Here is a 57,671-nt window from a genome sequence, read left to right on the forward strand (position 1 = left end):
ATACTTGTCATCAACACTATCATTTGCAGATACATTAGTTAATTTATTTTCAACTTTAGTCAAATTATTTGAATTAGTTAAATAATAATCAGCTAATTGTCTTCTAGTTAGAGTATCTAAATCCATACTAATATAATTACTTAATTCGTTAGCTGATTGATACATTTCTGATGGCATTGTATTAAGACTCTTAGTATAAGTTATTGCACGATTAGTTTGATTTCCAACTAAAACTTTTCCTGTAGAATCATAAATTAATCCTCTTTGAGCGTTACCATACTTAACAGTGTTATCACTTTGGTTAACAATTGCCTTATACTCATTACCTTTAAATATTTGCATGTCAGCCAACTTTAAAACTAAAACAGCAAGTAAAATACCAGAAATGATAAAAATTAAATTTAACCGATTTGTAATTACATTACTATTATTATGGGTATTTTTTTCACGTTTATTATTAGTTTTAAAAATATTTCTAAAAAAATTATTCAAAATGCTTCCCCTATCAAAAATATATTTTTAAATTATGTAAGATTTTAAAATGTGGTATTCTTATCTAGTTATTAAATATACAATAAAAAAAACATATTTTAAAGTAAATTGGAGGTACGAAGTCATATCTTGAAAAAATATTTAACACATTTAAACAAATATCAATATTTATGGAGCTTTGCAATTCCAACATTAATTGTATTATTTTATTTTATTGCTCGAAAAACAGCACCATTTGGAAATAGTACAATTTTAACGGTAGACTTAGGCCAGCAATATATTGATTTTTTTTCATACTTTAGAGAATCTATTTTACATAATCATTCTGGTCTAATTTATTCTTTTTCAAATGGATTAGGTGACTCAATGATTTCAACATTATCTTATTATTTATTAAGTCCTTTTAATTTAATTTTATTGATATTTTCAAAAAGTCAAATTGCATCAGCTACTTTTTTTATAATTATATTAAAATTTGGATTTTCTGGATTATCATTCAGCTATCTTTTAAGTAAAGCGAAAGTATTAAATGGAAACTTAAACATTGCATTTTCTGTTGCATATGCTTTAAACGGATGGATTATTGCCAATAATTTAAATATTATTTGGCTAGATGCTATGATTATGCTTCCTTTGATAGTTCTTGAAATAATAAATATTGTCGATAAAAAGAAATTCATTCTTTATATAATTTCATTCAGTATAATTACAATTATTAATTACTACATGGCATATATGATTGGAATCTTCTCTTTAATATTTATTATTTATTATTCTTTGTCAAAAAATAATCTAAATTTCAAATTATTTTTTCAATGGATTATTGCAACGCTTATAAGTGCTCTAATTTCTTTATTTGTAACTCTTCCAAATCTTATATCAATGATGAGTAGTAAAGCAAATTATCACAATTTAAATTGGAATTTTTCGTTTGACTATTCACCTATTAAATTTATTGCAAAATTAATTCCCGGATCGTTTAATTTTGACCAGATGCCAGGAGGAACTCCTAACATTTTTATCGGTCAAACAGTTTTAATTATCTTTTTAATTTATTTCTTTAATAAAAAAATAGATTTGAGAACAAAAATATTAAATTTGTCTGTTACATTGTTTTTAATTCTATCAATGATGTTTAAACCACTTGATTTAATCTGGCATGCATTTCAATATCCAATTTGGTATCCATATCGTTTCTCATATATTTTTTGCTTTTGGATTATTTTAACTGCTGCTTATAGTATTAAAAACATTTCAAATTTATCACTAACTATAACTAATAAAATATGGATAAGTATAATAACTATTATTCCGTACATTTATTTAAGTATTTATATTAAACAATTTAATTTTATTAGTTATCCAACTTTAATCGTATCGTTTTTATTTAATACAATTGTATTAATAATATTATTTACTGATTTATATAAGGGAAAAAATATTAGTATTTTAATACTATTTTTAATTACTTTTGAAATGGCGACTAATCTTGTCTTAAGTCTTAACAATATTACTTATTTAAATAATAATGAACTTACAAACAGCACCAATACAATTTCTAAATCAATCAAATCATCAAAATATTCAAATGATTTTTTTAGAACTAGTAAGAACTTCGAAAGAACGAAAAATGATGGATTAAATTCTAATTATAATGGTGCTTCTGTTTTTTCATCTCTACTTAAGGAAAACCAAAAATCATTTATGAAAAATATTGGAAACCCAAGTACAAGCACTTATATTGATTACACCAATGGAACTATTATTTCAGATGGTATTTTATCCATGAAATATTTAATTGATTATAATTCAGAAAAAGATGATGGAATTCGTTATTATCAATATCGTTATGATGAAAATAGTTATAAGTTCAAAAAAAATATATCAGATAAGGCTATCTACGAAAATAAATATGCACTACCAATTGCATTTAAAGGTAATTCTAAAATATTAAGCAAAAATATTTATAAAGATCCTATTAAATATCAATCAGCGATTATTAATAACATGACCAACCATAATAATATAAATGATTTTTATAAATCACATAATTTTAATGGTGTGAAATTCAATAATATTAAATCTTCTAATAAAATTACTGGAAACATTTTCAAAAAAGAAAATATTTTAAAGAATGGAACAATTGATTTATCATTTTCAATTCCCACTAACGATTCATATTATTTAACTATGGGAAATGAAATAAATAAAAAAAATGTTAATATAATAATTAATAATAAACAATTACCACTTGAACCTGATTCAGATGGAACTAAAATATATAATATTGCAAGTAATCAAAAAGGCAACACAATTAATATTAGAATACATTTGAAAAAAAATAGTATTTGGTTACAAAATTTTACTCTATATAGTTTAAATAATAAATTAATTTTTGATAAATTAAATAAATTAAAATCTAATAAAATAAACTTAGAACAAGCTAATGAGACTAACTTTAATGGGAAAAATAATTTAAAACATAAATCTTTTATCACTACAACGATTCCATATGACAAGGGATGGAAAATTAAAGTCAATAATAAAAATACAAAAATATACAAATGGTCAAATAACTTTATTGCATTTAAATTACCTAAAGGAAAATCTGAAGTAAATATTAAGTATTCAACTCCTTTTGCTAAAATTTCACTAGTAATAAGCTTAAGTACAATAATATTATTATCTATAATTGCATATAAAAAAAGAAGGTATTAATTAATACCTTCTTTTTTAGTTTACAGAAATTATTTTAACTTTCATTACTCCAGCAGGAATTGGAATTTCAACTTCATCTCCTACATGATGACCAAGCAAATTACTTGCTATAGGTGAATCATTTGAAATTTTTTGATTCATAGGATCTGCTTCAGCAGCACCTACTATTTGAAATGATTCAGGTTCTTCATCAGGTAATTCTTTAAAAGTAACTTCTTTTCCAACTGTAACTTCGTCTTCATCTGTATCTTCATTGTCAACAACTTCAGCGAACTGAAGCATGTGTTCAACAGTAGTAATTCTACTTTCTAACATACTTTGTTCATTTTTTGCAGATTCATATTCAGAATTTTCTGATAAATCACCGTAACTTCTTGCGATTTTAATTCTTTCAATGATTTGAGGTCTTTGATTTATTTTTAAATCCTCAAGTTCATCTTCAAGTTTTTTCTTTCCAACAGCAGTCATTGGATACATTTTTTCGTCTGCCATTTTTTACACTCCATTCAAAGTTTTTTTAAGATAACTAATCTATATTAGTATTATTTTCATGATTTTTCAATATAGACTTTACTTTAGTTGAAAGTAAATCAATTGCAACTTGATTTCTTCCACCTTCAGGAACAATAATATCTGCATATCTTTTAGATGGTTCAATAAATTGATGATACATAGGTTTTACTGTTGCCAAGTATTGACTTATGATTGAATCTAAATCTCTTGCTCGTTCTTTAGTATCTCTTTGGATTCTTCGAATAATTCTAATGTCATCATCAGTATCAACAAAAACTTTAATATCCATTAAATTTCTTAATCGCTCATCATCCAAAATTAAAATACCTTCAAGTATAATAACATCTTTTGGTTCTTGTTCAATAACTTCATTACTTCTTGTTAAAATTTTGTAATCATAAACAGGTTGTTTAATCGATTTACGATGTAATAAATCATTTAGCTGTTCTACTAATAAGTCAGTATCAAAAGCCAATGGATGATCATAATTCACTTCACGTCTTTCTTCCATTGTTTTATGTGCCTGATCTTTATAATATGAATCTTGCTGTAAAATCATTATTGAAGTATTTGGTAGCCTATCTAGTATTGATCTACTTACGGTTGTTTTACCACTTCCTGAACCACCAGTTACACCAATAATAATTGGTTTTTTAACCTTTTCCATTACTTCCTCCGCTGCTATTCACTAATATAAGTATCGATATCAATTTGTTGTTCATTTGCATTTCTAGCATAGTAAACTTTATCATTATTTAGATCAATTAAATAATAAAGAAATTTATTTTTACGATATGTTGGATTTAACACAGCCTTAATTGAATCACTAGTTGGATTATCGTGTGGACCAGGACCATAACCAGGATTTACATATAAATTATATTGAGAATTTCTCCATAGTTCTTTATCTGACAAAGTACCATTCTGTTTTCTAATTTCATAAAGAGAACTTATATCAGATTGTAAAGGAATTCCTAATTGTAAACGATTCATATAAATACCAGCAATTACAGATTTATCTTTATTTGATACATCTAAATTCTCCAATAAAGATGCTAAAGTTAAAACCTTATGCACGTTTAATTTCTTTTTATTAATTTCCTTATAATAAGGCGTTAAAATTTGATCCGTTTTGGAAACCATTTTTTCAACAATATCTTTTAAAGAGTCATTTTTTTTAACCATATAGGTTGCAGGATATAAATAACCTTCAAGAGCATAATTAACCTTATCAGATTTAGTAGCTGATTGTAATAACTTTGGATATTTATTAATTAAATTATTAATAAATTTTTTATCTTTCATTAGATTTAAGAATTCTTTTTTTGAAAAATCAGATTTATTACTAATACCATTGGCTATTTCATTAATATTAGCTCCTTCTTTTATCAGAATATTACCTGTTTTACTTTGAATTGGTTCCTCAGAACCACCTTTTTGTAAAAGACCAGTAATACTTTTTAATGTCATAGATGGATTTAATTGATAATATCCTGCCTTAAAACTACCTTTTTTATTAGAATCAACGTAATAACTAAAAACGGTTCCACTTTTAATTATTCCTTCATCTTGTAAAATTGAACCTATTTTTTTAGTAGAAGCTCCTAATGGAATATTAATTTGCTTAACATTTTTATTATTTACATCTAAGGGCTTTAAAGATGTTTTAAAATAATTATAGCCTCCGATACCTATACAAATAGCTAAAAAAATTAAAATAGCGATAATAGAAATAATGATTTTTTTTCCGAAATTATTTGAATTTTGTTCTTGATTTTCCATATTAAAAAATCCTATTCCTCTCTATCTAATTTCTAAATCAAATTCTTTTTCCAAATTATTTTGAATTTTTTCCATTGATTTATTTACATCTTCATCAGTTAAAGTACCATTTTTATCTTGGAAAATAAGTGAATATGCCATTGATTTTTTACCCTCAGGTATATTTTCACCTTCATAAATATCAAACAAATCAATTTTAGTTAAATAAGCTCCGCCGCGTTTTTTAATTAAATTATAAACATCGGCGTGTGTAATATCATCATTTAACAACAAAGCAATATCTCTTTTAATTGATGGATATTGACTAATTTGATTGTAAAGTTGTTCTTTTTTAGGCAAGTCATTAATTATATCAAGATTAATTTCAAATCCATAAACTTCATCAATTTTATATTTTTGAACTAATTTAGGATGAACTTGACCTATAAATCCAATTTTAGTATCACCGATTAATATATCAGCAGTACGTCCGGGATGCATATTAGAATATTTATCAGTAGCTACGTAAGTTATTTCATCAACAAATGATAAATTTTTTAAAAATTCATTTAGTATTCCTTTAATATCATAAAAATCTACTTTTTTGGATTTTTGCTTCCAATTATTTTCAACTAATGATCCAGAAATTACTCCTGCTAAATGTTCTATTTCTGTTGGTCTTACATCATTATCATTTGGAATAAAAATGCGGCCTTGTTCATACAATGCTACATTTTTTACATTTCTTGCTTGATTATATGCAACATCATCTAAGAGTCCTGATAATAAATTCATTCTTAAATTAGAATGATCCATACTCATAGGAAATTTAAGTTGAACTGATTCCTGATCATTTGTACTAAATTGACTTGATTTTTCTTCAGAAGTTAATGAATATGAGATTGCATGAGTTAAACCATATTCTTCCATTGATTTTCTAGAATTTCTGATTAATTTTTGCTTTTTGCTTAATTTACCTTGCGTCATTTTAGTAGTTGGAAGAGTACTACCAATATTATCATAACCATATATTCTAGCGATTTCTTCAATTAAATCAGCATCCATACTAATATCATTTCTACGACTAGGAATTGTTACTTTAATTGAGTCATTTTCAATTTCTACTTCAAAATTTAGTCTATTAAAGATATCAATAATAGTATTATTATCAAAATCAGTACCTAAAACATGATTAATTCTACTACTAGTAATATTAATAATTTTATTTTTAGATTTATTAACTGTTTTAGTTAAAATATCTTTTGTTGCTTCACCATTTGCAATCATTTCGATTAAACCAGTTGCATCTTCAATTGAATTAACAATATTACTATCATCAATTTTTCTTTCAAATCTTTGCGAAGCATCAGTGTGTAGATTTTGTTTTTGAGCCATTTTACGAGTATTAACTGAATTAAAATTAGCACCTTCAAGTAAAATATTAGTAGTATTGTCGTCTACTTCTGTATCTTTTCCACCCATTAAACCAGCTAATGCAATTGGTGATTTACTATCTGATATCACAACATCAGTTTCATTTAAAATACGTTCAACATCGTCTAGAGTAGTTATTGTCTCACCATTTTTTGCTCTTCTTACACTTATATCATTTTGATTTATTTTATCTAAATCATAAGCATGAAGTGGTTGACCTAACTTAATCATAATGTAATTTGTTACATCTACGATATTATTTATTGGTTTAATTCCAGCATTCCATAGTCTAATTTGTAACCAAAGTGGGCTTGCTTCAACTTTGACATTTTTAATAATTCGTAAATTGTAATTTGAAGATAATGTTTCATCGACATTTAAATTAATTAAATCACTGATATTATCATTAAGATAATTTTTTACTTCATTCGTTTCTAATTCAAAATTTTTATTGTAAATTGCAGCTAAATCAAATAAAGTACCTCTTATACTTAACATATCACCACGATTTGGTGTTACATCTAAGTCAATAAGGGAATCATTCATTCCAATATATTCATATACATCATTACCAACTACAGCATCTTCAGGTAAAAAGTAAATTCCGTCAGACCATTCTTTAGGAACTACATCTTTTGGAAATCCAATTTCATCCAGAGCACAAAGCATTCCACGTGATTCAATACCTCTCATTTTTGCCTTTTTGATTTTAACATTATCGGCAATTCTAGCTCCAGGTGAAGCAACAATTACTTTTGCTCCAACTTCAACATTTGGTGCTCCACATACAATTTGTTCAAGCTCATCTTCACCGGTATCAACTTGACAAATATTCAGATGATCTGAATCTGGATGCTTTTCAAAAGACATAATTTGTCCAACTATTATTTTTTTTAATCCTTTACTTCTTGTTATTACTGAATCTACTTCGACTGAACTTCTTTCAATTTTTTCAGCTAAGTCATCAGCACTAATATTAATATCTAAGTATTCTTTTAACCAGTTATATGAAATTAACATTAATTTTCTCCTTTAATTAAATTGTGATAAAAATCTTAAATCATTTAGGTAAAAATCTCGAATATCAGTAACACCATACTTAAGCATTGCAAAACGATCTGGTCCTAATCCAAATGCAAATCCACCATATTCATTTGCATCTACGCCTGCCATTTTCAATACATTAGGATGAACCATTCCTGCACCTAAAACTTCAATCCATCCACTTCCTTTACATACTGAACATCCTTTACCCATACATTTAAAACAAGTAATATCTACTTCAACTGAAGGTTCAGTAAATGGAAAATAACTTGGTCTCAATCGAACATCAAATTTATCACCAAATAATTCTTCAATCATAACTTCTAATGTTCCTTTTAAATCAGCCATTGTTATATTTTCATCAATTACAATTCCTTCTACTTGATGGAATTGATGGGAATGAGTTGGATCATCAGTATCTCTTCTATAAACAAGTCCTGGAGAAATCATTTTTAAAGGACCTTTAGAAAAATCATGCTTTTCTAAAGTTCTAGCTTGCATTGGAGAAGTTTGAGTTCTCATCAATATTTCATCAGTAATATAAAAAGTATCTTGCATATCTCTAGCCGGATGATCTTTAGGAAGATTCATCATTTCAAAATTATATACATCCTCTTCAACTTCTGGTCCAGAAAGAACTTCATATCCCATACCTAAAAATAAATCATCAATTTGATCAACAATTTGTTGAATTACATGTGGATGACCTTTGATTACCTTATTTTCAGGTAAAGTAACATCAATTTTTTCACTCTTTAATTTTTCATTCAATTCTTTTTCTTCAAGTTCTTGAGCTTTATTATCAATAGCTACTTGCAAAGTATCACGAATAGAATTTGCATAACTACCCATTTCAGGTCTTTCTTCAACTGGAAGATTAGAAATTCCTCTTAATGTTTGAGTTATTAATCCTTTTTTACCTAAAAGATCTACTCTAATTTGATCATTTAATTCTTTAACACTTTTAGAACTTTCAATTTTAACCAATCCATTTTCTTTTATTTGATTCAAATCATCTTTTAATGACATATTTTTTCCTCCATTTTGAAAATAAAAAAACTTCGTCCCTAATAGGGACGAAGTACCGCGTTACCACCCAGATTTATACAAATTAATGTAAACTCTCTATAATTTGGTAACGGAAATTAACCGAATTAATTTTACTCAAAAAGCGAATTCAACTTTTATATGACTAATTTCAGCTAAAATAGTCTCTCTATTAAACTAAAAGTTTACTACTCTTTTATCAACGTATTTAATAAAATAATAAATGATAAATAGTTAATGGTCAATACTTTTTAATCAGTTTGACAACACCATTTATCTGACCATGAATGTAATCCACTCATAATTGGCTTTAATTCTGTTCCTTTATCAGATAATTCATAAATAATAAGAGCAGAATCATCAAATGTCTTTCTAGTAACAATTTCTTCTTGATCTAATTCTTTTAATCTTTCAGCTAAAACTCGATCACTACATTCATCAATTTCATTAGCAAGTTCTCTAAAACGAAGTGGTCCTTTTAATAACAATGATTCAATAATTAATCCATTCCATTTTTTTCCTAAAATTTTAAATGCTTCTTGAAAATTAGGACATAATTGATTTTTTGAAATTTCTACATCAACACTCATATTTAATCCTCCTATTAATTAAATATATTTATAAATTTTCTTACACGTCTTTTTAATGGTTTAGAAAATTCCGTAACAGCTTCTAAATCATCAACTAATGAAACAATAAGACTTTCTTTATATTTAGGATTTGAAATAGTTAATCCCCACATATGCTTCAAAATAATATCTTGTTCAATCGGATTTAAAGAAGTTATTTTTTTTGCGTTTCTTAAAGCAATTTTTGGATGAATAAAGGCATGTGAGCCTAAATCAAATTTAACCTCTCGCCAATCATAATAAAATAAATCATGTAACAATCCTGCTCTTGCAGTTGATTTATAGTCTAAATGCCATTTCTTAGCAATTTTAAAACTTATATATGAAACATTAATAGAGTGCTTTAATCTTGTAGAATGATGATGCTGAACGTAATTATCTAATTTTTTAACTTTATCATTATCTAATAAATCAGAAACAATTGATAAATATTCTTCATTTTCATACCATTTAGTACTTTTCATAATTGGCCTCCTAAATTATTTCTTTATTTTAAACATTATTAAAGCTGCTGCGATTGCAACATTTAAAGATTCAGCTGAACCCTTAATTGGAATGTATAAATTTTTATCTGTGCTTTTAATTAAATTATCACGCATTCCATTTCCTTCATTGCCCATAATTAATGCAAAATCTTCAGTAGGTTTTATTTGAGTATAATCATATGCATCAGGATTTAGTTCAGTTCCATAAACATTTATTTCATGTTCTTTAAATTCTTCAATGACTTTTTCAATTGATGAATTTACTAGTTTAACATGATACTGACTTCCCTGCATTGATCTTAATACTTTATCATTATACATATTAGCTGTACCTTCACCAAATACAACGCCTTTTAAACCAGCAGCATCAGCAGTTCTTACAATAGTTCCAATATTTCCAGGATCTTGAACATTATCTAATAAAATCCAACCACCTTTAAAATCGGTATCTACTTCAAAATAATTATATGATATTTTACAAATTGCAAAAATACCCTGATTGGTAACAGTTGAAGAAATACTATTTGCAACCTCTTCAGAAATAATTGTTACATTAAAATCATTTATTTTTTCTTTAAAAAAATTATATTTTTCTTCAGTTACTAAAATTAATTCAATTTCTTGGTTATAATTAATAGCTTCTTCAACTAAATGCCAAGTTTCAATAATATATGAATTTTCTTTTTTTTGTCCTTTTGACGTTTTTAATTTTTGCCACTCTTTAACGTTCTTATTATGTTTTGATAAAATTTTATCCATAAATAACATCCATTCATCTTATTTATATAATTTTAACACAAATCAATTACTTCTTACTTAAAATAATTACTTTTTTAAATTATTTAAACATTTATCATTACAGGATTGAACAAATAAATACAGTAATGTAATATTAAAGGGATTGATATTTAAACAAACAAGGGGAATTTAAATGAAAGTGAATAAAAAATTTAGTATCCTGTCACTAATTACCGCTTTAAGTCTTTTTTTAACTGGTTGTGTTAGACATGATGCCAACGGAAATCCTTATGGAATGGTTTATAAATATTTAGCCAAACCAGGTCAACAGTTAATGGAAGTAATTGCTAATTTTACAGGTAACTATGGTTGGTCTTTAATTGTAATAACTATAGCTGTTAGATTAATTTTATTACCATTAATGGTTAATCAAATGAAAAAATCTACTCTACAACAAGAAAAAATGAATTTGATAAAGCCACAAATGCAAAAAATTCAAGAAATGCAAAAAAAAGCTAAAACTCAACAACAACAAATGATGCTCAGTCAAAAAACTATGGAAATTTACAGAGAAAACGGAATTAGTATGACTGGTGGAATTGGCTGTTTACCTCTTATTATACAAATGCCTGTATTTGCAGCTCTTTATTCGGCTATTAGATACTCACCAGAGTTATCACATACTGTATTTATGGGTATTAAACTTGGACAAAAGTCTATTCCATTAGCAGTAGCAGCCTTACTTATTTATTTAGTTCAAAGTTATGTTTCTTTACTTGGAGTTCCTGAAGAACAAAAAAAACAAATGAAATATATGATGCTTCTAAGTCCCATTATGATTTTCTTTGTATCTCTTCAATCACCTGCAGGTCTTGGAATTTATTTCTTCATAGGTGGTATATTTGCTGTTATACAAACATTAATTATTAACTTATATAGACCTAAAATGAGAGAAAAAATTCTTGAAGATGCAAAACAAAATCCGCCTAAAGTTGTTTTAACTGATGACTTAATTGAGTTATTTGAAAATGATGACAAAGAAAATAAAGAATCACAACAAACTCAACATAATAATAATTCAAATAGTAGTAATAATAATGAAAATCATAAAAGAAACGCTGGAAAACAAAATAGAAAACCATAAAACATCTTAAATAAATATATAAAGGACTTATTCTAATTAGAATAAGTCCTTTATTATAAAAAAATTAATAAATAAAAAGCCCTATTGTATAAGGATATCAATCCAAATATTTTAGGGCTTAAAAGAATAAAAAAACCAAAAGCCCATGGCGCTTTTGGTTTTTTTAACACTTACTAGTCTTTCTTAGCAGCAGCAACTTCTTTTCCGTCATAGAAGCCACAACTAGGACATACATAGTGAGATTTACGCATTTCTCCACAATTAGGACAAGCGCTCATGCCAGGTACACTTAATTTAATGTGACCTCTACGCATATTCTTCTTTGTTTTAGAAGTTTTTCTCTTTGGTACAGCCATTTTTAGAACCTCCCTTATTTAAAAATATCCACTAGTGAAATTTTTAAGCCTTACAAAAGTTTAATCATTATAAAAATCTTTTAACTTAGCAAGACGTGGATCAACATTTTTACTATCTTTTTCAGATTCGTCTATATCTTCTTTTGATATAACTTTCCAATCATTACCTTCAGGCATAATATTGTTTTCAGACTCTTCTGGAGATAGAACATGCATTGGTATTTGAACAATAATATTATCTTCAACAGCTTTGTCGAAGTCAATAATCTTTTCTTTTTCATCAACAAGTAAAACAACTACTGTTTTTTCATATCGATCTAACTTAGACTCAGCATCAACATATATTTCAGTAAAACTAAAATTTAATGGTAATTCAACTGGTTCTAATGATCTACTTGAAGGAACAACAATTTTACCTTCAACCTTAGCATCAACAATCATGTCTCCTTGATCATTAATAACTTGAACAGATACATTAATCGGAGAAGCATCTAAGATATCTTCAGGATATCTTTTCATTAACGAATCTCTCAAATTTAAAGTTTGTTCTTCTTCAAGAGGATGATTTTTATAATCTTGAAGATACTCAAAAGACCATTTCATAATAAACCTCCAATGCAACAAGCATAATTATACATACCAATTTTTTTATTGTCAAGGCTATATCCTTGATACCATCTAGTTTTTAATGATAATTGGATATTTAAATAAATCCTGTGTTTGACCATTTATCATCTCAACAATTTGACCAGATTTAAATTCAATTGGTATATTTTCTTCAATCATTTTTTTTGTAGTTTTAGTAAAAATAGGTAACTCAATTTTCTTTTTGTTTTCATTTAAAAAACATTTTCCTGAATTATTAAATCCTAAAATTCTAATTGATGAATTTACAGAATTAATTTCATCCTCAGTAATTGAAAATAAAACATAAACTAATAACCTTTGTAATCTTGTATAAGTATAACGTTTACTTTTAATCTTGTTCATAAATTCAACAAAAGTATTTGCATTAACAATTTCTTTTTTCAGTTTATATTCTAACCCTTCTGTCATTTGATATATTTTTTGTAAATCAAATATACTAGCTGTTAAAATTTTAAACTTCAAAAAAGGAAAATAATCATTCCAATAAATAGGTTTTAACTTTTTTAAATTAATTGATGTTTTAGGAACCATATGATTTATTATTTGATGATTCATTAAAGCGAGTCTTATTGATTTACCACTAGATATATTTTTACCTAATACTAAATCTCCATGATTACTTTCAATTCTTTGAATAGGAACCATTTTTAATTTCGAACTAATTTTTCTAATAGCAACCGCATACCAATAAGCAAGATTATCATTTGGATAAGATAAATCAACTCCAAATTTTTTGAAAAAAAGTTTTTGATAATTAGATGCAAAGTTATTATTATCTTCCATTAAGTCTTCATCATTTAATGAAAGTTCTTTTTTACTTAATTCAAAAAAATCAGTTTCAGAATGCTCTGCACCAAAAGCAATAAAATCGCAGTTTAAACTCTCAATTAATTCAACAGCTTTTTTAGCAAAAATATTTGCAGGTTGAACTGCAGACTGAATTGGTAATTCAATAACCATATCAACACCATTTTCAAGAGCCATTCTTGTCCTTGTCCATTTGTCAAAAATGGCTGGTTCTCCTCTTTGTGTAAAATTCGAACTCATAACAACAATTACAACATCAGCTTTTGTTTCTTCTCTTGCTTTTTTAATCTGATACTTATGACCATTATGAAATGGATCATATTCTGCAATAATACCAACAGATTTCACTTTATCACCACTATTATCCTTTTGAACAAGTAAAAAACCATCTAGTTGAATCATCTTTAATTTTAGCTTCACCAAATTCTGAAGTAACTTTAATATTATTAAACCCAGCTTGAATTAAAGCATTTTTATAATCATCAATTGTATATGTTTTTTCTACATGCAATTCATTATATTCATCATATGCTTGATTATTTTTATTGAATAGGAAAAAAGATAAATCATGTTCAATAACGTTTAATTCATCCGTTAAATATGAGGTCCACATAAATGCTCTTGTTTCGTCTCGATAATTATACATATATCCTGGATAAACTTCATTAACTTGATATGGTGTTATAACATCAAAAGAAAACAAAGAACTATTATTTAAATGTTGATATATTTGTTTAAAAGCTAACTTTAAATCATCATAATTACTTAAATAACATAATGAATCATCAAAACAAGTAATTCCATCATAAATGTCTAAATCGCTCATATCTAACATATTTGCATTATACAATGGAACGTTAAATCCTGCTTCTTTTAAATTAAAATCTGCAATTGCTAACATTTCATCTGATAAATCAGAACCCTCAACTCGATATCCTTCTTTTTTCAAGATTGAAATAAGTTTTCCAGTACCACATGCTAAATCAAGAATTTTTTGTCCTTTATTATAATTGTTTTTTACAAAATAAGCCCATTTTTGATACATTTGTGGATCAAATAATTCATCATAAAATGTTGCAAATTCATTAAAAATCAATCTTCTTCAATCCATTCATTTAAATTAACAAGTGATGCATTTGACCATAATTTTTCAAGATTATAAAAATCACGTTGTTCTTTTTTAAATACATGAACAATGATATCTCCAGCATCAATTAAAATCCAATTAGCTTCATTTTTTCCTTCAACTTGATTAATTTCAACTTTATTTTCATTTAATTTTTCAACAATATTATCAGCGATTGCTTTTACTTGTCTTTCACTAGAAGCATCCATAATTACAAAATAATCAGCCATCACACTAATATTTTCTGTATCTAAAGCTATAATATCATTTGCTCTTTTATTATCGGCTGCTTTAACAATTATTTCTAAATTTTTTTTAATCAATAAATTATCTCCTTAATTATTTAAATCAACAATCCTATTATAGGCATCTAAAGCTCTAGGATAGATTTTATTTCCATTTTCTACTAAATATATCATTGTATTTTTTATTTGAAAAATTACACCTTCATCTAAACTAGAATTAGTAATTTTTCTAGCATTTTCTACACCTGGAAAGTTCCTATTTGGTTCAATATAATCAGCCATAAAAATTATTTTTGATAGTTTTTCCATATGTGAAGAACCAATTGTATGATATCTTACAGCATTTAAAATCCTTGAATCATTAATTCCAAGTTCTTGTTGAATAATTAGATATCCTACATATCCATGCCAAATTTCGTTACCATAATTTAAAAGATTTTCATCTAACCTATATTCTCGAATATACTGTTTAAATTTATCATCTGACATTTGTTTTGCATAATCATGAACTAAACCTGCTAAACCTGCTAATTCAGAATCATAATTATTATTAATTGCTATTCTAATTGCTTCACTTTCAACTCTTAAACAGTGTTCAAATCTTGAATCTGTTAAGTTATTTTTTAATTTATTAATTATTTGATTACGATCAAAATCACTATATTTTTTATAATCATATCTTTCATTCATATAAATGATGCTCCTTAATAAATTTATTAACTTTTTCTGGTACTAAAAATTCAATCGATTTATTTTTTTGTATATAATCTCTAATTAAAGAAGATGATATTTGAATCAAAGGACAATCAATCCACAAAATATTTTCATTAGATTTACCCGAAGATCCCAATCTTTTAACACCAACAAAATTTATCATATCAAATAAATCCTTAATTCGGTACCATTTTGGTAAATAGTCAACCATATCGCCACCAATTATAAAATAATATTCAACGTTAGGATTAATTTCAATTAATTTTTTAATCGTATCATACGTATAGCTCTTACCTTTACGTTCAATTTCCAATAATTCAATATCAAATTGTTTATAATTTTCGATCGATTTCTCAATCATTTCAACTCTTTTATTAGCTGAAATTGCTTCTTTTTTATCAACATGTGGCGGAATGTAATCAGGTAAAAAAAGAACTTTGTCCAATTCTAATTGGTCATAAGCTTGATTAGCAATAATTAAATGTCCATTATGAATTGGATTAAAAGTTCCACCTAAAATACCAATTCTTTGTTTCTTTTTATTCATATAATTAAACCTTTATATTTCTGCTACATCAATTGAAATCTTTCTTTTATTCTCTTTTTTGGAAACTACAAATAATAATAATGTTCTTCCGATTGTTTGAACAACTTGAATATTACTATTTTCTTCAATAAAACTTTTTGCTTCTTCTACCGTTATATCTGATGCTTGTTGAATATTAACTTTAATTAATTCACGGTTATTTATAACTTCTTGTACTTCATTAAGCCATAAATCACTTAAACCATTCTTTCCAATAGAAAAAACTGGTTTAATCTGATTTGCCTGCGCTCTTAAAAAACTTTTCTGTTTACCTCTTAATTTCATTTATTTAATTTTTCTCCCTTTTAAATCATTGATTTTCTAATTAATATTGAAACATGTTTTGGAGCATATGCAGCAACAATTGTATCTTTAGGTACTGTTATCCATCCTAACCCTTCAATTACAACATCACTTTTTTCTTCAACTTTAAATTCTTTTCGATATAATTCCAAATCTTCACTGTATTCAGAAGGTGGAGTTAATAACCCTCCTAAATGTTTTTCATAAAAGTTATCAGCATTATCAGTTTTAGTTCTATGAACTAATAAATCATTTGAAACATAAACAGTAAATCCTTTTTTAGAATCACCTTTTATATAATCAAAACGGCCTAATCCACCGAAAAATAATGTTTGTTCTGGATTTAATTGATAACTTTTAGGTTTTATTAATTTACTAGGTGAAACATATTTCAAATCTTTTGGATTCAAATAATGCGCCATTTGTTCACGATGAATAACACCAGGGGTATCAATCAATGAATGTCCATCATCTAATGGGATTTCAATTTGATCTAAAGTTGTCCCAGGAAATCTTGATGTAGTAATAACTTGGCTATCACCAGTATTTTGTCTAATTATTTGATTAATTAATGTAGATTTACCAACATTAGTTACTCCGACAACATATACATCTCGATCTTCTTGATTTTTTTGAATTACATCTAATAAATTATCAACGGATTGATTAGTTTTGGCTGATACCATTTCAATTCCAATTGGTTTTATTTGAGCTTTATTAGCTTGTTGTCTAATCCAATCCTTTAATTTCTTTTTATTAATTGAAGATGGTATTAAATCCATTTTATTTCCAACTAATAAAATAGGATTATTTCCAATAAATCTTTGTAACCCAGGAATTAAACTTCCATTAAAATCAAAGATATCAATAACATAAACAACTAAAGAATTGGTCTGTCCAATTTTATCTAACAACTTTAAAAAATCATCGTCATCAAAATCAACTGATTGTATTTCATTATAATGTCTAAGTTTAAAACATCTTTGACAATATAATTCTCCACTTTCTAATCCTTTTGCTATTGCTGATTCAGGAGTATAACCAATTTCATCTTGATTTTCACTTTGAATCTTAGCTCCACAACCGATACAGTATAATTCTTCATCTAATACCATTTAAATGTCTTCCTTCCAGTAAAAATTTTTATCTTTTTTTGCTAATTGATTTAATATAAATTTTTCTATTATACGATTACCTTTTGTAACCCATGCATCAGAAGGTACTAATGGTTTAACCAAAATACTTTTAACATGAGAAATATTTGAACCTAATATGTCTGTTAAGAGTTGATCTCCTATCATTACGGATTCCTTTTTATCAAAAGAAAACTCTTTAATCGCTTTATTAATTCCATAAGAAGTTGGTTTCATTGAACGATATATATATGAAACGTCCAATCCTTCCAATGCTTTTTGAACTCTACGTTTCTGATTATTTGAAACAACCACAACATTAATTTCATTTTTAGACATATAATCTAGCCATGATTTTAATCGATTAGTACTATTTTTATCGTTCCATGCAATTAATGTATTATCTAAATCAGTTAATATATTTTTAATATTATGCTTTTTTAATTGGCTAGGTGATATATCATAAATTGATTTAACCATCCACGTAGGTTTAAATTTTTTTAGCATTATTATCTCCTTATTATTATGTACTAGAAGAAATTTTATTCTTCTAAAATTAGAAAAAACTTCCACCTCACACTATACAGAGGTGGAAGTTTCATTTTATAAAGCTTTCTTAGCAGTTTCTGCTAAATCAGCAAAAGCTTTTTCATCATTTACAGCTAAATCAGCAAGCATTTTTCTGTTCATATCAACATTTGCTAATTTTAAACCGTGCATAAATTTGCTGTAGCTCATACCGTTCATTCTTGCAGCAGCATTAATTCTTGCAATCCATAATTTTCTAAAGTTACCTTTATTATTACGACGGTCACGGAAAGCATATTCTTGTGACTTCATTACTTGATCTTTAGCAGTCTTGAATAAGCGACGTTTTCCACCTCTGTATCCTTTAGCTAATTTAAGTACTCGTTTACGACGTGCGTGTGTAACTGTTCCGCCTTTTACTCGTGGCATAGTAAATTCCTCCTCTTAGTTATAAATTATTTTGATAGTAATTTTAAGTAACGTTTAACGTTTGTTTTGTTCATCATGTGAGTTCCACGTAATTGTCTACGTTGTTTCTTTGTCTTACCGTGGAAACGGTGACTTGTAAATGCATGTGCACTTTTTAAACCGCCTTTAGCAGTTTTTTTGAAACGCTTTGCAGCAGCTCTATTTGTTTTAATTTTTGGCATGATTGGTTCCTCCTAGATAATAAAATATTATTTTTTGTCAGTATTTGGTGATAGCATTAAGAACATGCTACGACCTTCCATTTTAGCTTTTTGAGTTACAGTTGCAACATCATTTGTAGCCTCAGCCATTTTAGTAAGAACTTCTCTACCAATTTCTTTATGTGTAATAGCTCTACCCTTAAATCGAATAGAAACTCTTACTTTTTCACCTTTTGATAAGAACTTACGAGTGTTGTTTAATTTAGTATTAAAATCATTTGTATCAATAGTAGGACTTAAACGAATTTCTTTAACACTAACAACTTTTTGACGTTTACGATTTTCACGTTCTTTCTTTTGTTGCTCAAAACGATACTTACCGTAATCTAATATTTTTGCAACTGGTGGTTTAGCTTTTGGAGCTACCATTACTAAATCTAAATTTGCTTGATCAGCTATTTCTAATGCTTCACTTTTACTTTTTAAACCTAATTGGTTTCCTTCAGCATCAATAACCATCATTTCATTGGCAAAAATACCATCATTTACTAATTTATCTTTTGCTATTGTATTTCACCTCCATTTAATTAAAAGCAGAAAAATAGCGGATGCCACTAAAGCACCCGCCATGTTCCGTAGAAATGAAACTTTCATTCGACATATGCCCAGCAACTTATGTTCCTAAGGCGAGAAGCGGGAAGCTTCTGCTTTTTTCTATTAATTATAATATCAATAAAAACCTAATATGTCAAATTACTTTTTAGTATTTCTAGAATACTCAGAAATATCTTCTAAAACACTTTCAATAAATTCTGTAATACCATAAGTTTCACTGTTCTCTTCACCGTATTTTCTCACAGAAACTTTTTCATTAGATACTTCATCTTCTCCAACGACAACAGTATATGGAACTTTATGAGTTTGAGCATCTCTTATTAAGTAACCCATTTTTTCAGCACGTTCATCAACAGTTGATCTAATTTTCATTGAAGTTAACTTTTCATTGATTTTTCTTGCATAATCTCCATGTTTTTCTTCACTAACTGGAATGATTTTAACTTGTTGTGGAGCTAACCAAGTTGGGAATGCACCCTTGTACATTTCGATTAAGTAAGCAGTAAATCTTTCCATAGTAGAAACTAATCCTCTATGAATCATAACTGGACGATGATTTTGACCATCTTCACCTACATAATTCAAATCAAATCTTTCAGGTAACATGAAATCAAATTGAATTGTAGATAAAGTTTCTTCATTACCTAAGGCAGTTTTAGTTTGAACATCTAATTTTGGACCATAAAATGCTGCTTCACCTTCTTCTTCAACATAATCAAGATTCAATTCATCCATTGCACCTTTTAACATTGATTGAGCTTTATTCCACATTTCATCATCATCAAAATACTTTTCAGTGTTTTCAGGATCACGATAACTTAATCTGAACTTATAATCGTTAATATCAAAATCACTGTAAACTTCCATCATTAAATTAAGAATTTTTTTGAATTCATCTTTAATTTGATTAGGAGCAACAAATGTATGACCATCGTTTAATGTCATTTCTCTTACTCGTTGTAATCCACTTAAAGCACCTGATTTTTCATATCTATGCATCATTCCTAGTTCAGCAATTCTTAATGGTAGTTCACGATATGATCTTATATGGTGCTTATATACTTGAATATGTGAGGGACAATTCATTGGACGTAGTTCCAACATTTCATCATCATCCATATCCATTGGTGGGAACATATCTTCACGATAATGATCCCAATGCCCAGATTGTTTATATAAATCTAAATTAGCTAGAACAGGAGTATATACATGTTCATAACCATGAGATAATTCTTTATCAGTAATATATCTTTCAACCGTTCTTCTAATTGTTGCACCATTAGGCATCCAGTATGGTAAACCAGCACCTACTTTTGGATCAACGAAGAATAAATCAAGTTGGTTACCAATAACTCTATGATCTCTTTCTTTAGCTTCTTGTCTTAAACGTAAATCTTCTTTTAAATCATCTTCTTTAAAGAAAGCTGTTCCATAAATTCTTTGTAACATCGCATTAGAAGATTTACCTTCCCAATATGCACCAGCTACTGATAATAAACGAAAATGTTTTAAATCTTTCAAACTAGGTAAAACAATATCTTGAGCCAAAATTAATTGATCATTTACTTCATAAAATAATACTTCATTATTTTCATCAATTTGATCTAAGATTAATTTAGATTGATATTTATCATTTTCAACTTCTGATAAAGCTTGTTCTTTATTTAAAACAACTCTTTTAATTGAAGCATTAACTCCAATCATTTTTTTGATTTCATTTTCTAGTGTTTCTAATTCATCTGAGCTAACTTGATTTTCATCTTTTTCAGTATCTAAAAAGAATCCTTCCTCATCATTTTCACTCAATCCGAATTTAATATCACTGTATTTATTCTTTAAAATACTTTGTAAGGCTAAAGATCCAGTTTCTTTTAACAAAGAATTAGCTTCATCTGAATCTTTAGTAATAATTTCAATTTTTCCACCTTTATGTAATGGTTTGAAAAAATCAACTAATACTCCATCAATTTTTGCAGCTACAGATTTCTTAGCTAAACTAACTGAGATAGATTTTGCGATATCTTCAGCTAAAACTCCATCTTCAAATTCTTTAATACTTCCATCTGGAAATACGAATTGTAATTTGTCCATAATTAAACACCTCTCCTAAAAAAAGTCCCAGGTATTATATAAATAATACCTGGGACGTTATTAACGTGGTTCCACCCAATTTAATCTAATTTAATTAGACACTCATTGAAAAATATATTCAAAAAATAAATAAAGTGGTAACCAAAATTTGCAAACAAGTGAATTACAGAAAATATCACTCTCTCTTAGAAATACAAATTATAGCCATGTCTTTACTATACATAAATTTATAACATTATTATTTTACAATGTCAATTTCATGATCTTCTACGATTCCTACCAGTAACTTCAATTTCATCAGCCAAAAAATAAATTCTTTCCATTAATCGTTTTGCCTTAAGGGGCTCAATATCCCCTCTTTGATTAACCTTTAAATGTTCATCTTCAAATTGCTGCATTGAAAAATTAGATGAAAAGAATGTTGATAATTCATTTTGCATTCGATATTCCAAAATTGTACCTAAAATATCATCCCTAACCCAAGAAGACATTGAGTCAGCCCCAATATCATCAATCATTAAAATTTCACTTTTTTTAATACGATCTAACTTGTTTGAAATATTGGAATTACCAATTGAATTTTTCAATTCGACAATAAAACTTGGAAAATGAAGTAATAAACTCTGAACACCACTATTAGCTAATTCGTTAGCAATTGCTCCTAACAAATAAGTTTTACCTGTTCCAAATGGTCCATATAAATATAATCCTTTATGAAAATTATTTGAATTAGTTTTGTAATTTTCAATAAAATCTAAAGCTTCACTTAAGGCTTCAATTCTTCCATTATCTTTATCATAATTTAAAATATCAGCATTTATAGCATCTTTTGGCATTGATATAGTCTGAATCAATTTATTATTCTTTTCGTTTTCTCTTTGTTTTATTAATTCTGGACTAGCAACATAAGAAACATCTATCAATGAATTATTCATAACGAGTTGAGGAATATATCCATTAGCAAAATTAGATTGACCTTTATTTATTTTATTTTTTTCATTAAAAAATTCGTATAACTTGGCTGATGACTTAATGATAGCATCTTTCGATAACTTATCTTGATTTTGATTTAAAAAATCTTTAACATCTTTATCTTCATATACTTGATTCATTAAATCATGATATTTTTTTAATGCATTATTCTTTTTTAAAGAACTTTCCATTTCAAATCCTAAATCTTTCATTAGTCATCCTCCTTTTTATCTTTTCTCTTATTTAGCTGGGCATTTAATTTTTTATTTAATTCGTCAACATCTACATCGTTTTTCTTAGTTTTTTTATATTCGTCTGAATTAGCCCAATCAGGTAAAGTTTCAATTACATTATTTTGTTTATAATTCTTCTTATTATATTTTTTAGTTACCTTAGGTGTAGTATTTCTATTTTTAATTTCAAACATTGCTTGTTCAACCGTTTGAATATTTTTTTGCTTCCAATCATTAGCAATCGTATCAACTAAATTTTTATTTAAGGTTGGCAATGATTGATCAATTAAAATATGATAAATCAAAATATTTACTACTGATTTATTTAAAATATTATTTCGAATTAAATCTTTAATAATTCGCTCTTCTCCACTAGTAGTAAATCCACCTTTTTGGTGCTTTAATGAATTTAAAAATTGAATTGGTGCTAAATCATTTGCAATTTTTATAACTTGCTGTTGCTTTTTCGAAAATTGATTTTGATTTATTTCTTCTTTATTAGATTCATTTGTTAATTCGTTATTATTGTTATTTGAATTAAACATTTGATAATCACGTGATATTAATAACTGCAATTTTTTAACATCAAATAAATTATTTGTAAAATTAGTTGCCTTTTCAATATATCGACTCATATCTAATTCATTTATTCCATAAACTTGATGTTCTGAAGTTATCATGTCTTTCTCTTTTTTAACTTGTTCAATATCAACAAATGATTTTCCTAAAATTTCCAATAATAATTTAAAATCAAAATCATCAACATAAAAGTCTTTTTCAATTGACGATTTGACAGTATTTTCTTTTTGATAATTTTCAATAACTCTAGGCTTATCCGATAGATTATTATAATTTACATTAAAAACATCAAAAAAATTCTTAGTTATTTCTTCTGAATTATTAATAATTTCATCATTACTCTTAAATCGATTACTCAATTCTAAGAATCTACTTTCGCCAACCATCTCAAGAAATAAAATGCTCAAAAGATCTTCATTAAAAAACTGTTTAGGTTGTAAAGGATTAACTAATTCATAATTTAAAATGATTTGATTAGAAACTGACTTACTATAAACCTTTAAAAGTCCTGAACCTTCTAATCTATATCTAGCTTTAATAAATGCCTTTTTATCTAATTGTAAAATATTCATAATTTCATAATGATTATGTAATTCATTATCCTTTAGATTCAAGAATAATTTATACAATCCATAAGCATCTAAACCAATAATTGGCTGATACAATAAGTCAAAAGCTTTACTATTAAAGTCACTTTCTCCACTAAAATTTATTATCATAAATGATGATTTAGGTTCAATTTCATCAATCATAATTACTCACCTTTTTTATCTTTATCTAAAACATCTTTTAATTCATTAAAGAAAACAGACATATCTCTAAATTGACGATAGACACTCGCAAATCGAATGTACGATATTTCATCAACATCTTTTAACTCTTCCATTACATATTCACCAATTAAGTCGCTTCTAACTTCATTGGATCCCAAATCTCTAATTTTAGTTTCTACAACATTGATAATATTATTCATTGTATCCATTGAAACTGGTCTTTTTTCAGCTGATCTGATTATTCCTCTAAGAATTTTTTCTCGATTAAATTCTTCTCTGTTTCCATTCTTTTTTACTACTAGAATTGGTGGGAATTCTATTCTTTCATAAGTGGTAAATCGAAATGAACATGATTCACATTCTCTTCTTCTTTTAATATCTCTTCGATCATTACTTGGACGACTATCAATAACCTTACAACTTTCTGCATGACATCTTGGACAAAACATTATATTAACACCTCATAAAGTTTTTACTTCTTTTAACCAAATATTTAAACTTGATTTTAATTCATTTACACCATAAGAATTATCAATAACAAAATCTGATAATCTTTCTTTAATATCCATTGGCCACTGTGCTTTAATTCTTTTTTGTGCTTCTACAATACTTAAATTATTTCGGTTCATTAACCTGCTTAATTGAATAATTTTATCACTACTTATTACTAAAGTATAATCAACAAATCGATTTAATCCCATTTCAAAAAAAGTAGGAGCATCAACAATAATTATTTCATTTTTATTATTTTTGATTTTTTGTTTGATTTCCTTTTCAATATAAGGAAATATCATTTGCATTAAAATATTTAAAGATTGTTGACTATTAAACACTAACTTTGATAATTCTTTTAAATCAACTTTTCCATTTAATTCAATTCTTGAACCAAAATAATTAATTACTTCTGAATTTAAATCAATATTTTCTTTATACAATTGATGAACTATTTCATCACAATCAATAATATAACATCCCTGTTTACTTAAATATTTACTAGCAGTTGATTTACCAGTCGAAATTCCACCAGTTAATCCAATGATTTTATTCACTTTGATCACCATGCATCATCTGACATTTTGGACAAAATGTAGTTCCTCTTTGAGCAACCTTAATTTTTTCAAAATTAGTTCCACATCTTGAACAAGGCTTATCCTTCATTCCATAGGCATGTAAATTATTTTGAAATTGTCCTGCTTCACCAAAAGCATTGGAATAAGAATGAACTGTAGTTCCATGTCCTTTAGTTGCAGCATCTATTTCTTTTATAATATTTTCTCTTAAAGCTTTAATTTCATTATCACTTAAAGTATTTGTAATTTGTTCTGGGTTAATTTTTGACATCCACAATACTTCATCAGCATAGATATTTCCTAATCCAGCAACATTATCTTGATCTAATAAAAAGGCTTTTAATTTTCTTTTACCCTTCATTAATCTTTGCTTTAAGTATTCAAATTTTAATGTATCATAAGTTGGTTCTGGTCCAATTGATTTTAATCCTGACAACTGATACTCATCACCTGTTTTAACTAATGACATTTTACCAAATTTTCTTGTGTCATTATATCTAAGCTCTCGATCATTATTAAGATGAAAAACTACATAAGTATGTTTATCTAATGGAGAATTATCAGGTTGAACATCATATTTACCTTCCATTCTTAGATGAGAAACAATCGTATAGTTATCACTTAATCTAAAAAGTAAATATTTACCTCTTCTATCAATTTTTTCAATTGTTTTATCTTTTAAGGTATTCTCAAAATCGTTAATACTAATATTGAGCATTTTATCGTAATAAGCATTTGCGCTTATTATTTTTGATCCCTCAACTAATTGAGTTAATCCTCTTCTAACCGTTTCTACTTCTGGTAATTCTGGCATTAGAATCCCTCCTTATTTTAAATCATACCAATTTTCACCATAATGACTTTCAACTTTTAAAGGTACATTTAATTCAATTGCTGAATCCATTACTTTAGGAACAAGATTTTCTAAGATTTCAATTTCATCATTTGGAGCTTCAAATATTAATTCATCATGCACTTGCAATAATAATTTAGATTTTAATCCTTTTTCTTTGATAACATTTTGCATATTAACCATTGCAATCTTGATAATATCTGCAGCACTACCTTGAATTGGTGAATTCATTGCTGTTCTTTCAGCAAATGAACGTTTTTGAAAACTCTTAGCATTTATATCATCAATATATCTTCTTCGACTTGAAATTGTTTCTACATAACCATTTTCTTTTGCAAATTCAATTGTACTATCCATATACTTTTTAATTCCTGGATATTCTTCAAAATATTTATCAATAAACTTTTGAGCATCTTGTCTTGAAATCCCAACATTATTAGAAAGACCATATGCACTAATTCCATAAACAATTCCAAAATTAACCGCTTTAGCTTGTCTTCTTATATTTTTTGAAATTACAGCATCATCATCTAATTCAAAAATTCTTTTAGCAGTTGCTTCATGAATATCTTCGCCGTTAATAAACGCTTGTTTCATATTATCATCATTAGATAGTGAAGCCAGTACCCTCAATTCAATCTGAGAATAATCCGAAGAAAAAATCTTCCAACCTTCTTTTTCTGGTTTAAAAGCTTTTCTAATTCTACGTCCATCTTCACTTTTAACCGGAATATTTTGTAAATTTGGATCTACAGATGATAATCTACCTGTTTGAGTTAATGTCTGCAAATATCTTGTATGAACTTTTTGATCAGACGGATAAATAACTTTAATTAGTCCTTCTAAATAGGTTGAAATCAATTTAGATAATTGACGATATTGTAATATATTATTAACGATTGGAGACTGATCAGCCAATTTTTCTAACACATCAACTGAAGTTGAATAACCTGTTTTAGTCTTTTTAATTACAGGAAGTTGCAATTTTTCAAAAAGAATCTTTCCAAGTTGTTTAGGTGAACCTATATTAAATTCTTCACCTGCTTGATTATAAATTTCTAATTGAAATTCACTTAATCTTTCAATATATTTACTCTTCAATTCTTCTAAAGTTTGTTGGTCAACTGTAATACCTTGAATTTCCATCTCTGCTAAAACTTTTGAAACTGGTAATTCAATATTACGATATAAATCAAACTGCTGATGATTTTTTAATTCGTCAAGCATAGATTTTTTTAATGACTCAATAGCATTGATTTTTCTAGCTAAATAATCATATATTTTTTCTTTTTCAGTAGGAATTGCACGTTTAACTCCTGTACCATAGAAGTTTTCATCTGTTTGTAAATCATTAAATCCGTGTCTTGCAGAAATTTTTGCCATATCGTTACTATTATCTAAAGTATTTAATAAATAAGAGACCAACAACATATCAAAATTAATATTCTTTAAATTAATTCCTAAACGATTTAATCCAACAATTTGTCTTTTTAAATCAAAAACATTTTTTTGAATTGAATCACTTTCCAAAATCGACTTTAAAGGATCCTTACTTAATAAATCTAAATTACTGGAAACAAAAAAAGAATTCTTAGTTCCAATAGAAAAACCAACAAAATCTGAATTGTGATAATTTGCATCAATCATTTCTAAATTAAAAGAAATATCATTCTTAGATTCATTTAGTAAACTTAAATTATCCTCATTCAATTCAATATATTCAATATTTTCTAATGGTTTACTTTCTTTTTCAGATTCACTTAAATAACTGTTAAAATTCATTTTTTGATAAAAATCACTTAATTCTTTATCTTTATTGCCTAAGTATTCAAGATTATCGATAGAAATATTAATTGGCGCATCACGCTTAATTGTTGCCAATTGTTTTGACAAAAAGGCTTGTTCTTTGTCATTAATTAAATGTTCTTTTAATTTTTTTCCAGACACTGCATCAATATTTTCGTAGATACCTTCAATTGTTCCAAATTGTTGTAATAATTTAATTGCAGTTTTTGGTCCAACTTTTTCTACGCCTGGATAATTATCTGAAGTATCTCCTTGAAGACCTTTCATATCAATAATTTGAGTATAATCAATCCCTAATTTTTCTTTAACATGATTTGGAGTATACTTTTCAATTTGAGTAACTCCTTTAATTGAAACACTAACTGAAGTATTTTCAGAACATAATTGTGTTAAATCTCGATCACCAGTTATAACTGTTGTTAATAATCCTTTTTCATCTGCTTCTTTCGCAATTGTTCCAATTATGTCATCTGCTTCATAATTATCAATTTGATAAGTTTTAATCCCTCTAGCATTTAATAAATCTTTTAAATAAGGAAATTGTTCTCTTAATTCATCTGGTGTTTTAGCTCTGCCACTTTTGTAAGTATCAAACATTTTAGTTCTAAAAGTTGTTTTACCTGCATCAAAAGCTGCCAAAACATAATCTGGTTTTTCTTCATCCAATACAATATCCAACATTTTATTAAAACCATATATTGCTGAGGTATGAATTCCTTCATCATTTACAAAATTATCCATTGCAGTATACAAAGCAAAAAAAGCTTTATATGCAATCGAGTTCCCATCAATTAAAAGAACTTTTTTTCTTTTCATAAAACTCTCCCTAATCCATAATAATTACTATAATTTTAACACTAATAAATTTATTTTTTATCAAATAGATAAAAAAAGCATAAATCAATTATGATTTACGCCATTTTATTTAGTTATCGTCGCCACCAAAAATTCCAAGAATTTGTAATAAATTAATAAATAAATTCAAGAAGTCCATGTATAAATCCATTGCACCAATTACAGCTAAACTTGATGCAGATACACCTATTTCATCTGAATTATTATACATACTTTTTAATTTCTGTGTATCATACGCTGTTAATAAAGTAAAAATAATTACTGTAATAATTGAAATTACTAAAACAATCATTGAACTTCTCAAGAATAAATTAACAACGGAAGCAACAATTACTCCAATTAAGGCAGCATAAACTTGAGTACCAACACTCGTTAAATCACGTTTAGTTAATAAACCAAATAAACTCATTGATCCGAAAATACTTGCACTACCAATAAATGCTGATGCAATATTTCCAATACTATAAACCAAGAAAATTGAGCCTAATGAAAATCCCATAAATGCTGCAAATCCCATTAATAAAACAAAACCTAAGACTGGATTTTTAATTGCTGCATGATTAATTGCAAAACTAAATCCAATTAAAACTACGAACATTAAAATACTTTTAAAAGAACTTCCATAAACATTAGCTAATTGATTAGACCAAACTGTTGCAGTTAGAAATGCAAAGATTCCAGATACTAAAACTGCTAATCCCATCCAAGCATATGTCTTTGCAAAAAATTTATTAATTCCTTCTTTGTTACCAACAATTCTTCTTTCATTATAATTTTCCATTTTTATAACTCCTTAATTAATCTTTTTACTTAAGTGGGTTAATAAATCTTGATATGCATGCTCATAAGATTGAATATCTCCAGCACCCATAAAGATTACTACTGCATCATGATAATCTAATAATGGTGACATATCTTCTCTTTCAATTAATCCACCATCTTTTTTAATTTTATCAACTAAATCTTGGCTTGAAATCTTACCAGATTTTTCTCTAGGAGAACCATATATTTTTGTTATATAAACTTTGTCTGCATTAACTAATGTTTTAGCGAAATCATCTAAATAAGCAATTGTTCGACTAAAAGTATGTGGTTGAAAAACAACAATAATTTCTTTATTTGGATATTCTTGACGTGCAGCATCTAAAGTAGCTTTTATTTCTGATGGATGATGTGCATAATCATCAATAATAGTCATATCATTGATTTTAATTTGAGAGAATCTTCTTTTAACTCCTTTAAAAGTTAAAAGTTGATTTCTTATTTCATCTAAATCCATTTCCTCAAAATAAGAAACTGCAATTACCGCAAGTGAATTTAAAATATTATGTTCTCCATACAATGGAATTTTGAATTCACCTAAGTTTGTTCCTTTATATAAAACTTCAAATTGAGACCCAGAAGTTGTTCTTTTTATATTAATTGCTTGAATATCATCATTATCATTAGTTCCATAATAATAAATTGGTGCTTTTGCAGTTAATTTTCGTAAATTTTCATCATCACCCCAAGCAAAAATAGCCTTTTTGACTTGATTTGCATAGGTCTGGAATGCATCAGAAACATCTTCTATACCAGTATAGTAATCAGGATGATCAAAGTCTATATTGGTCATAATTGCATAATCAGGATATGTTTTTAAAAAATGACGACGATATTCATCAGCTTCATATACAAAAAATCTAGCATCGGGTGTTCCTTTTCCTGTTCCATCTCCAATTAAATAATCTGTTGGTGCGATACCTTTTAAAACATGAGAAAGTAATCCTGTAGTACTAGTTTTACCATGTGCTCCTGCAACCCCAATACTGGTTGAGCCAGAAATTAAATCTCCTAAAAATTCATGATATCTTTGCATAGGTATTTTTTCATCTATTGCTTTTTTTATCTCTGGTTGACTATCTGGAAAAGCATTACCAGCAATAACTGTCATTCCTGGCTTTATGTTGTCTGGATTAAATGGAAAAATTTCGATTCCTGCTTTTTCTAAGCCTCTTTGAGTAAATGTATATTTATCAATATCAGATCCCATAACATTAAGACCTCTATCATGTAAAATCAATGCCAAAGCACTCATTCCACTTCCTTTAATACCAACAAAAAAATAAGTTGTATCTTTATCCATCATAACCACTCCATTCAAATTTATTAAATATTTAGTTTCTGATAATCTTCTTTAGTTAAATAAACATCTCTTGGTTTAGATCCATGCTGTCCTGAAATATAATTACTAGTTTCAAGATCATCAATTAATGTTGCCGCTCGATTATAACCAATTGAAAATACTCTTTGTAATTTTGAAGTTGAAATATTATCTTGATCTGATATATATTCTAATACTTCTTTCCATATTTCATCATGCTTTTTAGCTTGATCAACATTTTTTAACAATGATTTAGGATGAAAAGCATAATTTGGTTTACCTTGTTTTCTAACCTCATTTGTAACTGCCTCAACTTCATCATTTGTTACAAATGCTCCTTGTAATCTAATTGGTTTTGAAGATCCATTACCTAAGAAAAGCATATCTCCTTTACCTAGTAATCTTTCAGCTCCGCCACTATCAATAATAGTTCTAGAGTCAACCTGACTAGATACCATAAATGCTGTTCTAGTAGGAATATTATTTTTAATAGTTCCGGTAACTACATCAACACTTGGTCTTTGTGTAGCAATAATTAAATGAATTCCAGCTGCTCTAGCTTTTTGAGTAATTCTAACAATATAATCTTGAACTTCGTTAGAAGATACCATCATTAAGTCAGCTAATTCATCAATTATAACAACTATATAAGGCATTTTATATAATTTGTCATTAGACTTTTCTACATTCTCATTGAATTGCTCAATATTCCTAACTCCAGCTGCTGATAACTTTTCATATCTTTCATCCATTTCATTTGTAACCCATTTAAGTGCAGCTGAAGCTTCTTTTGGATCAGAAACTACAGGTGTAATTAAATGTGGTAATTCATTATATGGAGCTAATTCCACAGCTTTAGGATCAATTAAAATCAATTTCAATTCATCTGGTGATGCTTTATATAATAAAGATAATAATAAACTATTAATAAAGACACTCTTACCTGAACCTGTAGCACCGGCAATTAATCCATGAGGCATTTTTTGAATATTTCCGACAACCGGTTCACCTTCAATGCTAACCCCTAATGCAATATCTAAAATTGAATTAGACTCTCTAAATTTCCTACTATTCAAAATTTCAGATAACATTACCGGTCTAGGATTTGGATTAGGAATTTCAATTCCAACTGTAGATTTACCTGGAATAGGAGCTTCAATTCTAATATCCTTTGCCGCTAGTGCAAGTTTCAAATCATCAACTAAATTAGTTATTTTGCTTACCTTTACACCAAGAGCCAATTTAATTTGAAATTGAGTAACAGTTGGACCATTCGTCCAATCAACAACATTAGCATCAACATTAAATGCTTTCAAAGTATCGTCTAAAGCAATTGACTGGTTTTGAATCCATTCATCCATATCTTCACTATCTTGAGTAACAGGTTCCTTTAATAAATTCCAAGAAGGTTTTGTATAATCCTTAATAATATTGTTGTCATTATTAGAAATAAAATTATTATCATCAGAAATTGGATTTGATACTTGTTCAACTTCTTCCAGATTATTAATTTGAGAATTATTTGAATCAATCACTTTTTTATCTGGATTATTTATAACTTCATCATTATCATGCTTTTCTTCAATAACATGATTATTAAATAATTGGGCTCGATCTGACAAACTATTTTCTTGTTGCATTATCTCAGATAAGGAATGCCCCAATCCCCCGCCAAGAATGGGTTTTTTATCAATTTTTTCAGAGTTATCCACAACGTTTTCATAATCGTTTTCATAACTTTTTGTAAGTAAATCATCTTTCTTTTCTTCAATAATATCTTCTTTTTGTTCATCGAAATAATTATTGATTTGCTCATCATCATTTATTGAAACTTCATCTTCATCAGATATATTTTCAGATTGATTTACTGGTATTTCATCAATTTCACTTACAGTATCAATATTAATTAACTCATCATCAGATAACGAAAGTTTTTGAATAATATCTAAATATGCTTCACTTAATTTATTATTTAATTTATATGTTTTATTAGAACTACCCTTTATACTTGGCTTGAATTCTTTAGTTCTTGTTAACCATGAAGAATCATCATTCATTTCATGACTATCATCAAATGATTCTTTTTTTTGAATAAAATTATTCTTATTAGAATCGATAACTTTACCGGTATCATCAGACTCATGTATTAAATTTTCTTTTTCCTTATTTTTATCAGTAAATGGAATCTTTCCATTAAAATATTTTCGATAAAAAGCAGGACCATCATAATGACCCATATTAATCTCATCCTAACGTTTTTTATGTAAAAAAAGTGAATATTAATTATTCACTAAATAAATTTTGAGCTTTTTCAAAATCAAATTCTTGACCGATTTCATATTCATCTGGAAGTATTAAAGCACCCGGCTTGTTTGGCGCATTTGGAATTCTAAGTTCTCTTCCTGAAGCAATCATACCATCACTTTTTTCACCCTTTAATTCTCCAGGCCAAATAACTAAACCATCTGGCATCATTGCTCCTACTTTAGCAACAACAACTTTAATTTTTTCTTGCATATTTGGTGATCCACTAACAATTTGAAGTTTTTTATCATTATCAATAATAGTTTCTGTTATTTTTAAATGGTCTGATTTTGGATGTTCTTTAATTGAATTAACAAATCCAACAACAAATTCTGATTCATTACTAATTTCAAATTGATAATCAAAACCAGACTTCAATAAATCAGAATTAAGTGTTTTAATCATATCTTCGCTTAAATCAATTTTTCCATTCATTTCAGCAATTTCTGGAATTAATTTAGATGCGTTAAATAAATTAAATCCAACGACTTCATCATTATCTTTAATTTCAACCCAATTATTTTTCATTTCAATATTTTGATTCTTACTACCTTGACCTGTAATCAAAATCAAAACATCTCCTATTTGATTAGGATTATAACTTGCAATTAACATTGGTATCCTCACTTTTAATTAATTTAAAGAATTAATAAAGTCTTCAACTTCTTTTCTAGTTTTACGATCTTTATTAACTAAACGCCCAATTTCTTTACCATTATCATAAGCAACAAAACTTGGAATTCCCATAATGTTCAAATCTCTTGCTAAATCAATATTTTCATCTCGATCAACAGCTAAGAACTTATAATCAGGATATTCATCAACTATTGCAGGCATTTCAGGTTTAATAAAGGCACAATCTGGACACCATGTTGCTGAGAAAAATAAAATATATTTTCCATCACTAACCTTTTGATTCAATTCTTCTAAACTTACTTTAGGTAATTCTTCCATTTTAAAAGTCCCCCTTTATTTATGTTAATATTAATTATAACGCAATTTTTTCAATGATTGTTGTATAATATTCAAAGTTAAAAAAAACTTATATCAAAAGGATTTGATAATATCAAAACGAAAAATAAATTATTATTGTATACTGCATTTTCAATTGGCAGCATCTATTTTTATAAAATCTTGAAATTAAAAAATAAACAATTTTTAAATAATAAAATACATAAAAACATTCAAAAATTATTTCTTGATAAATTTTCTAACCAAGAAATTTATGGTTTTTGGATTAACTATGAATCAATTAATCAAAATCAATATAACTGTGGAATTAATATCAAAAAAGACAATACCTTTGAATCTTATAATTTTTTATATGATAAAAAGAAAAATAAATTATTTATTAACCAATGCTAATATCTTATAAATTGGTCCCTTACTTTTGAACTTAGCTTCATATTCAGTTTCAACATTATCAACTAACTCTTCACTATCATGTAAATTAAGATTTACATGATCAAAAGTCATCCCAAAATTATTTAAACTCATTAATGAGTATTCAAAAAGACCCCTATTATCTGTTTTAAATTCAATTTCAGACTTATCATTTAAAATATTATAATAAGTTTTTAAGAATTCTGGTGAAGTTAGTCTACGCTTGATATGACGTGTTTTTGGCCATGGATCAGAAAAGTTTAAATAAATTTTTTGAATTTCTCCCAGACTAAAGAAATTATCAACTGATTTACCATCTGTATTAATTAGCTGTACATTTTCTAATTCTTCTGCCACAACTTTTTGCAATGTCATAGCAATAACATTTTTTTGAATTTCAATCCCAATATAATTAATATTGGGATTTTTTTTTGCCATTCCTACTATAAATTGACCTTTACCAGAACCAATTTCAATGTGAATTGGATTATCATTATTAAATCTAGTTGACCATTTACCTAAATAATCTTCAGGGTTACTAATAATATATTCAGAATGTTCATTTATAAAATCATCAGCCCATGGTTTATTTCTAACTCGCATATTTTCCTCCTAAAAAAAAATCAAAACAATTTGTTTTGATTTAAAATGTTCTACAAATTATTATATATGATTGATTAACAATAAGAAAACTTTATTTTAATTGTTTAACTTTTTTGATAAATATAATTCATTAAATAATAATACTTCAATAATCATTAAAACAAATGCTACCGAGGCAATTCCAATATTAAAGAATGCTGTTGCAATTGTAAACAAAACTACTACGACTAAAAGAAGTACATATAATAATTTTTTAAAAGATTTTATTTTATTTTTTAATTTTAAAGGATAAATGTGAGTAAAAACATTATCATCAAAGAAATAATAAAATGGCACTAATTGAAAAGCTAGTAAATAAATAAAAAGAATAGATAATCCAATATTTAAATAAGTATTATTTACAAAAAATAGTAAAACTGTACCTAAGATAGTTAATCTTAAAAATAACCCACTATATTCTTTATTTCTAATAATTCCCTTTAAGTAAAGATATAAGTTAGCATCTTTTATATCAAATAAATTGAAAACAAAATCAAGATATTTTCTTCTAGCTACCTTACCTTTTAAAAATGGCACTTCTGTAAATAAATTAAAGAATTGATAAATTCTTCTCATTCGATGTGACTCATTACTAATTGCAAGATTCCATTCAAATCTATTATTTTGATTTTTCAATAAATTAAATAATACATAAAATAATAAACCAATAGCTAATATAATACCTAAAATTGGATTAATTATTGCAAATAAAATTAAAATAAGTAAATTAATAATATTAATAGTCATTGAATACAAATTATTTCGTTCAGAAAATAATTGATTCATTTCAAACAATAAATTAATCATCTTTAAAATTAACAATATTAGAATATAAAATATAAAATCTAATAGATTCGTTTGATAAACAATTTTTATCATTGGAAAAGTAACCAAAAAGATTAACATTTGAAAAAAAGCTGAAACTATAAAACTATCTACAAAAGTATATTTTAAATACTTATGAATTTTAAATTCAATTGGTAATAAAAAAACCTTATCAGCTTCTTTTAAAAAAGTTGCAAAACTCCCTATTTTAGTCGATAAAAACAAAATAAGAATAACTAAACATTTTATAAATAAGTTATTTGGATTTAATTGATTCAAAAAATTTGAATAAGCTAATGATAATCCACCTAGCATAAACATAACTGCAATTAAAAAGAAATCATTAAATACATATTTAAAATACTTAAATAGCATTTTATAATGTTGTCCCAATCTTTCTTTAAATAAATTTTTTATCATTTTTCATCCCTCGCTAATGCAAGATAAATATCATTTAAATCATCACCAAGATCTTTATAAAAGTCTTTAATTTCATCAATTGTTCCTTGAATTTGAATTTCACCTTTACTTAACAATATGAACTTATCACAATGCTTTTCTGCAGTATCTAAAACATGAGTCGACATTAAGATACTCTTACCTTCTTTTTTCTTTTCATCAATTAATTCCAATAAATCATTAACTGCTAACGGATCTAACCCTAAAAATGGTTCATCAATAATAAATAACGATGCATCTGTCATAAATGCGCACACAATCATTACCTTTTGTTTCATTCCCTTAGAAAAATTAGAAGGAAACCAATCTAATTTATTATCTAGGCGAAACAACTTTAATAAAGAATCTACTTTTTCATCAACATCTTTACCATTTAATTGGTAAACCTTTTTTGTTAACTCTATATGTTCTCTTAATGTTAATTCTTCATATAAAACTGGTAATTCAGGAATATATGCAATTTGTTGCTTATATTTTTCCATATTATCTTCTAGTTTTGTACCATTTAACTCTATTTCACCAGAAAATGGTTTCATCAAACCGATAATATGGTTAATCGTTGTAGATTTACCCGATCCATTTAACCCAATTAATGAAACCAATTCTCCGTCATTAATATTAAATGTTTCTTTTTTTATAACAGGTACTGATGAATACCCACCAGTTAAATTATTTACTTTTAAAGTCATTATTAATCACACACATTTCTCTTTTTTTAAATTCTTATTATATAATAGCATTCATAAATTGAATAATCCAAAACAATGATAGTATAATCATATTCATAGATGGGAGGAATTCTAATGAATGATAATTGTATATTTTGCAAAATAATAAACGGTGAAATTCCAAGTTATAAGGTTTATGAAGATGAAAAAGTATTAGCTTTTCTTGATATCTCACAAACAACCCCAGGACATACACTGGTTGTTCCAAAAAAACATATAAAAAATATTTTTTCTGCTACTGATTCTGATGCAGCAGATATTTTTTCCAGAATTCCAAAAATTGCAAAAGCAATAAAAAATTCTAATTCAGATATTCAAGGAATGAATATTCTAAACAACAATGAAGAAATTGCATATCAATCAGTTTTTCATATGCATATTCATTTAGTTCCAAGATATACTAATAAAGATAAATTTAAAATTGAATTTTCTGATAACTCAAAACAATTTGATGAAGAAAAATTAGCATCCTTAGCAGAATCAATTAGAAAGGAACTTTAATAATATGAAAAAAAGTATTTTTTTAGCTGCTAGTATCATCTCAAGTATTGCATTAATTAAAACATTATCTAATAAAAAATCTAAAAATATAAATAAAAATCATGGTACTTTCATTTACAAAATAAAAGATATTAATAATCAAAAAAAGAATTTCACTTTAAAATTAAACAATTTTAAAAACGAATTACCAAAAGTAAATGATGCAATAAATGATATAAATCAGAATGTTAAAATATCTACATTTAAGATAAGTCCAAGACTAAAAAGAATTCAAAATAGACTTGAAAACTTATAAATTTTATTAATTTAGTGAAGATTTTATTAAATAAACTATGTTTAACTATATAATCGGTTTTGATTAATTTTTTTTATGTTATAGTAATCTTTGTAAGGCTAATAATTTTTGGATTACATAAATTCAATTAAATATAAAGATAGGATGTGTAAATTTTTATGAGTAAGAAATGGTTAGTCGGTATTGCCGGCTTAATGCTTTCCGTAACTTTAGTTGCTTGTGGTGGTAAATCAGTTGCAACTACAAATGGTGGAAAAATAACTCAAGATGAGTATTACAGTAGTATGAAAGAAACTAGTCAAGGTAAACAAACATTGCAACAAATGATCTTGAACAAAGTTCTTGAAAAACAATATGGTGATAAAGTTGAAAGTTCAGAAGTTAACGCTCAATTGAACAAATACAAATCACAATATGGTTCACAATTTAAGACAGTTCTTCAATCACAAGGTATGACTGAAAAATCTCTTAAAGAACAATTAAGATCTAACTTATTATTAAAACAAGCTGTAATTGCAAATACTGACTTTTCTGATAAAGAATTGAAAAAACAATTTAAAGACTATCAACCAAAAGTTACTGTTAACCAAATTACAACTTCAAGCAAAGACAAAGCTGAAAAAGTTATCAAAGAATTAGATAACGGTAAGAAATTTACTGATTTAGCTAAGAAATATTCAACTGATTCATCTACTAAGAACAAAGGTGGACGTATTGACAAATTTGATAATACTAATTCATCATTAGATAGCAAATTTAAATCTGCTGCCTTTAAACTTAAGAACGGTGAATACACCAAGAAACCTGTTAAGACTCAATCTGGTTACCAAGTAATTCAAATGGTAAACCATCCTGATAAAGGAAACTACAAACAACACACTAATGAACTTAAAGAACAAATGGCTGATTCAAAAATGAATGATAGCAGTTCTCTACAAAAAGTAGTTAAAAAAGTTCTTAAAAAAGGTGACGTTGACATCCAAGATAATGATCTAAAGAATGTTTTAGCTGATTACCTTAAATAATAAATAAAAAAGACTGACAAATGTCAGTCTTTTTTATTTGCATTAGTCTAACTTTAAAATGTGATAATCATTATATTTTAAGACTTGGTCATTAGCTGTAAAGTATAAAACTTGAGTACTTTCACTAATTTCTTTTAAAACTTTAAATGCATTTTTGGTTCTAAGACTATCAAAGTCAACAAACCCATCATCAATAATTAAAGGCATTGGATAATCATCACTAAAAGCAAGTGTTAAAGAAAAAACTAACGATAAATATAACTGTATCATTGTTCCCTTAGATAATTCTTGAACATCAAAGGTATTCTTATCACTATCTACCACTTTTAATTTAGTTTTTTGATAAGTTATTTTAACATACTTATGATTTGTTAAATATGAAAAATATTTTTCAGCATTTGCTTGTACCATTGGTATTCTACCCTTAGTAGCATTAAATAAAGCTTTATTAATCCAATCACTACTTAATTTATAAACCAACCATTTCTTGATTGTTTCTTTTATTTCATCTTCTTGGTTAACTATTTTTTGTTTAATTTCACTATATAATCCATTTTTAACAATATTAGAAATGGTTGCATTATCATTAGCATATTTAGAATTTAAAGTACTTATTTCATTTTCCAAATCATTTAGATTTGAATTCTTTTGATTAATATTTTCTTTTAATTTGTCTTTTGATTCATAATTAGAAAATCGATTGATTTGATCTGGATTGAATAATTTTTGCAATTCAGATTTTTTCTGTAATTTATCCTTAATATTCTCCTGCTCATGATATCTTTTGATAAATTCATCAAAAGATTTAATTTCTCTAACATCATAAAATTGATTAATTTTTTGAATAATATTTTTTTGGTCAATATATAATGTATTTAACATTTCATTATAATTATCTAACTTTACTTTTTTATTAGTAATACTCTTATCAATATCTTTCATAGAATCAATAAAGCTTTTAATATTAGTTAAATTGTGACTAACATCTGAATTAAAATCAATATAATCCTTAGCAAAATTCCATTGATTTACATACATATTAATTTCATCTAATGTATTTTTTATTTGATCATTATTTTTTTGTTCCTGTAATTTTAAATCATTTAATTGATTTAATTTATTCTGAAGTTCAACCCATCGATAAATTGAAAAATCAGACATATTATATTCAAGTCCTATTTTATTCAATTCTTGTTTACTATTATTTTTAGAATTAAAAAAGAAATATCCACTTATACCACAGACAATCAATGTAATTACACTTAAAAAATTAAAAACATTTGAAAAAATCATAAATCCACTGATAAAAATAAAAATTGAAATAATGAATAAAGAAACCGGAAAAATATTCTTTTTATTTTTTCCTTCATCATCAACCTCTTTTAATAAATTAATTAAATAATCTAAATTTTCATTATTCATTAATTTAATATCACTATTTTCAACTTCATTTAAATCATCTATTTTTTCTTGGATTTGTTTTTGTTTATCATAGTCATTTTTTATTTGATTATTTTTATAATTTATTTCATTATTCTGATTACTTAATGATTCAATTTTATTATCATTCTCAGCATAAAATGATAATAATTCATTACTATTATTTTCATTTTTTAATTCAATGATTTGATCATTAAGGTCTTTAATCTGATTATCAATTTGTCTCTTTTGTTCAACAAGTTTAGTTATTGAATCATAATCATTGGAATTAAAATTATCTTTCAATTCCAATTTTTGTTGATTTAAATCCATTAACTTTTGATAATTTTCCCACTGATTTACATCATTATTCATTGGTAATAAATCATTTTTTATCTTTTTAATTTGATTTTGAAGTTCATCAATTTTCTTTTTATACTCCCTAACGTTATCTTTTAAGTCAAGATACTCAGAGTAATCTTTTTCAGTTTCTTTTAACTTAAGTTTTAATTGATCTAATTCGTTAAATAAAGGATGTAATTCATCTTTTTTACCAGTTGGTTTATAAATATCTTTTGCAGTACTTTCAAATTGATCATTTAATTTTAACCAATCATTAATACCTACAACTCCAATTTTTTGAATTCTTTGTATAAGTTCTCTTTCACTCATCTTTTTGATTTCATTTAAATTTAGATCACCAAAATAAAACAAACTATCAAAATTTTGTCTATTTATTGGACCTAATATTTGTTTCAAAAAATCTTCGTCTAATTCTTCTGATGATTCAGATTTAATAATTTTAACATTACCACCATTTGATCCATATATTCGTTCGATTATGTAATCTTCATCATTAAAACTAACTAATAATTGACCTCCATATCGATCTCCACTTTTAGGCTGATAATGTCCGTCATTACTTCGATTATCTAAAAAACCAAATAAAATACTTTTAATGAAACTAATAATTGTTGATTTACCTGATTCATTTAATCCATAAATAATTTGCAATTGATTAAAATCATATTTTTTATTAACTAACTTGCCATAACCAAAAATATTAAGTTGATTAATTTTCATCAGAATCTTTACCTTTCTTTGTATAATTAGAAACTAATCCTTCACCTTCATTTTTAATTTCTTCAATTGTTTCTGGATTATTTAAATAGTCATAAATAAATTGATTATAAATTAACTTATTAGTTAAATTTTTAACATTATCAAATGTAAATATTTCATCCTTAGTTTCTTGCCAAAATTCATCATCTAAATCATTTATTTCTAATTTATCTTCCATCACAAAATTTAAAGAATAAATCCAAAAATTTAATTGTTCATAATTGTCTTGTAATTTACTTTGTAGCATAGCTAATAATGTGCCATCAATCCAACTCTCACTTAATTCACTTAAATATTCATTCATTCCTACTACTTTTAAATCAATTAAATTCATTTGTTTAAAGTCATTACTTCTCATTTCTTTTAATACAAATTCAATAAAATCATTAATTTCATATTTATCATTAACATTTAAACTAGCTTTATTCCATAAAATTGGTGCAGTATTAAAAAATTTACTATTTAATGAATCTTTATCATTATTAATTAGTAAGTATCCCTTTTCTCCAGATTCATTTTTATGTCTTCCTTGAATATTACCTGGATAATTAATTAAGGGTTTTGTTGATAATGTTTCTCTTTTATGAATATGTCCTAATGCCCAATAATCGTAATTTTTTTCTTTCATTTCATAAATAGAAAAAGGAGCATAGTTACCTTTACCTGATTCTTCAATTGATCCATGCACCATTCCTATATGAAATCCATCTCGAGATTCGTTAATTGGAAAATCTTTTACTAAATCATCATTAATCCATCTATTTGTATAACTAAAACTAGTTACGTAAACTTTTTCATTTGTTTTTAATGTAATTTCTTTAGTTGATATTTCATCATCAAAGTAAATAACGTTATCTGGAAAACCATAATCTTTTATATCACCAGTTTGATAATCATGATTTCCAAAATTAATAAAAACATAAATATCATGCTTTTTTAACTCATTCATTTTATTAATTAAAAAATCAATAACTTTAGGCGTTTGGTTTTCACTATCAAATAAATCCCCTGCTATTAATAAAAAATCCACTTCCATTTGAATTGCATCATTTACAATTCTAGTAAAAGAATCAAAAGGAGCCTTATAAATTAATTGCCATAGACTATTTGGTGTTAATTGATTATTTTTTAATCCTTCAAAAGGACTATCTAAATGCAAATCTGCTGTATGAATAAATTTCATTTTTATCCTTCTTTCTACGAAAAAAACGCTGGAAACTACGAACAGTTACCAACGTTTTTATAAAATTTGTAATTAGCTATTATACAAATCTCTTAGAGGTTGTGTAATTAACATATTAGCATCATCAATCATTTGACCCATAGCTTTTTCTGATTCCATTAAATTCTTAATAGTATCAAAACTATTCATTTTAGTAGCTAACTCTTGAGCACCCTTCATATCTTCTTCAGAAACTTGTTGTCCTGACATTTGTTTTTGTCTTAATTCATCTTGATTTTGTTGAAAACTTCTAAAAACTTCATATGCATCATTATCTTCGTGTAATGCATTGTATTTTTCAGATAAATCTTTAAATGCATCAGTATCCTTAATTACATCTTGTAAATTTTGAGCAGCTTCATTAACTTTTTCAGTCATAAAAGACTACCTCCTTAGATAATTTTATTAACATTAACATTCTATCATAATGAATTTTTATTGTCTTTAAAATATTTATTTTAAAAATTTGCCCAGATATTTGCTTGCCTTATTACCAATATCACTAGCACCTTTTTCAAAATTATCTTTAAATTCATTAGTTTTCTTTGAAAAATTACTAAACCAAGAATTTCCTTTTTGATTACTGCTATTTCCTTTATTCTTATCATCAATAATACTTTGCGAATTCTTAGTGTTGAAATTAGAATTCTTAGTATAAGGTAAAATTTGTTCCATTTGATTTTTGAATAATGGTCCTAAACCAGTACCAGAAAGATTTTCTAAATGATGATTAGATTTTGAATTATCGAATCCTTCCCAGGTTGCAACAACAACATCTGGTGTGTATCCTACCATCCATTTATCTTTAGTTGCATCATTATCAGAACTACTATCAGCTTCTGTACTACCAGTTTTACCAGCAATTGAATATCCATATGGTTTAGCAGATGCTCCAGTACCATTATCAAACACTTCTAGCATCATACTTGTCATCTGTTTTGCCACACTTGATGACATTATCTTCTTTTTATTTTGCTTATTATCAGTATCAACAATTGTCTTACCAGAGGAGTCTACAATTTTTCTAATATAGAAAGGCTTAGAATAATATCCGTTATTAGCAAAAGCTCCATAAGCTGCTGCTATTTGTTGAGGAGAAGCTCCACCAGATAATCCACCTAATGCTAATGATAAGTTTTTATCTTTTGAAGTTACAGGAATTCCAAACTTTTTAACGGATTGATATCCTTGTTCAATTCCAATTTTATTTAATAACCAAACAGCTGGAACATTCATACTTTGTGCCAATGCTTGATACATTGGAACTTGATTTGAATAAACATTATTATAATTTTTAGGTGTGTAATTATTAGTTCCATACGATTTTTTTGTATTCGATAACTTAGAATCAAAGAAGTATCCATTTTCTAATGCAGGAGTATAAACAGCTAAAGGCTTCATCGTTGAACCAGGTTGTCTTTTAATTTGCGTAGCACGATTATATCCTCTAAAAACTGTATTACCTCTTCCACCAACAACTGCAGATACACCTCCATTTTTGGGATTCATTGCAATTGAAGCGGCTTGCACTTTAGTTCCATCACTAGCATTTTGAGGAAATAAACTTGAATTTTTAAAATTATTTTGAAAACTGCTTTGTTGATTTTGATCTAAGTTAGTATATATTTTATAACCATGATTCATAATTTCTGTTTCTGTTAATCCATACTTATCGATTGCTTCATCAATAACTGCGTCAAAATAATAAGGATAATGATATCCATCTTTATATTCAAATGTATCTCTAACATTTAAAGATCTATTTTTATATGCATCAGCTTGTTTTTGACTTATTTGTTTGTTATCCGCCATTGCTTGTAAAACAACATTTCTTCTGTTCTTAGAAGCTTTAGGATGATCAATTGGATTATTACTTGGTGAAGATAACATTCCTGCAATTACTGCAGATTCATCAACAGTTAATTGTTTTGCTGATTTACCAAAGTATTTTTTAGAAGCATCTTGTACTCCATAAACTCCATTACCAAAATATGCATTATTCATATACATCGTCAAAATTTGCTTTTTACTATAGATATTTTCAATTTGAATTGCTAAAAAAAGCTCTTTTAATTTTCTAGAAATAGTTTGCTCTTGGGATAAATAAGCATTTTTTGCTAATTGTTGAGAAAGTGTACTACCACCACTACTAATTCCATTTTGTCTCGTTATCTTGTTTTTTAAGAAAAGAAAAACGGCTCTTCCATATCCTTTAATTGAAAATCCATGCTCACGATAGAAATTCCTATCTTCTGTAGAAATAATTGCTTTTGGTAAATTGCGAGAAATTTTATCAAAAGAAACATAGGTACCTTTTTGTGCATATAAACTACCAGCCTTGTCATTATCTTTATCATAAACTACTGTTGTTTGTGATAAATTTGATTGTAATTCATCAACATTGGAAGTTTTTGCAAGAAAAGTTAAATAAATACATCCAATTAAAAAAACTGTAAGTAATGCAGCAATCATTAATCTTATAATTTGATACCTATGAATAAATTTGAAAAAATTTGTTTTAAAATTCTTAATTATCAATTTTATATTCTCTTTATTCATCAAATACTCTCCTTACTGATTAAAATAATTGTATCATAAAGATAACTATTACTTTTAATTTTAAGTTTTCTTTAATGATTAATTAAAATAAAAAAGCAAAATATCAAATGATATTTTGCACTTTTACATTTCATCAGGAGATTTAACTCCTAGAAGTCTTAATGATTCTTTTAAAATAATCGAAACAGATTTTACTAATGCTAATCTTGATTCTAATTCATCATTATCATCAAGAATTCTTTCATTTGCATAATATTTATTAAAAGCCTTTGCTAATCTCAATGAATACTTAGCAATTACTGAAGGTTCAAGATTTTCACTTGCTTCTTTTACAATATCTGGGAAACTTTGAATTAGTTTAATTGTTGCCCACGACTGCTTATTATCAAGAGATACATCAGAGAAATTATATTTATCAGCATGACCTTTTTTCAAAATACTTTCAGCTCTAACTCTAGCATATTGTACATAAGGACCTGTTTCTCCTTCAAATTTCAATTGATCTTCTAAAACGAAATCAATATTATTAATTCTTTCAGATTTCAAGTCACCAAAAATAATTGCTCCTACTCCAACTTCTTTTGCAACTTCATCTTTATTTGGTAATTCTGGATTCTTTTCATCAATTTGCTTTTTAGCTAAATCAATTGATTCATTTAAAACATCATTTAATAAAATTATTCTACCAGAACGAGTGGACAATTTTTTTCCATCAACAGTAATTAATCCAAAAGGTACGTGTTCAACCCCTTTAGCAGAATCAAGATTCATTTTTTCAAGAACTTTTTTTAATTGATTAAAATAATAAGTTTGTTCAGATCCTACAACATATAAGTTTTTAACTGGTTTATATGTTCGATCACGATATAATGCTGCTGCAATATCTCTTGTGATATATAAAGAAGCTCCATCACTTTTTAAAATCAAGGCTGGATTTAAGTCATATTCATCTAAATTAACTACTTGAGCTCCTCTAGATTCAACTAATAAATTATCATCCTTTAAGATATCAACAACTTCTTGAAGTTTATCATTATAAAAAGCTTCACCATTATAGGTATCAAAATCTACACCCAGTGTTTTATAAGTTTCATTAAAAGCTTCTAGAGAAACTTCTCTAAACCATTTCCATAATCTAACCGCTTCTTCATTACCATTTTCTAGTTTTTTAAACCAATCTCTTGCTTCATCATCAAGTTCTGGTTGCTCTTTATCAAGCTTATGAAATTTAACATAATATTCTACCAAATAATGAATTGGATCTCTTCTTACATCTTCTTCATTACCCCATTTTAAGTATGCAGTAATAAGTTTTCCAAATTGAGTTCCCCAATCACCTAAATGATTATCTTTAATTGGATTATATCCATTTTTTTCTAGAATTTTAGCAATTGAATTCCCAATAACTGTTGATCTTAAATGTCCCATTGACATTGGTTTAGCAATATTTGGAGAAGACATATCAATTGTTACATTGCCGTTTTCTCCATCACTATTATTACCATAATTATTTTCTTCTTTTAAAACATTAGTAATAACTTCAGAACTAAATGAATTCTTATCTAAAAAGAAATTAACGTATGGTCCAACAGCCTCAACTTTTTCAAATTTACTGGTATCAATTTTATTAATTAATTCTCCAGCAATTTCTTGTGGAGCTTTTTTAAGACTTTTTGATAGCATAAAAGCTGGAAAAGCTAGATCTCCCATATCAGAAGATTTTGGTCTTTCAATTTTTTTATAAATATCTTCTTCACTTAAAATATTATCAACTGCTTTAGCAACTTCTGTTGCAACTAATAATTTATAATTCATTATTTTATACATCTCCTTCAATAAAAAAAGTCTCATACAAATAAAATTTGTAAGAGACGAGTTAACCCGCGGTACCACTCTCGTTGAATAATTCCACTTTAATATATTTATTTATACCTAAAAAGCACGCTTTCAAAAAAATAAAAAATCCAGCTTCCACCATCCTGAAATCGCTTTATATTTATTTTAATTACTACTCTTTTATTATTAGTATTTTTAAGTAAATAAGCGGATGACGGGAATCGAACCCGCGACATAAGCTTGGGAAGCTTAGATTTTACCATTAAACTACATCCGCAATCTACTTAAAAAGTATATCACAAAAAATATTTAATGTCATAATAATTTTAACTACGGGCTTTTTGGATAGTTTTATTAACTAATTCCATTTGCGCATCAATTATTGGGTAATTATGATTGCCACATCTATCTTGTGCTAATGATAATTCTGTACATCCTAGTACAACAACATCACAGTTTAATTGATTAATCATTTCATCTAACATATGGTGAAATAATTTTTCATTAACTTCATTTTTTTCTTTAATATATTTATAAATTAAAGTCATAGTATCTTCAGCAATTTTTTTAGTTGGTTTCACTAACTCGTAACCAGCATCAATAATTTCCTTATCATAAACACCATCATGTAATGTGCCATCGGTTGCTAATAATCCAACTCTTTTTACATTAGAATAATTTGATTTAATAGAATTGATTGCAATCCTTGGCATATGCAAAATAGGAATACTGGTTAAACTTTGTAAGTCATCGAAAAAGTAGTGAGCTGTATTACAAGGTAAAGTAAAAAATTTAGGCTTTAATTTACTCTGTTGAATTATGTCTTCCTTCAAAGGTAAAAATGGATTAGGTTTTGTTGAATCAAGAATATAATCAGTTCTATCAGGTACACTAGCATGATTAACCAATATATAATCTAAATATTCTTGATCACTTTTAGCATTAGTATTTAAGTTTAAATAATGAATATAGCTCTCTGTTGCTTGTGTACCCATGCCACCAATAACTGTAAAGAAATCATTCATTTTAATCACCCTTTATTTTCATAAAAAAATTTTTTGAAATTTTTCTTATAGTTTAAATTCATCCATTTCATTAAAGCAAATCTTTTGAAATTTCTATCTTTATTAAACCAAAAAGTGTTACCATAGTTTCCATTCTTAATTAAATTCAATGCAAATTCTTTATCATCATTATCTTTTGCATATTCATTAAATATTTTAGGTGTTACACCGAGCCATAATTTATAATCTTTTTTATTTTGATTGGCATATACAACATCTTGATCTTTCAAAATATCCAAAACATAATCCTTTACAACCCAATCAGCTAAGTTATAACCATTTAGTGTAACAAAGAAACTACTTCTACCTTGTCTAAGATTGATTTCAAATAACTTATAAGTTTGATCTCGACTATCATACTTCATATCAAAATTTGCGTATCCTGTGAAATTAATACTTTCTAGAAAATCCTTAATTTGCTTGTAAGTATGTTCATCATAGTCAGGTAAAATTGCAACATAATTTCCGATTGCTGAAGGAGCTGGATCTTCTAATAAAGGATGACCTAAACACATCATTTTAACTTTGTGATTTTTATCAACATAAGCATTTAAAACTCTCATATTACTATCATCACCTGGAATAAAATCTTGAATAATTAAATCAGATTTATATCCATTTTGATAAACTTTTCTTACGATATCCTTATATTCATCTTCATTTTGAATTGTAAATGCTTTTTTTCGACCTTCAAAATGAATATCTAACCACTCAACACTATTGGTTGGTTTTAAAGCAATTGGATAAGCAAATGGTTGTTCTATATCATTATTTTCAAAATTATCTTTTGAAATGATTTTAGTTCCAGGATAAGGTAAATTATAACGATCACATAATTCGTAAAACTTTTCTTTACTATTTAAATTCTTAATTAAATCATAATCAACGTATGGACAGACAAACACATCTTCTAATTCTTTTTTGTGCTTAGAAATCAATTCAGCATATCCATCTCCACAACCAATTAAAATAACTGGTTCATCATGATTAGAATATTCTTTCTTTAGTTTCATCATTTCTTCAATCCACTTAGGATCTTCACTAAATCCAGAAATAGTTTCTAAATCAACTATTTTAGTATATCTTGTTGGAGCCAATTGAATTTCAGAATATGCTTTAACTTTCTTACCATATAAATCATAAAATGAACGCGCCATTCCATAAACATTAAAATCACTACCTAATAAAATCGGCGTGAAATCAGAAGAATTATTTGTCATTTTCAATTTCCTCCAAATATTTTTTTACTACTGAAGCATCAGTTTCATAAGGAATATCAACGCCATTTACTTTTTGATATGGGTCTCTTCCCTTACCTGCAACAACAGTTATATCATTACTTTTGGAATTTTTTATAGCCAGTTTAATTGCATCAATACGATTCATTTCATATTTAACTTTAACATTAGAATTACTTATATTTTGATATATTTCATCAGCAATTTTTTTAGGATCCTCAAATGAAGGATCATCTGTAGTTAAATACGCAATATCAACAACTTCACTTATTGCTTCACCAAATCCCTTTCTTCGGTCAATTCCTTTATTACCAGGGCTTCCAACAACTAAACTGACATCATTTGAATTTTTATTGTTTCTTTTTAAAAAATTAATTAGAGCAGTTACACTGGCATAATTATGTGCATAATCAACACAAATTATTCCATGATTTTTAGAACGATATATTTCCATTCTTCCAGGAATCTTTGTTGCTGAAATTCCTGCTTCAATATCATCTTTGTCAAGATTTAAAAGACCTGCACTAATAATTGAAGAAACAGCATTTGATTCATTAAAATCACCTGGAACACCGATTAAATAATTATTATCAATATTTAATTTATTTCCTTTTTCTGTTAATGATTTTAATTTAATTTTTTTACCTATATTATCAAAATCAATATCTAATACTACGTTATCATCAATTTTTGATCCATTTCTAGCATATAAAAAAACCTGATTACTTTGTGAAGTCGACAAAGACGTTTCATAAATTTCATTTAAATGAGCAGTTTCAGCATTTATTACACAGTAATTAGAATTTAACATTAACTGTTTTTTACAATATAAGTAATCTTCAAAAGTTGGATGTTCATTTTCACCTATATGATCTTCAGAAATATTTAAGAATACACCAATATCGTATTTCAAACCATACACACGATCTTTTTTAAACGCCTGTGATGAAACTTCCATAACTAAATATTTTATTCCATTATTAACTACCTTACTCATATTTTTAAATAAATCTAAAGATTCAGGTGTTGTTAGATTAGATTTAAAAGTTTCACCATCTCCACTACCTACGATTGTATCAATAGTTGAAAAAAGAGCCACCTGGTTATTAGTAGCTTTTTTAATTGCATCTCTCATAAAATAAGCTGAGGTTGTTTTACCCTTAGTTCCTGTAAAAGCAACAATTCTTAATTTATTTTGAGGAAAGTCAAAAAATGCAGAGGATATTAAAGCCATTGATTTTTGAATATCACTTACAATAATTTGATTTTCAATATTTTTAATTTTACTTTGTGTCATTACACAAGTTGAACCTTTTTTAATTGCATCATATACATAATTTAATTTGAAATTACCTTTACAAAAAAATAATGTATTACTTTTAATGTCATTTGAATTATAACTAATATATTCAAAATTCAAATCATTATTCCCAATAATATCAACTAGCAAATTATGTTCTTTTAATAAAGCTTTTATCTCTAAAATTTGAATTGCCAATTGCTATACCCCTTAAAAAACTATTTCACTGATAAATTAATTTCTTCTTTATAATTCATATTTGTATCTTCTGAGAAGAAAACTCCATACCAAAGAATAAATGTATAAATTGTAAAAATCTTTTGCATACTTGATTTTCCATTTGCATGTTGTTCAAGAATGTAATCTAATTCACTAACTTCAAAAAACTTATTTGCAATATCAGAATGAAATGCTTCTACAATTCTATCATGATATTTTGGAGTATTAATCCATTGAGCAATTGGAGATGGAAAACCTAGTTTTTCTTTATTTGCGACCTTATCTGGTAACTCTGAAAGTGCAGCCTTTCTAAGTGAAGCTTTAGTAACATCTTTATTAATTCGAACCTTAGTTGGCATTGTAGAAGCAAAATCAGCAACTTTCTTATCTACTAAAGGTGTTCTAACTTCTAATGAGTTTGCCATACTCATTCGATCTGCTTTATGCAAAATATCATATGGTAACCAAGTATTAATATCAAAATATTGCATTTGTGTTATTTCATCATGACCCTTTACTTCATCAAAAATATGCTTAGTATAATCTCCTGAATCACGATTAATACTTTTATCTTTTAATAATTTTTCTCGATCAAAATAGTTAAAGACATAGTTAACACGATAATATCTTTCGGAAAGTGGCATTGCACCTCTAATTAAAAATCTACGACCATGAAATCTTGGAAGTTTTTCAGCAATTTTAGCAATTCCTGAACGAATAAAACTAGGAACAAATTTTTGATATCTTTCGAATGGAAATGCTTCTAAGTAGGTATTATATCCACCGAAGAATTCATCAGCACCTTCTCCAGATAATGTTCCTTTGACGTTTTGACTTGTAGTTTTTGACAAATAATACAATTGAGGAGCTGATGGATTTGATAATGGCTCATCCATGTAATACATCATTGTTGGTAAGAAATCAAAATAATCATCACCATCAATATAAATTGGTGTATTTTTTTGTTTAATTTCTTTGGCAAATTCAGTTGACCAACTTAATTCACTAAATTTAGAGTCTTTAAATCCTAAAGAAAATGATTGAACAGGTTTTAATTTAGCTGCTTCATTTAATACGTAGCTTGAATCAATTCCACTAGATAAGAAACTTCCCAATTCAACATCTGCATTCATATGTGTTTCGACAGATTCATCAACTAATTTTTTAATAGCCTCAGCATTACCATCAATTGTTTGATTGTTATCGATATTATCATAATTGTATTGATAATATTTTTCATTTTTTACTTGTCCATCTTTATAAATAAAGTATTGTCCAGGTAAAACCTTATATACATTTTTAAACATTGTTTCACTTGAAGGTATAAATTCAAAACTTAAGTGAATTGGTAATAAATCTACATTAAATTCTTTTTTAAAGTTTGGATGATCTAAAAATGCTTTTATTTCAGATGCCCACATAAAAGCATCCCCATCATCATAATAATATAATGGTTTAATTCCAAAGTGATCTCTGGCACCAAAAACTTGTTTTTTGTTTTTGTCATAAATTACAAAAGAAAACATTCCTCTTAATTTATCTAAGATTCCAGGTCCCCATGCTTCGTATCCTCTAATTAAAACTTCTGAATCAACATCAGTTTCAAATTTGAACCCGAGTTCTTTAAGTTCATCTCTTATTTCTTCATAATTATAAATTTCACCATTAAAGGTTAATGCTTCAGTTTTATCATTTCCAAATAAAGGTTGACCTCCATGAGCCAAATCAATAAATGACAATCTTCTAAAACCCATTGAAACATTTTCATCTTGGAAATATCCATCATCGTCTGGTCCACGGTGTTTAATTCTATTCGCCATATCTTTAATTGTATCTTTTGATACATTTTCTTGATTTATATATCCTACAAAGCCACACATATTAATGTCTCCTTTAATTTAGCTTATATCTTAATTAATTTTAACAGAATAATTATTTAATAACCATTTTAATTAGATTCACTTTTATTAATTTTATCTAGTTTGTTACTAACTTCATTAACAAGCTTTAAACATCGTTCATAATTCTTATCTGATAGATTTAGTTCATCAAAGCAGTGATCAATTTCACTTAAGATATTGCTTTTTTGTTTATTAGCATATTCAGTTACTTTAATTAAAACTACTCTTTCATCTTTTTTACTTTTTTCTTTACAAATCCATCCTTGTTTATCCATTCTTCTTAATAAAGGAGTTAGAGTTCCACTATCTAAATCTATATAACTACCTAAATCTTTTACACTTATTACCTCATGCTCCCATAAAGTAAGAAGACAAATATATTGCGGATAGGTTAATTTATATTTATCCAAAACCTTTTGGTAATAACGATTAAATCTTTTATTAGCATTATATATTCCAAAACACAATTGTGCTTCTATTTGTCTTCTATTAGACAATTTTAACACTTCCTATCAACTAATATTATTTAATTTTACACAATTAAATTTTAATAAACAATTAAATCAATTTCTTATCATATATATATAATAAGAATATTTGAAAGTATTAAAAAAATAATATATAATAAATAAGTCTGATGAATGGTTTCATTTATCAGATGATGTATTTGGGGGAATACATGATTGTGGTCTCAGACGTCTTTTATAGACGTCTTTTTTTTTATCCAAAAATCAAAATTATTCCAGCAATTAAATTATTAACAAAATGAAGCAAGATGGATACTTTTAAATTTCCTGTTTTTTTATACAAATAAGCTAATATACTTCCTAAACATGCATACATCAAAAAACTAATAATAGTATCACTTTGATGGAATAATGAAAATAAAAATCCACTCAATATTATTGGTAAATAAAATTGAGTTGGCTTAAAAAAGAAATTAATAAAAATCCCTCTGAAAATTGTTTCTTCTAAGATTGGAGATAAAAATATCATCGAAATCATCATAACTATTAACACTATTTGATTACTTCCTAAAAGTGTCTCAATACTTTGATTATTTGCAGTACTAGTTTCATTAAAAAATGAATAATTTAAAGTATTAAGAATAATCTGAACTATCATAAAGGAAAAATATGCTACCAAAACCATTACATAATGATTCAATTTTAATTTTAAATTTAATTTCCCATCATTATGTTTAAATACATATAAGCTTATCCATATTCCTATAACAAAAAGAATAATATACAATAATCCAAATAAAATGCTTTCTAAATTTATTGCTTTTGAATTAACTATAAATAAAATTGGTATTTGAACAACTTGAATCAACATAATCATTAATACAAAAATTATTATTTTACTAAAAAAATCTAATTTATTTTTTTTAAACATTTTATATTCTCCTATAAAAAAATAAGAAGGTTTAACCCATCTTATTTCTTAAACATATTATTTAATTTACTAAAATCAACTGTACCTAATCCTGTTGCTTGATTATAATATTTCCCTTTTTGGCCGGTATAATAATTATTAGTATTGCTAACTTCATTATCTAACACTTTAAATGGTGAGTTACTTGAATTAGCAAATTTATAGATTTGTGGGTTCCAAAAACCTAACCTAGTATTATGGCTAGAATTTAATACTGCAGCAGCTGCAGCCATTTGAGGAGCTACGATACTCGTTCCACCAACAGAATTTTTCCATTTTCCACCCTTTTTACTATTTGGATTAGAATAATAAATATTATAACCTGTGTAAGGATCAGCAGCTGCAGATATATCTGGAACATTTCTACCATTTCCAGTTCCATTCAAATGCTTATATGACATTCTTTGATTAATATATCCACCACCAAAATCCCACATTTTAATTGCATTAAAAGTATTAATTCCTGAAACATTATTTTGATATTTAGGTGTGGTTGAATTATAAGAACTAAATCCACCACCACTACCAGCAAAATACTTTGTAATCCACTCACTACGACTTAATATGTTTTCCTTATTGTAAGCTTTATATAAATAATTGCTAGACCAAGCACGTTCATTTGGAACATTAATAGTTGTATTTTTGTATTTAAAATTAGTTGGTAAAGTGGTTCCACCAGTTGATGTTAAATATGGAGAACTTGATGGTATATCTACAGATAAGTCACCACTACCAGTTTCATTAATCGAATCATAAGCTCCACTATCTCCAGATGCAGCAAAAATGGTTATTCCTTGAGATGCAGCTTGAAGCATTAATAAGTTAATGATTTTTGAATATCTTTTAGGAGTTGATCCTCTTTTAATATCATCAGCAACTAATTTTTCACTTTTCCCCCAACTAATCGATAAAGTATCAACTTTATTTTGACTAATCGCGTTAGCTAAGTTAATAATCATTCCCTTAGTATTTGGATCTGATAGATAAACATTAATATTAGCCCCAGGAGCTACTGCACCTGCTTGTTGTATATCCATTGTAGTCTCTTCGTATCCATTCCAAGAATTAGATCCAAAATTATTTTTATAAGTTTTTACTCGTTTATTACTGCTAGGTACGTTTTCTTTATTCCAGAAAGTATTAATATCATTTAAATTGAAATTAGCAAAACTAATAATTCCAATATTTTGTTCTTGTCCATACTTATTATTTTCAAATAATTTATTTAATTTATAATTATTTATAAATTTTTTTGAATCATCTTTTGAATTAAAACCATTACTAACACTTTTCTGATTTAAATTATCACTAAATTCTCTACTTTTTGAAATTCCAGTATTATCTAAAATAATTTTTGAATATTTCTTTGGAACTGTTAAAGACTGATTTAAATTATTTTTCTTGTTTACTTTTATTTTAAATGCTTTTTCAATATCTTTAGTTTTTCCTGTTGCACTTACAATTAAATTTCCAGAATAAACCTTTGATTTGATTTTATTTTTATTTAAATACTTAGTAAAACTAGTCGTATTTTTCTTTGATTGTCCATATTTAGTCGCGAACTTTTGAGGACTTAAATACTTATGGTAATTATTACTATTTTGATTAACTGAACTATATACAAATTTTTTTAAATTAGTTTCATTCTTTGGCTTCATAATAAAAATAATATTTTGTTCTTGATTCTTTTGACTCTTTGCATTAACTGAAACCGACAAAGTTGTCGAAAAAAATAAAGTAACTAAAATAATAACACCAACTCTGTACCATTTACTTTTATTCTTGATTATTTTCATCTTCATTTAATTCCCTTTTTCTAATTCCCGAAAAAATTATTAATGGTGTTAATACGACTCTAATTCCAACATAAGCCATAAAGAAATAAATCATAGTTTCCATGGACTTACTATCTAAGTTAAAAAATAAAAATCCAATAACTGTAAATGAAATTATAAAAAATATACCTAACCCTATATAAATCTTTTTCATAAAAACTCACCCTCATTCTTTAATAATAGGATAACAGAAACTATTTAGATAGTTAAATACTATCTTATTTATAAATTTTTAATATCTAATTACACATCTAAATGATATAATTTACAATGAAAATTATTTAGCGAGGAGTCATTATGGTGATTATAACTGCTGGTATGATTGGTGTAGGGAAAACGACTTTAACCGAAAAAATTGCAAATTATTACGGTACTGAAGCCTTCTACGAACCTGTCGGAGAAAACCCTGTCTTACCTTTATATTATAAAAATCCAGAACAATACGGATTTTTATTACAGATTTATTTTTTAAACAAAAGATTCAAAATGATTAAAAAAGCATTAACAGAAGATAATAATGTTTTAGATCGATCAATATACGAAGATGCACTTTTTACAAAGGAAAATAATGCTGAAGGTAATATTTCAGATGTTGAATTAGAAGTTTATTTAAACTTACTAGACAACATGATGAATGAACTGAAATCAATACCTAAGAAGCGTCCTGATTTATTAGTTTATGCAGAGTGTGACTTTGAAACTATCTTGTATAGAATCAAAAAAAGAGGTCGTGAATATGAACAATTTGAAAATAATCCTAAGTTAGAACAATATTATTTCAAAATGTGGAATTCATATAAAAAATGGTTTGAAGAATATGATGTTAGTCCTAAAATTAAAATTGACTTACAAAAATATGATTTGGAAAATCCTGAAAATATTAACATTGTACTTGACCAAATTAACAATAAATTAAAAGAAATCAAATAAAAAAAGATATTTCATTTTGAAATATCTTTTTTTATTTACTTAACTCATAAATTCCTTCGGCATAAATAGAAATAGCTAAAATTAAATCATTAATTGTTTGATGTTCATTAGCTTGGTGCATCGTATCATCAGACCATGGGAAAAGTGCACCAAATGCCACTCCTCGATCCATTAATCTTCCATAAGTACCACCACCAACAACTTCTGGTTTAGCATCTTTAATATCTGTCTGTTTTTGATAAACACTAATTAGATTTTTAACAATTGGATCATTTACATCAACATAGTGAGGTATCATACCAGAAATTTTCGATAACTTACCATTAAAATTGTTAAATTCATCAGAAATTTTTTCTT

General features: G+C 26.5%; 58 protein-coding genes, 1 tRNA gene and 1 other annotated feature (2 of these 60 only partly in view). Of the genes, 7 read left to right on the top strand and 52 right to left on the bottom strand.

Annotated elements, in window-relative coordinates; all coding sequences use genetic code 11:
* A protein-coding gene (locus GSH19_RS02960) for a penicillin-binding protein 2 (protein ID WP_255700240.1) crosses the window boundary here: on the bottom strand, positions 1 to 492 show its start. 1,584 nt of this gene lie to the left of the window's left edge; the window shows 492 of its 2,076 coding nt (coding positions 1-492); it begins with the start codon at positions 490 to 492; the stop codon falls past the left edge of the window.
* A gap of 129 nt (positions 493 to 621) precedes the next feature.
* Between GSH19_RS02960 and GSH19_RS02965 the strand changes: the two genes are divergently transcribed.
* On the top strand, positions 622 to 3,210 hold the full coding sequence (locus GSH19_RS02965) for a YfhO family protein (RefSeq protein ID WP_237026426.1): 2,589 nt from the start codon (positions 622 to 624) through the stop codon (positions 3,208 to 3,210).
* A gap of 15 nt (positions 3,211 to 3,225) precedes the next feature.
* On the opposite strand, the gene greA is transcribed toward GSH19_RS02965, so the two are convergent.
* The 8 genes from greA to GSH19_RS03005 form a co-directional block, all read right to left on the bottom strand.
* The gene (gene greA / locus GSH19_RS02970; RefSeq protein WP_237026427.1) at positions 3,226 to 3,702 is read right to left on the bottom strand and encodes a transcription elongation factor GreA; all 477 of its coding nucleotides are present in this window, start codon (positions 3,700 to 3,702) and stop codon (positions 3,226 to 3,228) included.
* Positions 3,703 to 3,736: 34 nt separating this feature from the next.
* On the bottom strand, positions 3,737 to 4,390 hold the full coding sequence (udk, locus tag GSH19_RS02975) for a uridine kinase (protein ID WP_237026428.1): 654 nt from the start codon (positions 4,388 to 4,390) through the stop codon (positions 3,737 to 3,739).
* Positions 4,391 to 4,404: 14 nt separating this feature from the next.
* Positions 4,405 to 5,505, bottom strand: coding sequence for an endolytic transglycosylase MltG (gene mltG / locus GSH19_RS02980; RefSeq protein WP_237026429.1), 1,101 nt, complete (start codon positions 5,503 to 5,505; stop codon positions 4,405 to 4,407).
* A 21-nt stretch (positions 5,506 to 5,526) separates the two neighbouring features.
* Complete coding sequence (pheT, locus tag GSH19_RS02985; RefSeq protein ID WP_237026430.1) at positions 5,527 to 7,938, bottom strand: phenylalanine--tRNA ligase subunit beta; 2,412 nt, start codon at positions 7,936 to 7,938, stop codon at positions 5,527 to 5,529.
* Positions 7,939 to 7,950: 12 nt separating this feature from the next.
* Positions 7,951 to 8,991 carry a phenylalanine--tRNA ligase subunit alpha gene (gene pheS / locus GSH19_RS02990; RefSeq protein ID WP_237026431.1) on the bottom strand — a complete coding sequence of 347 codons (1,041 nt, stop codon included), beginning with the start codon at positions 8,989 to 8,991 and terminating at the stop codon, positions 7,951 to 7,953.
* Positions 8,992 to 9,260: 269 nt separating this feature from the next.
* Complete coding sequence (locus GSH19_RS02995; protein WP_237026432.1) at positions 9,261 to 9,599, bottom strand: helix-turn-helix domain-containing protein; 339 nt, start codon at positions 9,597 to 9,599, stop codon at positions 9,261 to 9,263.
* A 14-nt stretch (positions 9,600 to 9,613) separates the two neighbouring features.
* Positions 9,614 to 10,102: an HD domain-containing protein gene (locus tag GSH19_RS03000; RefSeq protein ID WP_237026433.1), complete on the bottom strand. Its 489-nt coding sequence runs from the start codon at positions 10,100 to 10,102 to the stop codon at positions 9,614 to 9,616.
* Positions 10,103 to 10,117: 15 nt separating this feature from the next.
* Positions 10,118 to 10,882, bottom strand: coding sequence for an RNA methyltransferase (locus GSH19_RS03005; protein ID WP_237026434.1), 765 nt, complete (start codon positions 10,880 to 10,882; stop codon positions 10,118 to 10,120).
* 172 nt (positions 10,883 to 11,054) lie between these two features.
* On the opposite strand from GSH19_RS03005, the gene yidC reads away from it, so the two are divergent.
* Positions 11,055 to 12,005: a membrane protein insertase YidC gene (gene yidC, locus GSH19_RS03010; protein ID WP_237026435.1), complete on the top strand. Its 951-nt coding sequence runs from the start codon at positions 11,055 to 11,057 to the stop codon at positions 12,003 to 12,005.
* 173 nt (positions 12,006 to 12,178) lie between these two features.
* On the opposite strand, the gene rpmF is transcribed toward yidC, so the two are convergent.
* The 25 genes from rpmF to GSH19_RS03135 all read right to left on the bottom strand — a co-directional run bounded on the left by rpmF (position 12,179) and on the right by GSH19_RS03135 (position 34,328).
* Positions 12,179 to 12,361 carry a 50S ribosomal protein L32 gene (gene rpmF / locus GSH19_RS03015; RefSeq protein ID WP_237026436.1) on the bottom strand — a complete coding sequence of 61 codons (183 nt, stop codon included), beginning with the start codon at positions 12,359 to 12,361 and terminating at the stop codon, positions 12,179 to 12,181.
* A 60-nt stretch (positions 12,362 to 12,421) separates the two neighbouring features.
* Positions 12,422 to 12,964, bottom strand: coding sequence for a DUF177 domain-containing protein (locus tag GSH19_RS03020; protein ID WP_237026437.1), 543 nt, complete (start codon positions 12,962 to 12,964; stop codon positions 12,422 to 12,424).
* A 75-nt stretch (positions 12,965 to 13,039) separates the two neighbouring features.
* Positions 13,040 to 14,218 carry a nucleotidyltransferase gene (locus GSH19_RS03025; protein ID WP_237026438.1) on the bottom strand — a complete coding sequence of 393 codons (1,179 nt, stop codon included), beginning with the start codon at positions 14,216 to 14,218 and terminating at the stop codon, positions 13,040 to 13,042.
* The gene (locus GSH19_RS03030; protein WP_237026439.1) at positions 14,178 to 14,912 is read right to left on the bottom strand and encodes a class I SAM-dependent methyltransferase; all 735 of its coding nucleotides are present in this window, start codon (positions 14,910 to 14,912) and stop codon (positions 14,178 to 14,180) included. Before GSH19_RS03030 ends, GSH19_RS03025 begins: the two co-directional genes overlap by 41 nt.
* A complete protein-coding gene (gene rsfS / locus GSH19_RS03035; protein WP_237026440.1) occupies positions 14,909 to 15,265 on the bottom strand; it encodes a ribosome silencing factor in 357 nt (118 codons plus the stop codon). Before rsfS ends, GSH19_RS03030 begins: the two co-directional genes overlap by 4 nt.
* A 12-nt stretch (positions 15,266 to 15,277) precedes the next feature.
* On the bottom strand, positions 15,278 to 15,877 hold the full coding sequence (yqeK, locus tag GSH19_RS03040) for a bis(5'-nucleosyl)-tetraphosphatase (symmetrical) YqeK (protein ID WP_237026441.1): 600 nt from the start codon (positions 15,875 to 15,877) through the stop codon (positions 15,278 to 15,280).
* The gene (locus tag GSH19_RS03045; RefSeq protein WP_237026442.1) at positions 15,870 to 16,448 is read right to left on the bottom strand and encodes a nicotinate-nucleotide adenylyltransferase; all 579 of its coding nucleotides are present in this window, start codon (positions 16,446 to 16,448) and stop codon (positions 15,870 to 15,872) included. Before GSH19_RS03045 ends, yqeK begins: the two co-directional genes overlap by 8 nt.
* A gap of 12 nt (positions 16,449 to 16,460) precedes the next feature.
* Positions 16,461 to 16,772 carry a YhbY family RNA-binding protein gene (locus tag GSH19_RS03050; RefSeq protein ID WP_237026443.1) on the bottom strand — a complete coding sequence of 104 codons (312 nt, stop codon included), beginning with the start codon at positions 16,770 to 16,772 and terminating at the stop codon, positions 16,461 to 16,463.
* A gap of 20 nt (positions 16,773 to 16,792) precedes the next feature.
* Complete coding sequence (yqeH, locus tag GSH19_RS03055) at positions 16,793 to 17,905, bottom strand: ribosome biogenesis GTPase YqeH (RefSeq protein WP_237026444.1); 1,113 nt, start codon at positions 17,903 to 17,905, stop codon at positions 16,793 to 16,795.
* The gene (locus tag GSH19_RS03060; RefSeq protein WP_237026445.1) at positions 17,906 to 18,430 is read right to left on the bottom strand and encodes a YqeG family HAD IIIA-type phosphatase; all 525 of its coding nucleotides are present in this window, start codon (positions 18,428 to 18,430) and stop codon (positions 17,906 to 17,908) included.
* A gap of 96 nt (positions 18,431 to 18,526) precedes the next feature.
* On the bottom strand, positions 18,527 to 18,880 hold the full coding sequence (rplT, locus tag GSH19_RS03065; RefSeq protein ID WP_237026446.1) for a 50S ribosomal protein L20: 354 nt from the start codon (positions 18,878 to 18,880) through the stop codon (positions 18,527 to 18,529).
* Positions 18,881 to 18,906: 26 nt separating this feature from the next.
* A complete protein-coding gene (rpmI, locus tag GSH19_RS03070; RefSeq protein ID WP_237026447.1) occupies positions 18,907 to 19,101 on the bottom strand; it encodes a 50S ribosomal protein L35 in 195 nt (64 codons plus the stop codon).
* Positions 19,102 to 19,128: 27 nt separating this feature from the next.
* Entirely contained in the window at positions 19,129 to 19,647 is a 519-nt protein-coding gene (gene infC / locus GSH19_RS03075) for a translation initiation factor IF-3 (RefSeq protein WP_370636143.1), read from the bottom strand.
* 23 nt (positions 19,648 to 19,670) lie between these two features.
* Positions 19,671 to 19,796, bottom strand: a sequence feature (ribosomal protein L20 leader region).
* Between the two features lie 37 nt (positions 19,797 to 19,833).
* Positions 19,834 to 21,786, bottom strand: coding sequence for a threonine--tRNA ligase (thrS, locus tag GSH19_RS03080; protein WP_237026449.1), 1,953 nt, complete (start codon positions 21,784 to 21,786; stop codon positions 19,834 to 19,836).
* A gap of 257 nt (positions 21,787 to 22,043) precedes the next feature.
* Positions 22,044 to 22,970 carry a primosomal protein DnaI gene (gene dnaI, locus GSH19_RS03085; RefSeq protein ID WP_237026450.1) on the bottom strand — a complete coding sequence of 309 codons (927 nt, stop codon included), beginning with the start codon at positions 22,968 to 22,970 and terminating at the stop codon, positions 22,044 to 22,046.
* Positions 22,970 to 24,322: a DnaD domain protein gene (locus tag GSH19_RS03090; protein ID WP_237026451.1), complete on the bottom strand. Its 1,353-nt coding sequence runs from the start codon at positions 24,320 to 24,322 to the stop codon at positions 22,970 to 22,972. The genes dnaI and GSH19_RS03090 overlap by 1 nt, the downstream gene beginning before the upstream one ends.
* Positions 24,323 to 24,324: 2 nt before the next feature.
* Positions 24,325 to 24,792: a transcriptional regulator NrdR gene (nrdR, locus tag GSH19_RS03095; protein ID WP_237026452.1), complete on the bottom strand. Its 468-nt coding sequence runs from the start codon at positions 24,790 to 24,792 to the stop codon at positions 24,325 to 24,327.
* 12 nt (positions 24,793 to 24,804) lie between these two features.
* Complete coding sequence (coaE, locus tag GSH19_RS03100) at positions 24,805 to 25,392, bottom strand: dephospho-CoA kinase (RefSeq protein ID WP_237026453.1); 588 nt, start codon at positions 25,390 to 25,392, stop codon at positions 24,805 to 24,807.
* The gene (mutM, locus tag GSH19_RS03105; RefSeq protein WP_237026454.1) at positions 25,385 to 26,227 is read right to left on the bottom strand and encodes a DNA-formamidopyrimidine glycosylase; all 843 of its coding nucleotides are present in this window, start codon (positions 26,225 to 26,227) and stop codon (positions 25,385 to 25,387) included. Before mutM ends, coaE begins: the two co-directional genes overlap by 8 nt.
* A 12-nt stretch (positions 26,228 to 26,239) precedes the next feature.
* A complete protein-coding gene (gene polA, locus GSH19_RS03110) occupies positions 26,240 to 28,888 on the bottom strand; it encodes a DNA polymerase I (RefSeq protein WP_237026455.1) in 2,649 nt (882 codons plus the stop codon).
* A 109-nt stretch (positions 28,889 to 28,997) separates the two neighbouring features.
* Positions 28,998 to 29,708 carry a Bax inhibitor-1/YccA family protein gene (locus GSH19_RS03115; protein ID WP_237026456.1) on the bottom strand — a complete coding sequence of 237 codons (711 nt, stop codon included), beginning with the start codon at positions 29,706 to 29,708 and terminating at the stop codon, positions 28,998 to 29,000.
* A 12-nt stretch (positions 29,709 to 29,720) separates the two neighbouring features.
* Positions 29,721 to 31,052 carry a UDP-N-acetylmuramate--L-alanine ligase gene (gene murC / locus GSH19_RS03120; protein ID WP_237026457.1) on the bottom strand — a complete coding sequence of 444 codons (1,332 nt, stop codon included), beginning with the start codon at positions 31,050 to 31,052 and terminating at the stop codon, positions 29,721 to 29,723.
* Positions 31,053 to 31,075: 23 nt separating this feature from the next.
* Complete coding sequence (locus GSH19_RS03125) at positions 31,076 to 33,307, bottom strand: DNA translocase FtsK (RefSeq protein ID WP_237026458.1); 2,232 nt, start codon at positions 33,305 to 33,307, stop codon at positions 31,076 to 31,078.
* 46 nt (positions 33,308 to 33,353) lie between these two features.
* Positions 33,354 to 33,989 carry a YtpR family tRNA-binding protein gene (gene ytpR, locus GSH19_RS03130; protein ID WP_237026459.1) on the bottom strand — a complete coding sequence of 212 codons (636 nt, stop codon included), beginning with the start codon at positions 33,987 to 33,989 and terminating at the stop codon, positions 33,354 to 33,356.
* Between the two features lie 18 nt (positions 33,990 to 34,007).
* Positions 34,008 to 34,328 (bottom strand): thioredoxin family protein, encoded by a 321-nt coding sequence (locus tag GSH19_RS03135; protein WP_237026466.1) that lies wholly within the window; start codon positions 34,326 to 34,328, stop codon positions 34,008 to 34,010.
* 180 nt (positions 34,329 to 34,508) lie between these two features.
* On the opposite strand from GSH19_RS03135, the gene GSH19_RS03140 reads away from it, so the two are divergent.
* The gene (locus GSH19_RS03140) at positions 34,509 to 34,739 is read left to right on the top strand and encodes a hypothetical protein (RefSeq protein WP_237026468.1); all 231 of its coding nucleotides are present in this window, start codon (positions 34,509 to 34,511) and stop codon (positions 34,737 to 34,739) included.
* Here the strand turns inward: GSH19_RS03140 and trmB are convergent.
* The 3 genes from trmB to GSH19_RS03155 form a co-directional block, all read right to left on the bottom strand.
* A complete protein-coding gene (trmB, locus tag GSH19_RS03145; RefSeq protein ID WP_237026474.1) occupies positions 34,719 to 35,360 on the bottom strand; it encodes a tRNA (guanosine(46)-N7)-methyltransferase TrmB in 642 nt (213 codons plus the stop codon). The genes GSH19_RS03140 and trmB overlap by 21 nt on opposite strands.
* A gap of 96 nt (positions 35,361 to 35,456) precedes the next feature.
* Positions 35,457 to 36,644: an ABC transporter permease gene (locus GSH19_RS03150; RefSeq protein WP_237026475.1), complete on the bottom strand. Its 1,188-nt coding sequence runs from the start codon at positions 36,642 to 36,644 to the stop codon at positions 35,457 to 35,459.
* A complete protein-coding gene (locus GSH19_RS03155) occupies positions 36,641 to 37,372 on the bottom strand; it encodes an ABC transporter ATP-binding protein (RefSeq protein ID WP_237026476.1) in 732 nt (243 codons plus the stop codon). The genes GSH19_RS03150 and GSH19_RS03155 overlap by 4 nt, the downstream gene beginning before the upstream one ends.
* 114 nt (positions 37,373 to 37,486) lie before the next feature.
* Here GSH19_RS03155 and GSH19_RS03160 point away from each other — a divergent pair, with 114 nt between their 5' ends.
* The 3 genes from GSH19_RS03160 to GSH19_RS03170 all read left to right on the top strand — a co-directional run bounded on the left by GSH19_RS03160 (position 37,487) and on the right by GSH19_RS03170 (position 39,232).
* A complete protein-coding gene (locus tag GSH19_RS03160; RefSeq protein WP_237026478.1) occupies positions 37,487 to 37,912 on the top strand; it encodes an HIT family protein in 426 nt (141 codons plus the stop codon).
* A gap of 4 nt (positions 37,913 to 37,916) precedes the next feature.
* Positions 37,917 to 38,207 carry a hypothetical protein gene (locus GSH19_RS03165; protein ID WP_237026483.1) on the top strand — a complete coding sequence of 97 codons (291 nt, stop codon included), beginning with the start codon at positions 37,917 to 37,919 and terminating at the stop codon, positions 38,205 to 38,207.
* 158 nt (positions 38,208 to 38,365) lie between these two features.
* Entirely contained in the window at positions 38,366 to 39,232 is an 867-nt protein-coding gene (locus tag GSH19_RS03170) for a peptidylprolyl isomerase (RefSeq protein WP_237026486.1), read from the top strand.
* A 42-nt stretch (positions 39,233 to 39,274) separates the two neighbouring features.
* Here GSH19_RS03170 and GSH19_RS03175 read toward each other — a convergent pair whose 3' ends face one another.
* The 14 genes from GSH19_RS03175 to GSH19_RS03240 form a co-directional block, all read right to left on the bottom strand.
* Complete coding sequence (locus GSH19_RS03175; protein WP_237026490.1) at positions 39,275 to 41,734, bottom strand: AAA family ATPase; 2,460 nt, start codon at positions 41,732 to 41,734, stop codon at positions 39,275 to 39,277.
* Positions 41,724 to 42,956, bottom strand: coding sequence for a DNA repair exonuclease (locus GSH19_RS03180; RefSeq protein ID WP_237026497.1), 1,233 nt, complete (start codon positions 42,954 to 42,956; stop codon positions 41,724 to 41,726). Before GSH19_RS03180 ends, GSH19_RS03175 begins: the two co-directional genes overlap by 11 nt.
* 72 nt (positions 42,957 to 43,028) lie before the next feature.
* Complete coding sequence (locus tag GSH19_RS03185; RefSeq protein WP_237026502.1) at positions 43,029 to 43,373, bottom strand: YlbF family regulator; 345 nt, start codon at positions 43,371 to 43,373, stop codon at positions 43,029 to 43,031.
* 75 nt (positions 43,374 to 43,448) lie between these two features.
* On the bottom strand, positions 43,449 to 45,554 hold the full coding sequence (locus GSH19_RS03190) for a transglycosylase domain-containing protein (protein WP_237026507.1): 2,106 nt from the start codon (positions 45,552 to 45,554) through the stop codon (positions 43,449 to 43,451).
* A gap of 123 nt (positions 45,555 to 45,677) precedes the next feature.
* Positions 45,678 to 47,369, bottom strand: a complete 1,692-nt coding sequence (argS, locus tag GSH19_RS03195) for an arginine--tRNA ligase (RefSeq protein WP_237026516.1) — start codon at positions 47,367 to 47,369, stop codon at positions 45,678 to 45,680.
* A 227-nt stretch (positions 47,370 to 47,596) separates the two neighbouring features.
* Positions 47,597 to 47,667, bottom strand: a tRNA-Gly gene (locus tag GSH19_RS03200).
* Between the two features lie 49 nt (positions 47,668 to 47,716).
* Positions 47,717 to 48,415, bottom strand: a complete 699-nt coding sequence (locus GSH19_RS03205) for an aspartate/glutamate racemase family protein (protein WP_237026523.1) — start codon at positions 48,413 to 48,415, stop codon at positions 47,717 to 47,719.
* A 5-nt stretch (positions 48,416 to 48,420) separates the two neighbouring features.
* Complete coding sequence (locus tag GSH19_RS03210; protein ID WP_237026533.1) at positions 48,421 to 49,674, bottom strand: carboxylate--amine ligase; 1,254 nt, start codon at positions 49,672 to 49,674, stop codon at positions 48,421 to 48,423.
* Positions 49,664 to 51,190: a UDP-N-acetylmuramoyl-L-alanyl-D-glutamate--2,6-diaminopimelate ligase gene (locus GSH19_RS03215; RefSeq protein WP_237026540.1), complete on the bottom strand. Its 1,527-nt coding sequence runs from the start codon at positions 51,188 to 51,190 to the stop codon at positions 49,664 to 49,666. Before GSH19_RS03215 ends, GSH19_RS03210 begins: the two co-directional genes overlap by 11 nt.
* Before the next feature lie 20 nt (positions 51,191 to 51,210).
* Positions 51,211 to 53,091 (bottom strand): asparagine synthase (glutamine-hydrolyzing), encoded by a 1,881-nt coding sequence (asnB, locus tag GSH19_RS03220; protein ID WP_237026546.1) that lies wholly within the window; start codon positions 53,089 to 53,091, stop codon positions 51,211 to 51,213.
* Positions 53,092 to 53,159: 68 nt separating this feature from the next.
* A complete protein-coding gene (locus GSH19_RS03225; protein ID WP_237026552.1) occupies positions 53,160 to 53,609 on the bottom strand; it encodes a MarR family winged helix-turn-helix transcriptional regulator in 450 nt (149 codons plus the stop codon).
* A gap of 223 nt (positions 53,610 to 53,832) precedes the next feature.
* Positions 53,833 to 54,510, bottom strand: a complete 678-nt coding sequence (locus GSH19_RS03230) for a CPBP family intramembrane glutamic endopeptidase (RefSeq protein WP_237026563.1) — start codon at positions 54,508 to 54,510, stop codon at positions 53,833 to 53,835.
* Between the two features lie 41 nt (positions 54,511 to 54,551).
* Entirely contained in the window at positions 54,552 to 56,345 is a 1,794-nt protein-coding gene (locus GSH19_RS03235; RefSeq protein ID WP_237026573.1) for a protease pro-enzyme activation domain-containing protein, read from the bottom strand.
* A complete protein-coding gene (locus GSH19_RS03240; RefSeq protein WP_237026580.1) occupies positions 56,326 to 56,538 on the bottom strand; it encodes a hypothetical protein in 213 nt (70 codons plus the stop codon). The genes GSH19_RS03235 and GSH19_RS03240 overlap by 20 nt, the downstream gene beginning before the upstream one ends.
* A 143-nt stretch (positions 56,539 to 56,681) precedes the next feature.
* On the opposite strand from GSH19_RS03240, the gene GSH19_RS03245 reads away from it, so the two are divergent.
* Positions 56,682 to 57,314: a deoxynucleoside kinase gene (locus GSH19_RS03245; protein ID WP_237026586.1), complete on the top strand. Its 633-nt coding sequence runs from the start codon at positions 56,682 to 56,684 to the stop codon at positions 57,312 to 57,314.
* Positions 57,315 to 57,345: 31 nt separating this feature from the next.
* On the opposite strand, the gene pepV is transcribed toward GSH19_RS03245, so the two are convergent.
* Positions 57,346 to 57,671, bottom strand: the 3' end of a protein-coding gene (pepV, locus tag GSH19_RS03250; protein WP_237026593.1) for a dipeptidase PepV. Its footprint extends 1,075 nt past the window's final position; only the last 326 of its 1,401 coding nucleotides appear in the window; the start codon falls outside the window, past its right edge — the gene reads right to left on this strand; it ends in the stop codon at positions 57,346 to 57,348.

Origin of the sequence: Lactobacillus sp. S2-2, assembly GCF_021698855.1 — a bacterium.
Classification (GTDB): Bacteria; Bacillota; Bacilli; order Lactobacillales; family Lactobacillaceae; genus Fructilactobacillus.

Coding starts and splice junctions, on each gene's coding strand:
- greA (WP_237026427.1), bottom strand. CDS start 3,702: ATGGCAGACGAAAAAATGTATCCAATGACTGCTGTTGGAAAGAAAAAA.
- udk (WP_237026428.1), bottom strand. CDS start 4,390: ATGGAAAAGGTTAAAAAACCAATTATTATTGGTGTAACTGGTGGTTCA.
- mltG (WP_237026429.1), bottom strand. CDS start 5,505: ATGGAAAATCAAGAACAAAATTCAAATAATTTCGGAAAAAAAATCATT.
- pheT (WP_237026430.1), bottom strand. CDS start 7,938: ATGTTAATTTCATATAACTGGTTAAAAGAATACTTAGATATTAATATT.
- pheS (WP_237026431.1), bottom strand. CDS start 8,991: ATGTCATTAAAAGATGATTTGAATCAAATAAAAGAAAATGGATTGGTT.
- GSH19_RS02995 (WP_237026432.1), bottom strand. CDS start 9,599: ATGAGTGTTGATGTAGAAATTTCAAAAAATCAATTATGTCCTAATTTT.
- GSH19_RS03000 (WP_237026433.1), bottom strand. CDS start 10,102: ATGAAAAGTACTAAATGGTATGAAAATGAAGAATATTTATCAATTGTT.
- GSH19_RS03005 (WP_237026434.1), bottom strand. CDS start 10,882: ATGGATAAAATTTTATCAAAACATAATAAGAACGTTAAAGAGTGGCAA.
- yidC (WP_237026435.1), top strand. CDS start 11,055: ATGAAAGTGAATAAAAAATTTAGTATCCTGTCACTAATTACCGCTTTA.
- rpmF (WP_237026436.1), bottom strand. CDS start 12,361: ATGGCTGTACCAAAGAGAAAAACTTCTAAAACAAAGAAGAATATGCGT.
- GSH19_RS03020 (WP_237026437.1), bottom strand. CDS start 12,964: ATGAAATGGTCTTTTGAGTATCTTCAAGATTATAAAAATCATCCTCTT.
- GSH19_RS03025 (WP_237026438.1), bottom strand. CDS start 14,218: ATGATTCAACTAGATGGTTTTTTACTTGTTCAAAAGGATAATAGTGGT.
- yqeK (WP_237026441.1), bottom strand. CDS start 15,877: ATGAATGAAAGATATGATTATAAAAAATATAGTGATTTTGATCGTAAT.
- GSH19_RS03045 (WP_237026442.1), bottom strand. CDS start 16,448: ATGAATAAAAAGAAACAAAGAATTGGTATTTTAGGTGGAACTTTTAAT.
- GSH19_RS03050 (WP_237026443.1), bottom strand. CDS start 16,772: ATGAAATTAAGAGGTAAACAGAAAAGTTTTTTAAGAGCGCAGGCAAAT.
- yqeH (WP_237026444.1), bottom strand. CDS start 17,905: ATGGTATTAGATGAAGAATTATACTGTATCGGTTGTGGAGCTAAGATT.
- GSH19_RS03060 (WP_237026445.1), bottom strand. CDS start 18,430: ATGCTAAAAAAATTTAAACCTACGTGGATGGTTAAATCAATTTATGAT.
- rplT (WP_237026446.1), bottom strand. CDS start 18,880: ATGCCACGAGTAAAAGGCGGAACAGTTACACACGCACGTCGTAAACGA.
- rpmI (WP_237026447.1), bottom strand. CDS start 19,101: ATGCCAAAAATTAAAACAAATAGAGCTGCTGCAAAGCGTTTCAAAAAA.
- thrS (WP_237026449.1), bottom strand. CDS start 21,786: ATGGACAAATTACAATTCGTATTTCCAGATGGAAGTATTAAAGAATTT.
- dnaI (WP_237026450.1), bottom strand. CDS start 22,970: ATGAAAGATTTAGGATTTGAAATGGAAAGTTCTTTAAAAAAGAATAAT.
- GSH19_RS03090 (WP_237026451.1), bottom strand. CDS start 24,322: ATGATTGATGAAATTGAACCTAAATCATCATTTATGATAATAAATTTT.
- nrdR (WP_237026452.1), bottom strand. CDS start 24,792: ATGTTTTGTCCAAGATGTCATGCAGAAAGTTGTAAGGTTATTGATAGT.
- mutM (WP_237026454.1), bottom strand. CDS start 26,227: ATGCCAGAATTACCAGAAGTAGAAACGGTTAGAAGAGGATTAACTCAA.
- polA (WP_237026455.1), bottom strand. CDS start 28,888: ATGAAAAGAAAAAAAGTTCTTTTAATTGATGGGAACTCGATTGCATAT.
- GSH19_RS03115 (WP_237026456.1), bottom strand. CDS start 29,708: ATGGAAAATTATAATGAAAGAAGAATTGTTGGTAACAAAGAAGGAATT.
- murC (WP_237026457.1), bottom strand. CDS start 31,052: ATGGATAAAGATACAACTTATTTTTTTGTTGGTATTAAAGGAAGTGGA.
- GSH19_RS03125 (WP_237026458.1), bottom strand. CDS start 33,307: ATGGGTCATTATGATGGTCCTGCTTTTTATCGAAAATATTTTAATGGA.
- ytpR (WP_237026459.1), bottom strand. CDS start 33,989: ATGTTAATTGCAAGTTATAATCCTAATCAAATAGGAGATGTTTTGATT.
- GSH19_RS03135 (WP_237026466.1), bottom strand. CDS start 34,328: ATGGAAGAATTACCTAAAGTAAGTTTAGAAGAATTGAATCAAAAGGTT.
- trmB (WP_237026474.1), bottom strand. CDS start 35,360: ATGCGAGTTAGAAATAAACCATGGGCTGATGATTTTATAAATGAACAT.
- GSH19_RS03150 (WP_237026475.1), bottom strand. CDS start 36,644: ATGATAAAAAATTTATTTAAAGAAAGATTGGGACAACATTATAAAATG.
- GSH19_RS03155 (WP_237026476.1), bottom strand. CDS start 37,372: ATGACTTTAAAAGTAAATAATTTAACTGGTGGGTATTCATCAGTACCT.
- GSH19_RS03160 (WP_237026478.1), top strand. CDS start 37,487: ATGAATGATAATTGTATATTTTGCAAAATAATAAACGGTGAAATTCCA.
- GSH19_RS03165 (WP_237026483.1), top strand. CDS start 37,917: ATGAAAAAAAGTATTTTTTTAGCTGCTAGTATCATCTCAAGTATTGCA.
- GSH19_RS03170 (WP_237026486.1), top strand. CDS start 38,366: ATGAGTAAGAAATGGTTAGTCGGTATTGCCGGCTTAATGCTTTCCGTA.
- GSH19_RS03175 (WP_237026490.1), bottom strand. CDS start 41,734: ATGAAAATTAATCAACTTAATATTTTTGGTTATGGCAAGTTAGTTAAT.
- GSH19_RS03180 (WP_237026497.1), bottom strand. CDS start 42,956: ATGAAATTTATTCATACAGCAGATTTGCATTTAGATAGTCCTTTTGAA.
- GSH19_RS03185 (WP_237026502.1), bottom strand. CDS start 43,373: ATGACTGAAAAAGTTAATGAAGCTGCTCAAAATTTACAAGATGTAATT.
- GSH19_RS03190 (WP_237026507.1), bottom strand. CDS start 45,554: ATGAATAAAGAGAATATAAAATTGATAATTAAGAATTTTAAAACAAAT.
- argS (WP_237026516.1), bottom strand. CDS start 47,369: ATGAATTATAAATTATTAGTTGCAACAGAAGTTGCTAAAGCAGTTGAT.
- GSH19_RS03205 (WP_237026523.1), bottom strand. CDS start 48,415: ATGAATGATTTCTTTACAGTTATTGGTGGCATGGGTACACAAGCAACA.
- GSH19_RS03210 (WP_237026533.1), bottom strand. CDS start 49,674: ATGACAAATAATTCTTCTGATTTCACGCCGATTTTATTAGGTAGTGAT.
- asnB (WP_237026546.1), bottom strand. CDS start 53,091: ATGTGTGGCTTTGTAGGATATATAAATCAAGAAAATGTATCAAAAGAT.
- GSH19_RS03230 (WP_237026563.1), bottom strand. CDS start 54,510: ATGTTTAAAAAAAATAAATTAGATTTTTTTAGTAAAATAATAATTTTT.
- GSH19_RS03235 (WP_237026573.1), bottom strand. CDS start 56,345: ATGAAAATAATCAAGAATAAAAGTAAATGGTACAGAGTTGGTGTTATT.
- GSH19_RS03240 (WP_237026580.1), bottom strand. CDS start 56,538: ATGAAAAAGATTTATATAGGGTTAGGTATATTTTTTATAATTTCATTT.
- GSH19_RS03245 (WP_237026586.1), top strand. CDS start 56,682: ATGGTGATTATAACTGCTGGTATGATTGGTGTAGGGAAAACGACTTTA.